This window comes from Hoeflea sp. YIM 152468, assembly GCF_029210485.1.
Taxonomy (GTDB): Bacteria; Pseudomonadota; Alphaproteobacteria; order Rhizobiales; family Rhizobiaceae; genus Hoeflea.
The window spans coordinates 332,900-384,964 of the sequence record NZ_JARGET010000005.1; the positions used below are offsets into that span (position 1 = coordinate 332,900).

A 52,065-nucleotide genomic window follows, 5' to 3' on the forward strand; every position below is an offset into this window, starting at 1 on the left:
CTCGTCATCGGTGCATTCCAGACAGTCCGCCGCATGCACCTTGCCGTGGCGCACCGTGACGGTGACCAGACCGAGTTCGATCTTCTTGAACCGAACATACATGCGCAGCGTCATCGCAGTGCAGGCGCCAAGCGCTGCTGCCATCAGGTCATAGGGAGAAGGGCCGGTGTCAGCGCCACCGACATCGGCGGGCTCGTCGGCGAGGAATCTGTGCGGCCCGGCCTGCACCGAGACCTGAAACTTGCCCTGCCCGGTCTCGCCGACAACCACGTCCTCGACGTCCTCGCCATCCACGCGCGGCGTCTCGCGCGCCAGATAGCGCGACGCCCAGGAGGCGATCACGCCGGCGACATAATTGGCATCGGCGGGGTCGGTCAGCAGGTGATCGGCGCCATCAAGCGAGACAAAGCTCTTGGGGTGTTTGGCGGCTGTGAAGATCGCCGAGGCATTGTCGATGCCGACGGTTGCATCACGCGGCGCATGCAGCACCAGCAACGGCTTTTTCATCCGCCCGATCCGGTCGGCCAGGCGGGTGGCGTTGAGATCGTCGATGAACTGGCGCTGGAGCGTGAAAGTGCGGCCACCCAGATTGACTTCGGCTTCACCCTTGGCCGTGATCTCGTCGACCTTGCCGCCGAAATGCTCAATCACATGGCTGGCCTCCGACGGTGCCGCCAGCGTGACAACGGCTTTCACCGAAGCGAGTTGGCCAGCAATGGAAAGCACCGCCGCTCCGCCCAGAGAATGGCCGATCAGGATCTCCGGCGCGCTGTAATGCACCTCCAGCCATTCGGCCGCGGCGCGCAAATCCTCGACATTGGAGGAAAAATTGGTCGAGGCGAATTCACCGTCGCTGGACCCCAGTCCGGTGAAATCAAACCGCATCACCGCAATTCCGGCACGCGCCAGTTCTCCCGAAATCCGCTTGGCTGCGAGCGTGTCCTTGGAACAGGTGAAGCAATGGGCAAACAGCGCCCAGGCGCGAATTGCGCCCGCCGGCAGATCAAGCCTCGCGGCCAGTCTTGCACCGGAATGGCCGTCGAAGTCCGCCCTAACTGTGTGTGCCGTCATGTCGTACCCCTTTTTCTCCACATCCACTGGTCAGATCGGGGCAACTCTATCAGGCCTGGCGATCACGGTCCTTCAACAGTTTCGCGAGCTCGGCTTGTTCGGCATCTGTCAGTCCGCCCGCATCGGCGACAGAGACGCTGTTGGAGCGGCCGCGTGCACCAATCACCATAGCTGTCGCGCCCAACAGCAACACCAGCACAGGTGCGCCCCACAAGAGCAGCGTCAGCGCGGTAAATCGCGGCTTGAGAAGCACGAATTCGCCATAGCGCGAGACCACATAATCGATCACGTCCTGATCGCTGTCGCCGGCGACCAGCCGTTCGCGCACCAGAAGTCTGAGATCGCGGGCAAGCTCGGCATTGGAATCGTCGATCGACTGGTTCTGGCAAACCAGGCAGCGGAATTCGAGCGACAGGCTGCGCGCCCGCGCCTCAAGCGCGGGATCGTCCAGCACCTCGTCCGGATTGACCGCAGCGGCCGGCCCGACAACGGCCAGCATCAACAGCATGGCAACGAACGCCTGACGCAGCAGACTCACGCCGCCACCCCTGCAGGTTTTCTGGCCCGCGCCCGGTTGGGGGCACCGACGCGCAAGCGCCGGTCGGACAGCGACAGGATGCCGCCCAACACCATCAAGATGGTGCCGTACCAGATGAAGGTCACCCAGGATTTCCACCAGATCCGCACCACCAGCCCGCCATCGGCTTCAGGCTCGCCGAGCGAGATATAGAGCTGGCTGGCGCCGAAGGTGAGAATGCCCGCCTCGGTCGTGGGCATCCCGCGCGCCTGATAGAACCGCTTCGACGAGGAAATCTCGGTCACCTCGACGCCGCCGCGCGAGACGGTGAACACACCCGTCTGGGCAGTGAAATTGGGGCCCTGCTCGTCGCGAAGTCCTTCAAAGCGCAACTCATAGCCGCTGGCGTTGGCGATATCGCCGGGCTTCATGCCGATCACGGTCTCGGTTGAAAACACGCTTGCCGCGACAACGCCGATCATCGTGACACCGAGCCCCATATGGCCGAGCGCCGATCCGAAGGCCGAGCGCGGCAGACCGATCAGCCGGTGCCAGGCGATGCCCGGCTCGACCCGGCCAATACCGGCACGCAGGGCCAGATCGGTGATCGCGCCGACAATGAGGAAAACCCCCAGCGCAATCCCGAGTCCTGCCAGCACCGGAGCCCCGGTCTTGAGGAAGACAACGCCAAGTCCAACCAGCAGCGCAATGCCGGTGGCAAAGTAAAGCCTCTGGGCGGCTCCGGCCAGATCGCCGCGCTTCCAGGCCAGCAACGGCCCGAACGGCACTGCCAGCAACAGCGGTATCATCAGCGGTCCGAAGGTCAGATTGAAGAACGGCGGGCCGACGGAAATCTTGGTGCCGGTGAGGGACTCAAGCACCAGCGGGTACAGCGTGCCGATCAGCACGGTTGCGGCGGCCGTGGTTAGGAACAGATTGTTGAGCACCAGCGCGCCTTCGCGCGAGATTGGCGCAAACATGCCGCCGGCTTTCAGGGTTCCGGCCCTGAGACCGAACAGCGCCAGCGCGCCGCCGATGAAAATCACCAGGATGCCGAGGATGAACACGCCGCGTGTGGGATCAGTGGCAAAGGCATGCACCGAAGTCAGCACGCCGGAGCGGACCAGGAATGTGCCGAGCAGCGAGAACGAGAAGGTCAGGATGGCAAGCAGCACGGTCCAGATTTTCAGCGCCTCGCGCTTTTCCATCACCAACGCCGAATGCAGCAGTGCCGTGCCCACCAGCCAGGGCATGAAGGAGGCGTTCTCGACCGGATCCCAGAACCACCATCCGCCCCAGCCGAGCTCGTAATAAGCCCAGTAGCTGCCCATCGAAATGCCGGCGGTGAGGAAGATCCAGGCTGTCAGTGTCCACGGCCGCACCCACCGGGCCCAGGCAGCGTCAATGCGGCCTTCGATCAGCGCGGCGATGGCAAAGGCAAACGAGATCGAAAAGCCGACATAGCCGAGATAGAGCAGCGGCGGATGAATGGCGAGACCAATGTCCTGCAGGATCGGGTTGAGATCATTGCCTTCCAGCGGCGCCGGATCGAGGCGCAGAAACGGATTGGAGGTGCGCAGCACGAAGAGCAGGAACGCCACCGTGATCCAGGCCTGCACCGACAACACATTGGCCTTGAGCGTGTCGGGCAGATTGCGGCCAAACAGCGCCACCAATGCGGAAAACAGCGTCAGGATCAGGATCCAGAGCAGCATCGAGCCCTCGTGATTGCCCCACACGCCGGTGACCTTGTAGAGTAACGGCTTGAGCGAGTGCGAGTTCTCGACCACATTGCGGACCGAGAAATCCGACGTCACATAGGCATGAGTGAGCGCGCTGAACGCAATAGCCACCAGCATCAGCGACGTCACTGCGGCCATCGGACCGACAGCCATCAGACCAGCATCGCGGCGGCGCGCGCCGATGAATGGCACCACCGATTGAACCACCGCTGTCGCCAGCGCGAGAATAAGGGCAAAGTGGCCGAGTTCAGTGATCATGGCGTCTTCTCCAATGCCGCGCGGCATTCCTTGCGTCCACGTCCAGGTCTATTGTGTCTGCGCCCCGGTGCCCGGTACCGGATCACCTTCCTGCCACACACCTTGCGCCTTGAGCGCATCGGCGACCTCCTTGGGCATGTAATTCTCATCGTGCTTGGCCAGCACCGAATCAGCTAAAAATGTGCCTTCTTCCGGCGAGAACGTGCCTTCTGTGACCACCCCCTGCCCTTCCCGGAACAGGTCAGGCAAAATCCCGACATACCGCACCTTGACCGAGGCATTGGTATCGGTCACCTGGAAAGTGACGGACGAATTCTGCCCCCGCGTGACGGAGCCCTGCTCAACCAGCCCGCCAAGCCGCACTCTGGTGCCCGGCGCCAGCGGCTTGGCCAGCACGTCGGTAGGGGAATTGAAAAACACGATCTGGTCGCGCAACGCGGTTGTCACCAGCGCGGCGGCGCCGGTCAGAAAGATGGCGCCGGCGGCTATGATTGACAGTCGTTTCTGCTTGCGCGTCATTGGCCATCCTCGGCAGGTTCAAGTCCCAGTTCGACGGCGAGCACCGCCAGGGCCCGGCCGCCATCGCTGCCGTCGGGGAAGGCAAGCCTTGCTTGTGCAAGAGCGGTTTCAGCCGCAGTCCGGTCCCCGAGCACGGCATAGGACCGCACCAGGCGCAGCCAGCCTTCGAGATTGTCAGGATTGTCCGCCAGCTTGGCGTCGAGCGAGGCCACCATGGTGCGAACCATCGCAGCCCGGTCTTCGCCTGACATCTGGGCCGCTTCGGCAATGTCCGTGCTGGAGGGCCCGCTCAATTCGGGGTGCGGCTTTGCGGCGGGCTCCTGCGCCCTGATCGGGGCGGAGGCAGCGCCGGCGCCGGGCAGGATGAAGGGCGTTCTGGCGGCATCTGACGGCGTGTTCACGCTCAAGTCCTGGATCGCGGCCGCTGCGGGCGCCATCGGAACGCCACCAAGCGTTGGCCGCGCCACCAGTTCCAGCTCACCAGCGAGAACGCTCAATGCCTGATGCTCGGGACCGGACGGCGGGAACACTGCAAAAGCGCGATCGAGCGCGACCTGCGCCTTGTCCCGCTGTCCCGTCACCACATGCGAGCGCACCAGTCTGAGCCACCCGGAAATGTCGTCGGGATTGTCGGCAAGCTTGGCCTCCAGCCCCTCAACCATCGAGCCGATCATCGCCTCACGCTCTTGCGAGCTCATGTTTTGTGCTGCCGCAATATCGGCGGCCGTCGGATTGCGCGGTGCGGGGCCCCCCAGACTGGACAAGGGCGCGGCGCGACTATCCTGTTCCAGGGCTGCAAGCCGGCTTTGGACGGCGGGGACCCAGGGGGCGTCGGCTGGCGCGGTGGCCAGCATGCCTTTGAACGCAACCTGGGCTTCTGTCGTCTTGCCCGATTGCTCCAGTCCGATAGCCAGAAAGAATTGCGGCCGGGGGTCGGTCGAATCAAGCTCGCGGGCGGTCTGGAATGCCAGATTGGCTTCCTCGGTCATAACCCCGCCGGCCGCCGAAAACAGAGCCTCACCAAGACTTGCCAGCCGCGTCGGTGACGGCCCAAGCAGCGAAATCGCCTTTTGAAATGCCGCCGCTGATTCCGCATGGCGTCCGGTCCTGAGATAGATCGGTCCCAGCACATCCCAGCCACGGCCATCATCAGGGTTTTCCGCCAGATGCTGCTCGGCGCGGGCAACCAGTGCGGCAATGTCGGATGTTGGCGGTTCGGCCTGCAGCCGCGCTGAGAGCGGAAGTTGCCCCAGCCCCGGTTGGCCAAGCTCAATATAGGCCGTCACCGCCGCCAGGGGCATGAAGACCGCCATGCCGATCACCGCCGCCCGCCGAACACCTCGGCTCATGCCCCGCCCGGCGTCAGCCTCAGCCATCTCAACCTTGCGCGCCGCCACAAGCAGCCGGCGCGAAATCTCGGTGCGCGCAACCTCGGCCTGAACCGGATCGACCAGACCATCGGCCAGGTCGCGGTCAATTTCGCTCAACTGATCGTTGTAGACCTCGACATCATGCGATTCCGGCACGTCTGGATCGATCAAACGCGCACGCATCACCGGCCCAAGCAGGGCCAGGGTCGCAATGGCAGTCATGATTGCGGCAATTACCCAGAACAACATGTGGCTTCAATATCCGAGCATGGTTTGTTTTCCAACAGCAATCAGGTCTGAAAACGAAATTGGGGCGTTTGGTCGCGTTGCGATCCATGCGGCCTGGGACAGATTTCCCGGCAATCCGATCCATCTGGCCGTACACGTCATGGCACCGGGCAACGGGCGGATCCGCCTGTCAGCTCAGCAGGGTCCAGCTGCCGTCATCATTGCGGCAGGCTGCGCCCTGGCCTGTCACGGCTCGTCCGCCGATGGTGGCGGCATGAGTATATTGGCGGCAGTTCTGCTGCCCGACCTGATAGGGGGTGCCGGCAGACACTTCGCCAACGGCTCCACTGGTCTGGCTGCGCCAGGCGACCTTCTGGCCGAGCGGCGCCTTTTCCAGCGCCTGGTATTCGGCTTCCAGCACACGAATTCTATCTGACGCGGTCAGGCTGTTGACCGCGTCCGGAGGCAGGATTCCGCCGTTAAGGGCGTTGAGAATGGCGCCGCTGCCGCCGATTTTCAGCGTCGAAACCGGCGCGAATGACAAGGGCTTGGTTTTGCCGATTCCAGTGCAGCCCGTGAGCGCCAGCGAAAGAACCGTCACAACACAAAGCGTCGCCACCCTCGAAAATGAAACCACCATGCTGTTGCCGTCCTCTTTCCTTGTGCGCGGCCACTTCAGCGCCTGCAGCCATTGCACACTTTCTGCCGTGACGCTGTGGCGGCATTGTGACGCAATGCTGGACCAAACCGTGAGCATAGTGGATTTTGACACCAGCACCGGCAACACTTCGGTTCAAGCCTGCGTGATCAGCGCCGGCACCGTCAGTTGCGCAGACAATCCGCCGCTTCGGGCTTGCGCCAGGGCAAAAGTGCCCTCGTATTCGGAGGCGATCTCTCCAACAATCGAGAGCCCCAGGCCGGTTCCCGGCTTGGACTCATCCAGCCTGCGCCCGCGCTTGATGGCTTCGCGCATGCCATCCTCGTCGAGACCCGGGCCGTCGTCCTCGATAGCGATGCGGTACATCGGCTTGGGTGCGTCGCAAGCCGGCGCCATGCGCACCCTGACCACCACCTCGCGGCGGGCAAATTTTGCAGCATTTTCCACCAGATTGCCGAGCGCCTCTTCCAGGTCCTGAGTTTCCATGGCCAGGAGGGCATTGCGCGGCTCGATGTCACTGGAAAAGCTCAGTTCCGGATTCAGCTTGGCCATCACCCGCAGCAGCCGCTCGATCACCGGAGCAGCTTCGGTCCGGGCCAGTACGCTGCCCCGCTGGGCGGCGATGCGCGCCCGGTCGAGATAGGTCTGAACCTGGGCCTGCATGGTTTCAGCCTGAGTGCGGACCAGACTGGCGTGCGACGGCGTCATGTCGCGGGATTCATTGATCAGCACGGCAATCGGGGTCTTGAGCGAATGCGCCAGATTCCCGACCTGCATGCGGGCGCGCTCGATGACACGCTGATTGGCTTCGATGAGGGCATTGATTTCGGCAGCCAGCGGCGCGATCTCACGCGGAAAAGTGCCGTCAAGCCGATGCGCCTCGCCGGCGCGAATCCGGCCCAGCGCCTGCCGCGCCTGGTCGAGTGGCCGCAACCCGTAGAGAATGGCGACGGCATTGACCAGAAGGCTGCCCAGCCCGAACAACGTCAGCACCAGGTAGAGATTGGTCGAAAACGCAGCGATTTCGGCTTCCAGAACCTGACGATTTCCGGCCACGCGAAACCGGGCGGCGTGCCCCTGATTGTCGAGTTCCACTTCGGTTTCGACAACTTCGAGTGGATTTCCCGCATCATCCTCGGCCCGGTAGTGACGCTGATAGCGCTCGTTGAAAGGCAGGCTTTCCATCGCCGGTGAACCAATCGCCGCCGCACCTATGGAAATCGACGCCAGTCTGGGCCCGCCCAACGCGCCCAGAGGCTCCACCAGCCAGATCCAGCCGCTGCCGGGTTGGTCAAACACCAGATCGCCCAGTTGCGGATTGCCCGCGAGATGGCCGTCCGCATCCACTGTCACCGCATTGATGACGCTGTTGAGATGGGCACGCAGCAGATCGGCAAAGGCGCGCTCGCTGCCCGCCCGGTAAAGCTGCGAAATCACAATGGCAATGGCGACGAGCGCGATCACCGCCCAGACCGAGGCAAACAGCAGAACCCGCGCGGTAAGGGATCCGCGCTTCATCCGGGATCGCCTGATTTGTCGTCCTCGGGCGGCGTCATGCGATAGCCAAGTCCACGCACGGTCTCAATCAACTCGACGCCGATCTTTTTGCGCAAGCGGCCGACAAAGACCTCGATTGTATTGGAATCCCGGTCGAAATCCTGATCATACATATGCTCGACCAGCTCGGTGCGCGACACCACCTTTCCCATGTGATGCATCAGATAGGACAACAGCCGATATTCATGGCTGGTCAGCTTCAGGGTGCTGCCGTCAACGCTGGCCTTTGACGCTTTGGTGTCAAGCCGAACCGGGCCGCAGACCATCTCGGACGACGCGTGTCCGGACGCGCGGCGGATCAGCGCTCGAATGCGCGCCATGACTTCCTCCACATGAAACGGCTTGGTGACATAGTCATCGGCACCGGCGTCAATGCCCGCCACCTTGTCGCTCCAGCGATCCCGCGCCGTCAGGATCAGCACCGGCATGAGCCGCTGGTTGGCCCGCCATTTCTCCAGCACCGTGACACCGTCCATTTCCGGCAAGCCGATGTCGAGGATCACCGCGTCATAGGGCTCCGTGTCGCCGAGAAAATGGCCTTCCTCGCCATCATAAGCGCGGTCGGTCACATAGCCCTGCTCACCAAGCGCGTCGGCCAGTTGGCGATTGAGATCCTTGTCATCCTCAACAATCAATATCCGCACGTGACTTGCTCCCCAGTGTTAGGCTCTATGTCTTCCGGCTGCCGGCTTTCAGCATCGACTCGGGCGTGGCCGCCAGTTTTCGATCACAAGGCGGGTGGCCCCGCAACTTTGAAATCGCGCAGATTCATTGAGGAACGGACACGCTGACCTTCTTCGGCCGCTCATTGCCTTTGCCCGGCACCAGCACGGTGATGACGCAGACCACCTGACCGCCTTTGGTTTGCGCGGCGGCCGACAACAGCTGTCCACCGGTCTGGCTTACCACCTGGTTGGCAGCGCCCGAGCAGTCGGCTGTAACACGGTCGATGGCGGTGCCATCGGGTGCGCGCAAGTCCGGCCCTGCGGATGCGACCGGCGGAGCCATCGCGACCTGCACTGCCAGAAGCCCAATACTGAGAATATTCACGGTCATGATCTGCCCTGAAGCGGTTGGTATCTTATCTTGGACCCAGTGATACAAGATCCTGCCTGAACCGCAAATGAATGACTGCCGGGGCAAGGCCGGTCAAGTGTGTCAGCCGATCCGGTGCTTTGCAGCGAGACGCCCGATGATGGCGACAAGTCCGCCCAGCGTGGCGCCGAGCGCGCTCAAAAGATCGATCAGCGCTTCGCGGTCGGCATCGCCGAGATCGATCCCGGCGAGACCAAGCGCGCTGGCGGCCAGCGTGACAATGGCGCCCCACAGGGTTCGGGACCGCCACCAGGGTTTGATATCGGTCATGGCTACACTCCTTTTCAAGGTGGTTGCAGTTCAAATCTGACAGGTTTGAGTCCGTGCCGTTCCCCAGGGCAGATGTTTCCCCGCCTGAGCCACGCGGAAGCTCAGTGCGCTCTGGCTGCCGCCGAAATCGGCGATTTCGTCAGCGGCCGGATAGAGCCAGCCGGGCGTTGTGGTTTCAGCGGTCCGCATCACGGTGCCGGCCTTGAGTATGTCGATCCGGTAGCGCTCGAAGCCCTCGTCATTGCCGATCTCCGCCGGCGCCCAGCTGTCGGCCGCGAGCCGGCCGCGCCGTATCCATGACAGGGCAACGCCGTCGAGCTGCCGTCTGGCGCGCAAATGCACCGGCGACAGCGGCATCAGGGCTCGCTCGCCACCGGCAAAGGTGACCGGCGCCGCCCCGCCACTGACGCCACTGGCGGCTTCCGCGATCCAGTTGAATTCGCGCCCTGCGTCATCAAGCGAAAGCCCCAGCGGCTTGATCGCCCCGTCAAGAACCAGCAAGCGTGCGCCCTGGGAGGCGCCGGCGCGCATCGCGTCATCGGTTCCGGCCTGGCCGCGCAGCAGGTTTTGCAGCCGCCACCGGCCAGCCGAAATTTCCTCGGCGGTCTCGAACTGAACGATTTCCCAGGCGTCGGCATCGGAGCTGATCGCCACTGCATTTGCGCCATTGAGCACCGACAGCCGGCTGGCTGTGGACAACCCGCCGGACGCCAGGTCCACGACAATCGAAGCGCCTGGGTCAAACCGGCCTTCGCTATCACCGGGTGGCAAGGCCGCGGCGAGGCTGCCGATTTTCGCCGGTGCCTCCAGCGTGGCGCGGGCGGCATAGCCCTCCGCTTCCACCGAACTCGACAGCACGACCGGACGCCAGGGGACGCCGAGCGCCCCGGCTCTGGCCCACCCGGTCTCGGTGGAACCAGACAGGACCGGCAGATCGGCAAAGACAACCTCCGGCGCAAAATGGGCATTGGCATCATTCGCAGATCGCGGCGTCAGCGTCTCGTCGATGGCACCCGCCGCCGCACCCGCATGCGCGACAGCCTCGATGCGGCGGACGTCGCCATCTTCGGTGCGGGCGATGCGGTAGAGGTTTGTTGGCGCCTCTTCCAGGGCGAAGCGGACCGTGTCGCCCGGTTGAAGCCGGACTGCCTGCGGCGGCAGGGCGAACCGAACCTGTCGCCGCTGCAGCCGATGATCATGCAGCCAGCGGTCCGCAGTCACACGGGCCAGTCCCGGCTCGAGCGCCAGGCCCAGCGGCAGGTCGCGCTGGCGTTGCGGCTCGCCTTCGAGACGACGTGAGCGCGCCGACGCCGCGGCGTAGTCGTTCAACGGATCGGCAAAAAGGATCATGGCCTCATTGGCAAAGCCGCTGGCCTCGCCGCGGATCTCCTCAAACAACGGCCCGGCATCGGGGTCAGCCACCAGATCAAGTGTCCGTGGTGCCGCGCCAAGCTGCAAGCGGGAAACGAAATCGAGACCATTGGCACTTTCGCGCACATCAATGGCAAAAGCCTCGGTCAGGGGCTGCAGCACCGCACGCGGCGACGCCGGGCTGGCGATCACGTGCCCGCTCACCATGCCGTCGACCCGGTCGACGTTGAAACTGGTCATGCCCGCTTCCGTCAGAACGGCGGCGATCAGGTCCTTGAGCGCCACCGTGCCCAGACGGCCGTTGAGCCAGTGACCGGTGCGCCAGTTGGGGCCATCGGACCAGATCTGCGACGACAGTGGAAACGCCGGAAAAGGCCGGGCATCCCAGGTCCAGATATGGATATGGTCGCCGGCCACCATGCCATCGGCATTTGCCGGGCCGGCCCAATACTCGAGATGAGCCTGCAAAAAGGCGCGCTGACAGAGATCGTCACGACCACCGCTCGAATACCAGGGGAGTGCTGCTTCCGACGATTTCGGATCGGGAAACAGATTGGGCTGGTTGGCCCCCTTGTCCACCGCAGGGCAGCCGAGTTCGGTCAGCCAGAACGGTTTCGAACCTGGCACCCAGGGGCTCGGGCTTGCAGCCTCGAGGCCGCCGGTCCGGTCGAAATGCTGGTTCTGCCACCAGCCGCGCAGATCCTTGATCCGGTAGAGCCAGTCCTTGCCCGCAAGCCCGTCGCTGATCGGGAGCCGCTGACGGGCGTCGCGGCCCGGCTTGTCGGCATAATACCAGTCATAGCCCTCGCCGCCGGTGATGGCCGCACGCATCGCCTCCGGATCATTGGCAAATCTGGCGCCGTCGGGATTGCCCGCCGTCAGGTCGCCATCGCGCCAGTCGCTGAGCGGCATGTAATTGTCGATGCCGACGACCCCGATGGCCGGATCCGCCCACAGCGGATCGAGATTGAAAAAGACGTCTCCTGATCCGTCATCAGGGCGATAGCCTGCATATTCGCTCCAGTCGGCGGCATAGGTCACCGTCGTTTGCCCGCCAAGCAGCGCTTTCGTCTCCGCCGCCAGCTGGATCAGCTGTTCGACGAAGGGAAACGCGCCGGTGTCATCGCGCAACCGCGTCAGCCCCTTCATTTCCGAGCCGATGATAAATCCGTCAACGCCGCCAGCCGCGATAGCCAGGCCCGCATGATGCAGAACCAGCCGCCTGTAGCCCTCATCGCCACCGGTCCAGGTGACACTGTCGCCGGAGACAACCAGATCCGACACCAGCGTTTCGCCACACAGGCTGTCGATCTCGGTACGCATCATCGCGGTGCCGTCCGGCGATCCGGGCAAGCCGGGTGCTGGCAACGCCGTGATGCGGCCGCGCCAGGGATAAACCGGCTGGCTTTGAGCGCCACCCGGATCAGGCAGGCCATTGCCCGCGGGCACATCCATCAGCACGAAGGGGTAGAGCACCACTTTCAGCCCGCGCGCCTTGAGATCGCGGATCGCCTCGATGACAGCGGTATCGTCGGGGGTGCCGCCATAGGCCGGGCCGCCGTCGGCCTTGCGGCTGACCAGATGCGCCGTGCCGCGGTCGAGCGAGCCAACCTTCCAGGGCCGGGTCTCGTCGGTTCTGGCGACAACCTCGACACCGGGGCGAAAGCGGCAATGGCCGGCACGCAGATCATCACCGAACCAGGAGGAGACCAGTGCCATCGATTTGAGATTGGGACACAGGGCCTGCAATTCGTTGATGGATTGGCTCCAGTCGGTCGAGGCCTGACGCATGTTGCGGTTGAGCACCCGTGCCGACCCCAGGCCCAGGGTCTCGCGCACCGGTGTGGTGGCATAGCCATGTTCGGTCGAGCCGGGAATGATCGCCACCGCCTCGATCGCCGGTTCCAGCGGGCCCACGGGCCGGACCACCTCGAAATGCAGGGCGGGGATGCGGTTGCCGAAATCATCCAGCGGCAGCCGCTCGAACACCACATAGGCAAGGCCGCGCCAGGCCGGCACGCGGCCTGCCCCCTGTTTGGCCTCGATCAGCGGATCGGGCAATTGCGTCGCGGTTCCGTGATAGATCCGCATCTCGAATGTCTCGAGATCGAGTTCGCGCCCGTCGGCCCAAACCCGTCTGACAAAGGCAATCGGGCCTTCGCACAGGCCGAGCGCAAAATTGGCATGGTACTGATAGCTCTCGACCTTGGGCCCCCTGCCCTTGCCGCCCTGACGTTGCTGCGTCACGGTCTCCTCAAAGCGCGTCGCCCAGATCAGCGTTCCGGCGATCCGCATCGCACCATGGACCCTGAGAACCGGCGAGCCTTCGTCTGCCGAGGGTATGCGCGCACCGCTCAGACCCCGGCCACGCACGGTGCGTGTGGCGTTGATCAGGCTCATGTCAAGCATGCCGCCGACGGTGGCGCCGAGCGCCGACCCGAGCGCGGTGCCGACCGGGCCGAAGACGCCGCCGAGGGCTGCACCCGCCACCTGCAGAAGAAGTGTCGCCATGATGATGTCTCTCGTTTTGTCCGTCAGGGGAACCGGTGCACCGCCGCGATCCGCCGCCGCCAGGAAGTGACCAGCACGCTTTCGATCACTCCGGCCGGTTCATAGGCATGAATGAAATGGTCGGGGCCGGAGAGAATGCCGGCGTGCTTGGCCATCATCCCGTCGCGCCAGCGAAACAGGATGATGTCGCCTGCCCGCGCGTCCTGGATCGGAATGGAATTGCCGCAATGCCGCCGCGCCGCCAGGATCAGCCGGTCGGTTCCAGATCGCTCGGCCCAGTCGGGCGCATAGGGGCCCGGCTCTTCAGCCTGCCGACCGGTGACCTCCCTGTAGACACCGCGCACCAGGCCGAGGCAATCGCAGCCGGCACCCTTCTGCCCGCCCTGATGACGATAGGGTGTCCCGATCCAGGCGCGCGCCGCGTCGACAATGGCCTGCCCCGCGTCCGCGCCGCTCATGGCACGATTGGACGGCCATCATGGACCGTGTCTGAATCGGCATATCCGTAAGCAAAATCGCTGCCGGGCAGGAATGGAAAACCCTGAAAATTGAATCCGTTGGCGAACTTGGCTGAACAGGCTTCATATGACTTGTCACAGCCGGCGGAGACGTGCATCCGGTCGCCCGGCGCGGGCAACCGCGCCAGCGGCGTCCACAGCCCAAGCCGCGCACCGGCGGCCTCGACCGCGTGGCTGGAGATGTCGAACGACACGCCTGACAGCAAACCCGACGTGAAGCGGAGGTGGCCGTTGTCGAACCAGGCTGCCGGCCTGTCCTCAACACCGCTGACAATCAGCGTCATCTCATCGATGACTTCGACAAGGGTGCCGGTCAGCCTGAATGGTGGGGCTGAAAAATCCTTGCCACAGCGTCCGTCGCCCAAATCAGCATCGCACCGCCGCCCGTACAGCCGACCATGCGGCTGGTCGAGCCGAGCCGCCAGACTGCGCAGCTCGGCGCTGAACGCCGGTCCGGCAGCACGCACCTCCCCCAGTTCCCGGGTCGACAACAAGGCGTGATCGGAGGGCGTTTGCCAATTGACCAGAAAGGTCTCGACCCGGGCACCATCATAGCGCCCCAGCGCCAGGTCGTCGCTGCTGATCGCCGCATCGGAGAAGGCCCCGGCCACACTGGCGGCGTCGGCCTCGAGCCCCAGCCCGGTTTCCACCTCGCTGGCGCGAAACCCGGTGGCGGCGGAAAACACCGTTCCATCGAATTCGAGCGTGTGGTCATGCTCGGTAAAACCCAGCACCAGGCCATCGGTCCGGGTCAGCCGCCAGGCATGGCAGATCGTCGTCGATGTCTGGGCCAGATGGGCGCTCAAGGTTTGGGAAATCTCCCTCATGGCTTGATCTCCAGCAATGGCACATTCGGCACCGACCCCGCCTTGAAGGCCGCCAGGCTGATTTCGATGCGGTCGGTGTCAAAGCGCACCGGAATGTCGAATTCATAGCCAGCCGTCACCACCCCCCCGGGCGCAGGAACAACTGCCGCCGCAATCGTCACCAGCCCGGCAGTGTGATCGACCGCGTAATCGCCCGGGTCCAAAACCAGGCCGTCAATTGCCAGCACGACGCTGCCCTCACCGGGTTTTTCAATCCGGCGAACAGTCGCCCCGCCGGCGTCAGCATAGGTCTTGCTGAGGTCAAACTGGGCCTGGATCCCGTCGCCGGTCCCAATCTGCTGGTCGATGGCTGTAACCGCCTGTCCCGGCGGGCAGGAAGCGTGATCGACCGGATCGCGGAACCGGAACCCGTAGAGCTGGCCGCGCCGCGCTTCGAAAAACGCGGTCAGTTCGTACAGATCCCCGAGACTGCGCAAACCGGTGCCCACGTCATAGCGCCGCCGCGCATCGGCCCAGCGCGCATTGCGGGTTTCGCCACCATTCGACAGCGCCACGATATCGGTGCGCCGGCCCGGCCCGCCGCTGGCGCTGAGCGACAGACGCAGCGGAAAGCGGACCTCATGAAAGCCGTTGGTCATCACGTTCACCTTTGCTACAAGCCACGCCGGCCACGGCCAACGGCGCGGGCCAGCATGGCCGTCACCTGCGCCTCGGATTTTGAAAAGCTTGCCGCATCGGGCGTCGTCACGTTGAAGGTCACCTGGACCGCCGGCGCCGCATTGTCCGCGGCAACACCCAGCCGCCCGTCGGACCCACGCTGCAGCGGCAGGATTGCTTCCGCACCCGCTTCGCCCATCAGCCCGACATCGCCACCCTGGATTGGAAAATACGAAGGCCCGCCGACCACGCCGCCATCAGCAAATTGCGTCAGACGGCCGGGCACGCCGCCATTGGCAAAGGGCAGCAGCCGGCCCAGATTTGCCGACAGGCCGGCAATCGAGCTGCTTATCAACTGGTCGAGCGGCTTCATCCCCGCATCTAGCGCAATGCCGACCATGCGCGCGCCCAGTGTGCGCAACACATCATCGAGCTTGCGGCCGTCCACGGTCGCCGATTTCAACGCACCCGACAGCGCGCCGCCAAAGGCATCAGCCTTTTGTCTGAGCTCATAAAGCGCCTGATCAGCGCCGTTGAGATTCAGATCGACATCAACCTCGAAGTTCGGCTCATCGGTCATCGGTTTTGTCCTTTGCAGATCGGGTGTCGGGAAACAGCGCCATCAGCGCCTCCAGCCCTTGCCGATTGGTGAGAGTTGGCGCCTCGGCTGCGCCCGTCAGCGCGCTGAGTTCGGGCACACTCAACCGCCAGAACTGGTCGGGAGGCAGCCGCAGGCGGCCAAGGCCGAAACGGATCACGGACGCCCAGGGGAACAACGTCCGGTCCGGCTCCGTCACCTTATTGCCGCCTGCGGCCCGGGAGGGTTTTGCCGGTCGTCGGCAACCGGCTCCTCCCGATCTGATGCTGTGAGTGCAGTCGCGCCGGCGGGCTCGCCGTCAAAACTCGCCCACAGCAGTTCGGTGGCAATCCGGGCGAAGCCACTCACCCCGCCCTCGGTCGACATCTGGGCCACATCCTCGTCGCTGAGCCGGTTTCCCGCGCCGCGCAATCCGGCGCCAACGATGCGGATGATGTCGCTGGCCGAAAGCCGGCCTGCCGCGAACCGGCCCGCCAGATCGGCAAGGTTATCGACACCAAAGCCACTTTCCAGCTCGGCCAGTGCGCCAAGCGTCAGGCACAACAGTCGGGTCTCGCCATCGAAGATCGCCGCGATTTCGCCGCGATGGCGATTGGGGTGAACAGGCATGGCCGCCTCACGCCGCGGCAAAGCTGAGCGCGCCAGCCGATTCCAGCGCGATCTCGAAGGTCATCTCGCCATCGTGACGTCCGGAATATTCGAGTGCTGTGATCTGGAACGGCCCGGTGACGGTGCCAAAATCCGGGATCGCCACCTGCCAGGCGCGGATCTCGGTGGCAAAGAACACGCTTCGTGTCAGCGCGTCGCTGATCTGATCCTTGAACAGCCCGCCGCCCGACAGCGACGCCCGCTGCATCCCGGCGCCGCCGAGCAATTCGCGCCAGCGCCCGGCGGATTCGGCGTCGGTGATGTCAACGGCCTGCGCGTTGAAGGCCAGCCGCCGGACACGCAAGCCGGCGATGGTGACGAAATTCCCGCCATCATCGATCTTGATGAGCAGGTCCTTGCCTTTCTGGGCGGTCATCGAAATGTCCTTTCCATCTGCTGGTGTGGATTATCGGCGCGCCGCGCGATCACGGCTCGGTCACCGCGCGAAACCGCAGCTGCGCCAGATGCAGCCCGGTCTTGGGCGCCCGGCGGCTGACGGTTCTTTCGTGGCGGAGATTGATCAGCACCGCGCCCTCGAGCGACAGAGCGGCGTCATGCAGAGCGGCGCGCACCGCAGCGGCCAATTCGACCGCCTGTTTGCGGCCGTTCTGCTTGCTCCAGGCCTCGATCTGAAAGCGATGTTCGCTGGCATCCTCGTCACCACTGGAAAAATCTCTGGTCGTCATCTCGCCCAGCACCAGATAAGGCGGCTCGGCGCGGCTGATCAGCCGGTCGAATATCCGCCCGGCGCCGATGATCGCAATCACATCCGGGTCAGAGCCCAGATGCGCGACCACCGCTTTCTGCAAGGCATTGGCGCTCATGGCAGGCTCTCCTCGCATTCGCAGACCAGATAGCGCCGGGTCTCGTCCGGATCACGCGACGCGCGGATTTCCAGAGTGCGGCCGCGATGGACAAAGCGCATGGCGTGCCGCACATCGTCGCGATAGCGGATGGTGACGCGATGGATGACCGGCGCCATCGCTGCACCTGCGGTCTCACGCGAGCCGGCGCGCAGCGGTTCAATCCGCCCCCACAGGGTGGCAACAGGCTCCCAGTTCCCGGTCACGCCGCCCTGACCGTCGGTCAGCTGCGCAGGCGCTTCGAGCAGCAGCCGGGCGCTCAGACAGCCGGCATCGACAAACAACGCCGCCATCACAACGCCCGCCTTTGCCAGGGACCGATCAGTCGGTCGTAGCCCGCCGGAATGGAAGCCGGTTGCATGTCCGCGGTCACAGCGCCGCGGAATTCATAAAGATGCGCAGAATGGATCAAAATCGCCCGCTTCAGTTCAGGCGGCACTTCGGCTGCAGTGTTGAAACCGGCGGTAAACTCGATCTCGATACCGTTGATCGGCTGGCTCGGACGTGTCCGGTCCCGCACCACCAGCCGCGCCGGATGCGCCGTGCCGTCGAGCAGCAGGCCGGAGAGGTCGAGGTTTTGCTCCACGCCATCGGCGTCATAAAGCAGAATCGCATCAACGGTTTGCACCGGCGTTCTCATCAAGGGAATCACCTCGCTGCGTGGCCAGTCATCAAGCACCAGGCGAAAGCTCTGGCTCATCAAGGCCATGCCGGTGGCTGCTTCGAGATGGGCGCGAGCCACCCGGATCAGGCCTTCGAGCAGATCGTCTTCATCGCTCGCATCGATGCGCAGATGCGCTTTCACCTCGGCGAGCGTCACCGGTTCCGCCAGCGGCGGATCGGTCTGGATTAAGGTCATGGCAGTCTCCGGGATCAGGAAGCGTCTGGGGAAAATCCCTCCCCCGGCTGACCGGGAGAGGGTTGGCTCGGAAGGAACGCACTCCGTCAGGCGGCGAATTTCAGCAGCTTGATCGCCTCGAAATTCTGCACCCCGCCACCGACACGCTTGGTGGTGTAAAACAGCACAAAGGGCTTGGCCGAATAGGGATCGCGCAGGATGCGCACCCCGGTGCGGTCGACCACCAGATAGCCACGGCGGAAGTCACCGAAAGCGACCGAGGCAGCGTCGGCGGCGATGTCGGGCATATCCTCGGCCTCGACCACCGGGAAGCCCATCAGCGAGGCCTGCTGCCCCGCGCCGGCCGGTGGCATCCAGAGATAATTGCCATCGGCATCCTTGAACTTGCGGATCTGGCTTTGGGTCTTGCGGTTCATCACAAACCGCCCGTTCTGACGATGTCCGGCCTTCAGCGCATAGATCAGTTCGACCAGCCGGTCCGACGGATCGACGCCAAACGCACCCGCGGCCCCGGTGGCAATATGGCCGAGATTGCCCCAGCTCCAGCTGGCGTCGGCAACGCTGGGGTAATCGAGGAAGCCGCGCGGCTTGTTGGCCCCGTCGCCCGCCACAAACGCCGCCCCCTCCTGCTCGGCAAAGGCGGCCTCGACTTCGGCGGCGATCCAGCCCTCGATGTCGAGCGCTGCGTCCTCGACCAGCGAAGCGGTGGCGGCCGGCATGGCGTAAAGCTCCATGGTCGGAAACTGCAGCTCGGCCAGTTGCGGCGCCGCCGTCTGCGGCCGTGCGTCGGTTTCGCCGACCCAGCCGGTGGCCATGCCGTCCAGGGCAAAGGGCTTTTTCAGCACTGCGCCGGAGACCTGCCGCACCGTGGCAATCGAGCGGATCGGTGACAGCTCCGACAGTCGCCTGCCGATGTCACTGTCGAGCTCGTCGGGCACCAGGTAGCCGCCGTCGGCATCGCTGCCCGCCGACATCGCCTTCAGCTCCGCCTGGCGCAGCCCGGCCTCGTCGCCGCGCCGGACATAGGCGTCAAAGGCCTGGCGAACCGGGCTGGGCGCAGCGCCGTTGCCGCGCCCAAGGTCGGGACGGGCGCGTTTGACCAGCAGCGCATCAAGCGCACGTTTCTGCTCATCGAGAGCTGTATCGATGCGCGCCATCTTCTCGTCGGTGATCACATCAGCGCCGCCGCGCCGCTCGATCTCGGCCAGCCGCTCGTCATTGGATTGCTTGTAGTGCTCAAACGCGGACAGGAAGTCCTCGAAAGCGGCGGAAACATCAGCGTCGACGCTCTTGGTTTCCGGCGCAGGCTGGGTTTTGCAATGCGAAGTCATGGGATGTCCTTTCAACAGGGTGGGTTCGGTAGGCCGGGAACTGCAAGTCAGCGCACGGGTCAAAGTGCGCAGCTGCTGCTCCAGGCGTTTGAGATCCTCCGGGCCAGCGTCCTGCCTGTCCGAAAGCGCGCCGTAGCCACGGGCGATCAGCCCGCGCGCCTAGCGTCGGCTCAGCCCCGCATCCCGCGTGAGCCGGCGTTCAAGTTCGCGTACCGTCAGCACCGGGGCCAGAGGCAACTTTCCCGCTGCCTTGACGGCGGTCACCCGCGCGCCCGGCTGCATCGGAAACGTCACCACCGAGATCTCCCAGAGATCGGCGCTGAGGATTCGCCGCACTCCGGCCTTGGCCTCGTTGCGGGCGCGCAGCGTCTGGAATCCGATCGACAGCCCGTCGAGTGCGCCGGACTTCATCAGCGCATGGACTTCGCGGGCGCGAGCCACGCCGAGAGCCAGCTTGCCTTCCACATGCAGCCCGCGTTGATCCTCGCGGATCGACAGCCAGCGGCCAATCGGCTGATCCGGGTCGTGCTGGTAGAGCATGCGCACGTCACCGGCGCCGCGGCGCTTGAGCGAAGCGGCGAAGGCGCCGGGCTCGATCACGTCGCGCCCCAGGTCAACCGCGCCGAACAGGCTGGCATAGCCCGCAAAACTGCCGTCGCCGCTGACGTCCTCCAGTGCCAGATCGACGCGCTTGTGCTGCCGTCCGGATGCGCTCCAGTCGCTTGTCATGGTTTTATCCTTGCTGTTCTTGAAGTCGATGTTGCCCCGTCAGGGCTTCTAAGCCCTCCCGCTTGAGGGGAGGCAGACCCTTCGCGGCCGCCCTGCCAAATCGAGAGGCCGTGAGAGCTAGTCTGGGATATCCTTCCCCCGCCCGGTCCTATCGGCAATCCGGGCCAGTGCGCCGAGCGCCCACCAGGCGCTCATGCTGGCGGCGGCCGATCCGGTCAGCAAGCTTTCGGAGGGTGACAGCATCCCCCTCACCCCCATCCATTGTCCCAGCGCCACACCAACCGGGCCACCAAACACCAGGCCGCACACGACACCGGCGATGGCGCGGGCCGCAGCCTCACGCACGCCCTTGGGCATCATGTAGACCAGCGAAACCAACGCTCCGGCCAAAGCGCCGGCAATGCGGGCGGCGGCCATTGCAGGATCGGGATCGATATTCGCCATCGCGTCACCTCCGGCGGTCATCCCCGCCTCGCAGATTGATTCAACTGCTTGCGGTCTTGAATCCGGTTCAGTCCGCAACACGCTGATATCCCACAGCTTCCCGCTTTTCCTCATCGGTCAGGAAATCAGCCGCACCGACCCGCGCCCACAGCCCGTCGCGTTCGGCAGAAAGCCCCGGCAGCCGGTCGGCGTCATAGTCGATCTTCAGCCCGGCGCCGTGGACTGGCTGCAGCCAGGCGGTCAGGGCTTGCGCCGTGCGGGCCACCAGCGGCAGCACGGTGAGGCGGCAGAAGGCCCGGTTGGCCTCCTGGTAATTGGCGTAGGTCAGGTCGCCGGGAATGCCCAGAAGCATCGGCGGCACACCCAGCGCCAGGGCGATGTCGCGGGCCGCGCCGTTCCTCGCCTCGACGAAATCCATGTCGCGCGGCGTCAGTCCCATCGCCTTCCAGTCGAGCCCGCCTTCAAGCAGCATCGGCCGGCCGGCGCGGCGGGCGCCCTGATAGCCTTCTTCAAGCTCGGCTTTCAGCCGCTCATATTGCTCCGGTGTCAGATTGCCGCCGTCTTTCGGCTGATAGACCAGCGCGCCGGATGGCCGGGCGGAATTGTCCAGCAGCGCCTTGTTCCAGTTCATTGCCGCATTGTGCAGATCGAGCGCCATCAGCGCTGCCTCCAGCGGCGCGAAGCCCAAATGGTCATCGAGCGGATGAAACAGTTTCAGATGCAAGAGCCCCGGCCCGTCTTCCGGGCTCACACCGAAGCGCTGCCGCCGGCCGCCGGCCTGATGTTCATAGGCGGTGGGCCAGCCGTCCGGTCCGGTGATCACCCGCATCCGGTCCGGCCTGAGCAATTGCAGCCCGGCCACTCTTCCACCGGCGTTGACCGGATTGATCCAGGCATTGCCCGAAAGCACAAGGTGGCCATAGAGCGTTTCAAAAAAGCCGGCGCCGGCGCCATTCGGGTCAGGCCGGCCCAGCAGATCCAGCACCGGATGCCGCTCCTGTTCGCGGCCGCCGTCAAACACCAGCCAGGGCACCGAGGCAGCCGCCTCGGCGATCATCCGCGTTGCCCTGTGCGCCACCGGATTGCGCATGAAGCCTTCCCGCGCAATGGCCGGGTAAGAGCGCCCGCTCCAGCTTGCGCCCGCGTCACCGGCCAGCGCCGCAATCGCGCCGGGCAGCCAGCTCTTGGCGGCAGGTGCGCGGTCTCGCGCCGCGCGGGTCCAGGGAAGCCGAAATCCAAATGCCATTGAGTTGCCCTTTCGGTGTCCGGAATCAAAAAACCGCCTCGGCTGCCCGGGCGGGGTGTGGGTATTTTCCCGTCTTCCCGGACTTGATCCGGGATCCAGCGACCCGGCCTCCGCCGGGTCAGAAGACTCTTATCAACCCAAGGACTTGGGCTGGCTGGATGCCGGATCGGGGTCCGGCATGACGGAATCATTGGATCGCGCCAACATCAAAGATGCCGCACCTGCGGTTCGCTTCTGCGGCCGAGCAGCAACTCGGTCAGCGCCCAGACCAGCGCGTCGAGCCGGTCGGGCGAGCGGCCCGAGGACAATCCATCGGGGCCGAAATCGCACATCTGGTCTTCCAGTGCGCCAAAGTGGCCGGCATGGACCACCCTTCCCTGCTCATAGAGTGCCGCCACCGGTTCGGCGCGCAGCCACTTTCCGCGCGTCGCCCGCACCTGCCGCACCGGCAGCGCCGGCTCGACGGTCCTGAGCACGCTGGTCACCATGTCGCCGCCCTGGTTGATTTCGGCCACCACGCAATCGGCATCGAAGCGGCGGTAAAGCCGCGCTGTCGCTTCGGCCCAGCGGGTCGGGCTTGCGCCCTCGACCGAGCCATCGGCCAGCACCACGGCGCGGCCATCGGCGTCAAGGCCCGCGGCGATGATGCCGCAGCAGGAATAGCGGGCGGCGCTCGCCGTCGGCGGATCGACCGCGACCACGATGCGGGCAAGCAGGCCGTGTTTGCGCACCACGAGCGCCTCGAGCTGGTCGCGCCGCCACAACCCGTCCTCGCGGTCGGCAATCAGCTCGCCGTCAAGTTCCTGCCGCCCCAGCCGGGTGCCGCCATAGCGCGCCCGGATCGCCTCGAGAAACCCCGCCGCCAGATTGGCCGCATTGTCGCCGGTGCTGATCCGCGTCACCCGCGTGGCCGGGTCTTTCACCAGGGCCAGCATCAGCGGCGTCGCCCGTGGCGTCGTCGTCACCAGTTGCCGTGGCGCTGTCCCGAGCCGCAGGCCAAATTGCAACATGTCCCAGGTCTCGCGGGCATGCCGCCATTTGCCCAGCTCATCGCACCAGGCGAGATCAAATTGCGGTCCGCGCAGGCTTTCGGGATCTTCCGATGAAAACATCTGCGCCACCGCGCCTGACGGCCAGACCAGCCGCCGTCGCGTCGCCTCGAAACTCGGGCGCTCGGCACGCGCCACGCCAAGGATGCCCGACACCCCGTCGATCATCACCTCGCGGGCATCGCCAAAGGTTTCCGCCACCAGCGCGATGCGGCCATCCCTGCCAAGCCCGGCGATCGCGCCCGAGGCCAATGCGTGCACCCATTCGGCCCCGGCCCGGGTCTTGCCCGAGCCGCGCCCGCCCATCAGCAGCCAGGTGCGCCAGGCCCCTTCGGGCGGCAATTGTTCGGGCCGGGCCAGAAACTCCCAGGCGGTGGCATTCTCGATCAGGGCCGGATCGGCAAGCCGGTCCAGATGCGCCGCGAGAAGCTCGTCGACGGTGTCCGCCATGTCGAGACTCTTGCCATGCGGAACTGAGTCACCAAACCGCTCTATCTGGTTGTTTTTCAACATCTCTCGACCGCCATCCGGATCCCGCATATCCGGAACCGGGTCACCCCGGTCCCGATGGCCGGGGTTTGACTCCCGCCGTGGCTGTGGGGCGTAGATCAGGACGCTACGGACTGGCTTTGCATGGCCTGCCCCAGGCCTCGTCCACACCCCATATTTCAGCGCCGCTGCCATCGACCGGATTGTCATGCGTCACTCTCCTGCCGGCCACCTAGTCCACGGGATTATTCTGAGTCGGGTCATCTCCCCCTCCAGCTCCGTCACGCCGGCACCCACCCCACCGTCTTGCCGGACACCGATCCGGCATCCAGCGACCCGGCGTCTGCCGGGTCAAATCACTCTCTTCAGCCCACGTCCTTGGGCTGATGAAAATGCTTTCATCCAGCCTCGTCCCGACCCGTAGCACCTGCTTCCGCTTCTTCACCGGCATCTGCCTCGCCAATAGGCTCATCGCCACCTTCACCCTGACCCTGACCCTGACCCTGGCGCTGCGCCGCCAGCCGCTCGGCGGCGGCGAGGATCAGTTGCCGCACGGTCTGCCTGAGTTGGTCGCGTTCTTCGCCGGTCAGGGCTGTGGCAGCGGCGCGGGCCTCGTCCTCGGCAATCAGCCGCTCCATCTGGTCGATCTTTTCCAGCGTGCGGGCGATCAAGGCCACCTGATCGACCGCCGCCTTGCCTTCCAGCCCGTCGCAGCCGAGCCGGGCCGCTTCGCGGTCGAGCACGGCGCGCATCCGCCGGAGCATCTCGCGGGTGCTTTCGGCCGACAGCCCGGCGCCACCGCCCACTACCTCGGGCCCAGTCGTCTCGGGCCCAGCCTGCTCGGACCCGGCCGGATCATCCGCGCCGGAGGGCTCGCGCTGCTTGAACTCGAACGGCTCCAGCGCCAGCACCAGATCGATCAACCGGTCAATCAGCCCGGCCTCGCCCACAGCCGGCGCAGGCCGGTCCGGTCCCGACAGCATAACTCGCCCGGCACCGCCACAGGTCTCGGTCATCAAAGCCTCGCAATGTCCACAATTCGCATCCGATCCGGCCACCAAAAAAGCGCCCCGGACACTCCAGAGGCGCTTGGCGCTAAGATCAATTTTCAAACGGCATAGCCGCCTCGTCACACCGGTCCGGACCTTATGGAAACCCGCTCCTGTCCGGCACCGTGTCCGGCACATTTCTGTGACGATGACATAACCCTACCAGAGCTCCGTCACACCGTCAAGGATTATATTCCTAGATTTTTGGGTTTGCGATTTTTCTCCTGATAATCAGTGATGTGTCAAATACATACGGCCAGTACAACCGGCTCAAACGCGCTTATGAGGACGGCACGGCCTGAGTTGAGCCCACGGCGCGGGTCCTCATCGAAGGCCGTTACATCCTGATTTTTGAGCCAATGGCTTACGGCATATTGGTCGTGGCTATCGTCTATGGCGGGCGGGACCCGGAGAGTTGGTTGTAAGTACGACAATAACTTTTTCACTTAGCCGCCAATCAAGCCCGACCGTTCCACACAAAAAAACCGCCAGAGACTGGCTCCGGCGGTGGTAGGTGTGCTTCGGCTCCGGGAGTGAGCCTCGGCCGGGGGGGGGGGAACAGGTATGGCGTCGCGTCAGGCGATGGCGACAATGCCCAGGACTGCGAGCAGGAACAGCACCAGCACCACGGCAATCAGCACCTTGGCGCCGGTCAGCGCCGCGCCGGACAGCCGTCCAAAGCCGAGCAGGCCTGCGACAGCGGCAACAATAAGCAGGATCAGGATCCATTTGATCATCAGGGCAATCCTCCGTTTGGCAATTCGAGGATCCAACGCCGCCGGCGCGATTTTGTTCCCATCCGCGGATGAGGTTTTTTCGCCCGCCCCGATCGAGCGGCCGGATCAGACCGCTTCGCCGGGCCAGTCGACCAGGTAGTCCTCGAAGCTTTCGACCACCACATCGGCTTCGCTGACAGTGCGGCCGCGCACCGAAACACCGGCCTCGTGCACCGTCTCGGGGTCGCCGGAAACCAGCGGATGCCACCAGTACAGATCGGCGCCCTCATGCACCAGCCGGTAGCCGCAGGTCGGCGGCAGCCAGGTGATGGTGTCAACCTGAGCCGGGGTCAGCCCGATGCAGTCGGGAACCGTGGCCTGGCGGTTGTCGTAATCGGTGCAGCGGCAGCTCTCGCCATCCAGCAGACGGCAGGCAATGTTGGTCCAGGCGATCTCGCCGGTGTCCCAGTCCTCGAGCTTGTTGAGGCAGCAGCGGCCGCAGCCGTCGCACAGGCTTTCCCATTCTGCCGGGGTCATCTGCTCAAGTGTCTTGGCTTTCCAGAAGCTGGTGGCGCTCATAGCCGTCTTCCTTTTTCCGTTGGCGCTGCCGCCGGTGGCGCGCACGGCTTGTCCTTTGCCTGAAAATGAGCCAAAAGCATAGGTCACAGGGGGCGAAAACTGTGGTGATATTATGCACCGCGGCACTTCCGATGCGCGACGTGATGTCGCCGCCGCCGGCAATGGACAAAGACCCGTGCAAGATCCGTTCAACCAGAACCACCGTCCGCGCAAACGTTCCACCCTTCTGCTGCGCATTGATTCCTGGATTGATTCCACCATCTGGAACGCCGGTTTCCGCCTGGGCGAGATCTGGGAGGAGATCACCATCTTCTTTCGCCGCTTCCGCACCCGCGGGGTCTGGAAGGCCGTCTTCGAGGTCGCCGGCGAAGGCATGAACATCGGCACGGCCGGCTTCGTGCTGCTGCTGGCGCTGGCGCTGCCGGCGTTTGAGGAAACCAGCGGCAATTGGCAGGCGCGGGATGATTTCGCCGTCACGTTCCTCGACCGCCACGGCAATGAGATCGGCCATCGCGGCATCATCCACGAGGATTCGGCCCCGGTCGATCAGTTGCCCGACCACTTCGTCAAGGCGGTGCTGGCCACCGAGGACCGGCGCTTCTTTGACCATTTCGGCATCGATTTTCTGGGCCTGGCGCGCGCCATGACCGAAAACGTCAAGGCCAATTCCGTGGTCCAGGGCGGCTCCACCATCACCCAGCAATTGGCCAAGAACCTGTTTTTGACCAATGAGCGGACCATCGAGCGCAAGGTCAAGGAAGCCTTTCTGGCATTCTGGCTCGAGGCCAATGTATCGAAAAAGGAAATTCTCAGGCTCTATCTCGACCGCGCCTATATGGGCGGCGGCACCTTTGGCGTTGCTGCAGCGGCGCAGTTCTATTTCGGCAAGGACATCACCGAGGTCTCGATCGCCGAAGCCGCCATGCTGGCCGGACTGTTCAAGGCCCCGGCCCGTTACGCGCCGCACATCAATCTGCCGGCAGCCCGCGCGCGCGCCAACGAGGTGCTGTCGAATCTGGTGCAGGGCAATCTGATGACCGAGGGCCAGGTCATCGGCGCCCGGCGCAATCCGGCCAACGTGATCGACCGCGGCAACCGCGAAGCGCCGGATTACTTCCTCGACTGGGCCTTTGAAGAGGTCAGGCGCATTGCCGGTCCGTTCGCGCAGCATTCGCTGATTGTCCGGACCACCATCGACCCCGGCCTGCAGCGGGCGGCGGAAGCGGCGGTGGAAACCGGCCTGCGCCAGGATGGCGAGAGGTACCGGGCAAGCCAGGCAGCGCTGGTGCTGATCGAGAATGGCGGTGCGGTGCGGGCCATGGTCGGTGGCCGCGATTATGGCGCCAGCCAGTTCAACCGCGCCTCGCACGCGCTCAGGCAGCCCGGGTCCTCGTTCAAGGTGTTCACCTATTCGCTGGCGATGGAAAAGGGCATGACCCCCGACAGCACGATCGTCGACGCGCCGATCCACTGGGGCAACTGGAACCCGAAGAACTACAGCCTCGGCTATCGCGGCCGCATCGACATCAAGACGGCGCTGGCCAAATCCGTCAACACCATTCCCGTCCGCCTCGCCAAGGAAAAGCTTGGCGAGGATCCGATCGGCCAGATCATGGCGCAGGCAAAGAAGTTTGGTGTCGAGACCCCGATCCGCCGGGATGTCACCATCCCGATCGGCACATCGGAAGTCACCGTGCTGGATCAGGCCACCGCCTTTGCGGTGTTTCCCACCGGCGGGTTGCAATCGCGCCGTCACGGCATTGCGCAGATTCTCAACTACAAGGGCGATGTGTTGTATGATTTTGCCCGCGATGAACCGCCGGCCGAACGGGTGCTGTCGGAAACTGCCGGCATGTATATGAACCAGATGCTGACCCGCGTTCCCTATGTCGGCACAGCGCGTCGGGCCGCCGTCGACGGGGTGTTGACCGGCGGCAAGACCGGCACCACCCAGGCCTATCGCGACGCCTGGTTCGTCGGCTATACCGGCAATTTCACGGCTGCGGTGTGGTTCGGCAATGACGACTATACCTCGTCCAACCGGATGACCGGCGGCTCGCTGCCGGCCATGACCTTCAAGCGGGTGATGGATTATGCGCATCAGGGCATCGAACTCAGACCAATCCCCGGCGTTGACAATCCGCTGCCCGAGCCGAAAGCAGGCCCGCTGGTCGCCGAATCCTCAACCGATGCGAACGGCAACGCGCTACCGGCGGTGCAACGCAGCCGATCGCTCAACCGCGACACCACGGCCGTGCTGCGGGATCTTGCCGAAAAATTGCAGCGGGCCAATCCGCTCGGCGCCACGGAGCGTCTGGCTGCGGCGCACAGCCTGTCAGACCTGGTTCCCATTGTCGTGGAACGATGATATTTCATCATCCGATTTGGCAATGGGGCAAGACGGTGATGGGAAGCGGGGTTGGCCCACTGCGCATCAGCCGGCAATTGCGGGGCGTGATGAACGGATATTGCAGGCCGGATGACTGGTCTTTGGCACAGTCTTGTGCTTTGCCTCGGTTCGCGTCGCACGTCGCGCGTCCGAACTAAACAAGGAAGTCCCGCCACGTGTTCCGTTTGCCCGTCCTTGTTCTGCTCACACTGGCGATCGCCTTTGGCGGCGGCGCCATGTCCGCCTCATGGACGCTCAAGGCGACCTCCGGTTTCGGCGCCATCAAGCTCGGCTCGTGGAGCGCCTATCCGGAATTGCAAACGGCCGATGCCGATCCCTTTGCCAAGGCGCATCGCGCTGACAATGGCCGTATCCTGCTCGGCCGTGCCGAAGGCCTCGTGTTCACCGCGCTCAGCGATGAAGCCGGAGCTGCGCTGTCGGGCCGCTGTGCCTACGACATCTCCGGAACAACACCACCGACGCGATTCTGGTTTCTGCAGGTGACCGATGCTCGGGGCGCCCCGCTTGATACCCCCGCACGGTTTCCGACCAGCCTCAACTCATGGACGACATTGCGCAATTCCGACGGTGCCTTCACCATCCGGGTCAGTGCCGATCCCAGCCCGGGCAACTGGATCAGGCTCGACAGCGACGCCGGCATCAGCTTCGTGCTGACCCTGATCGACACGCCTGCGGCGGCGTCGGCAAGCATGATCGAACTCGACATGCCGACGATTAAGCGGATCGGATGCCGCGATGCGTAGTCTGCTGCTTGCCATCGCGATCGGCCTGTTGGGCGCGGCCTTTATTCACATCATCATCATTCTGGCGCTGCCGCTTTGGACCGGCACCGACAGCTGGACCCGGGTCAAGGCGCTTGGGGCCTCGAACCGCTTCTATGCGCTGGCCAACGAGCCCAACACGACGGGGCTCTACAACGAAAACCCCAATGTCCGCACTGCGGTGTGCCATTTCGATGTTTCCGACGGTCCGATCCGCATCATTGCCTCGGGTGATGTCCCGATCTGGACGGTGTCGGCCTATGACAGCTCCGCCAACGAAACCTATTCGATGAACGACCGGTCGGCGATCGGCAGCGGCGTCAACATCGCCTTTGTCACACCGGCGCAAATGCTGCAGTTGCGGCGCATCATGCCGCCCGCGCTCGAGCAGGCGGTGCTGGTGGAACTGACACGGCCCGAAGCCTATGTCGCCTTGCGTGTCATCTCGCCAACTCCCAGCCATGAACCGGCCGCACGGGCGTTTCTGGACACGGCGCTGTGCCAGGCCATGAGTTTGGAGTCGGGCTGACCGGCGCTCACTGCTTGCATCTGGACTTCGCCGCCATCAAATGGCCCGGACTCGTCTGTCTCGCCTCCCGGATGCGGACTGCTGAGATCAGCACCGAGGCGGAAAACCTGCCCCGGCGGCCCAGGATCATGAAGGTCTCCATGGCCTTGCTGCCCACGCTCATCGACCTTGACCGGCCGCCCGCTGCCAGGCTGGCTCGACCGGGTCGCCACCATGCTGGCGGTGTTGATCATGCTGGATCGTGTCCGGGTGGCGGTGGCAGCCAGGGGGCGGCCCTGTTGTCGTCGCCGCGGGCGATACGGTTTGCCAATCGCTGCAGCGACGGACTGATGACCGGGACAACTGCGGGGCTTGCCGCAAGATGGCTCTGCTTCAGGTTTCGTTGGATCACTTTCCGGGCGGACATTGATCCGCGGTCCGATCCATCGCTTGGCGATGGCCTCGTCAAATTTCCGGATCAGCCGTTCTTGCGTGGCTGCCGCTTCTTGCGAACCGGTTTTGCAGGAACGGGGTCGTCAAACATCGGCTCATGCGGCCGCGATGCATAAGATGTCGAGTTGGCATCAAGCCGCTCGTGGCGGACGCCGGTAAAGATCAGCACCTTGGCTGTATAGTCCGCCGGGTAGCCTGGTGGAGCTTGACATCTGGAAGGCCGGCATCTGTCCGTATCAAAGAATAGTATTGTCGTCATCTCTGGTCTCCAACTCAGTGGAACAGGAATTACGCTTGACATTCTTCTCCCATATTCATCTGCATCAAGCCAGCAGTTGGTTAACAGCTTGCTAACAGTTTGGGGATAAATTGAGGCAAGTGTCTCGTTGCGTCTGAGTAAGGTGTGCCCGTGTCCAACAATTTTCGTGATCTCGAACGTCCCGATGCCGCGCGCCGCAAGGATGCGGTGTTGATGGCTGCCATCAGCGGCCTGGAATGCCTCGACAAGCCGTCCAGACAGGATCTGGTGCGGTTTTCGCGGCTCTTCCTGCCGCTCTACATGGCTGCCAGCGCCGATACGCAACGCACCGCCTCGGCGACTTTGTCGCGGCTGTCGCGGGTGCCGGACGACGTCGCGGACATGCTGATCAATCAACCGATTGCCATCGCCGCTCCCTTCATCGTTCACTATCCGCTGCTCAGGGAAAGCGCCTTGATCCGTGCAGTCATGGCCAACGGCGCACCGCATGCACGGGCCGCCGCACGCCGTTCGGATTTGTCGCCGCAGGCGATTGCCGCCTTGCGCGATCTCAAGGATCCGTCCGTCGATGGGCTGCTGGTGCTGCGCGGGCTGATCCCGCAATCCGCACTGGACGCGGCTGAACAACCTGCGCCCGATCACGCCGTCGCAGAACGGCCAACCGTTGACGCGCCGCCGCTCGATCCGAGCGAGAAGCTGCGCAGCCAATTGCGGGCCATGGCATCGCGCAGCCCGGCGCCTGATTCTCCGCTCAGCCGTCCAACGGGCAGCGGCCACCAATCCGGTGCCGCCGATGCGCCCCAGCCCGCCCTGCCCGGCGTGAGTGCCGCAACGGACCCAGCCGGGCCTTCCAGCGCCGAACGCCGCGTTGCCGATGTGCGGCTGGCGCAACTGGCCCGCCATGCCAAGATCGATCAGGAATCCTGGTTTGCCACGGCGCTGGCCGATGCCATGGGAACCAGCTATGCGCTGGCCGAGCGGATCATGATGGATTTGTCCGGCAGGCAATTGGCCACAGCCCTGATCGGGCTCGGTGCCCCCGAAAGCACGATCAGATCCGCGCTGGAGAGTTTCTTTCCGCACCTTGCCAAGGCCTCAACCCGATACACGCGGGCCACGGACCTGATCGAGCAGCTTGACAGCGACAGTTGCAGCGCCCGTTTGAAGGTCTGGCAGCGCGCCGACCGATACACCAACAGCACACCAACGCATGTCCCGGCGCTCAGCGATGGCAAACCGGTCAGACAGGCCTCGGGTCAGCGCGCGGCGCCACAGGACATCCGCCGCAAACTGTCGCCGTCGCGCAAGACCGGCTGACCCGCAAGCCGGCCCCGAGAGTGATTTAGCACACTTGCTAAAATTGAATCATTTGCCCCAGACCGCCGGCCGTGCAGGGCAAGCGTCTCACTGCTCCGCGAAGGGGAGATAGGTTTCGGGACTGTCGGTTTCGATTTCCACCACCCAGATATCGGAATCAAACCGGGCTTCGCGGGCAAGGGCTGCAGAGATCTCGTGTTCGGCCGCGCGCGAAACCCGCATCTCGAACAGCCGGCCGGCAGGATGCTGTGTCTCAAACGCCGTTTGTGGCGCCGGTCCGGCCAGGCTCTCGCTGCCATCGCGATGGCGGATGCGGACAAAGATCGCACCCGCCTCTTCGGCACCGCGTTTCTCGATTGCCGCCATATGCCCTTCAGCAAACAGACGCCGGGTCAGCGCAGCAACGAAAATCCCGGCCTTGAGCCTCACAGCGCGCCGATCTCGACCAGCTTGTTGAGCACTGTCTCGTTGGGCTGACCCGTGACCGGCAGCCGGTAGTGCTTTTCAAACGCGCTGATCGCCGTGCGGGTTTGCGCTCCCGCCACGCCATCGATGGAGATGTCGGCATAGGCAATGTTGGAGAGGCCCGCCTGGATCTGCCGGACCAGCTCGCTCGGCCCCGCCTGCAGGTCTGACTCTGCCGGAACGGTGACCGGCTGCCCGGTGCGCGGGGCGCCCGCAGTGGCAGGTTCGGAATTGGAAATCATGCGGCTGACCACGTCGACCGGCGCAGGCTGGGATTTTGCCTCCATCATGATGGCAAGCAGCGCCGCTGTCGCCTCCCCGGTCTGGCTGTAGCCGTTGTCCTTTTCCCAATCGCGAATTGCCGCGGCGGATTTGGGGCCCATCAAACCGTCGATCTCACCCGAATACAGCCCATTGCGGGCAAGGATGGTCTGGATCTGGCTCAGCACCGGATCGGCGGCGGAGCCCGCTTGCGTGCTTTCCACGCCCCTCCCGGGAGCGGCGATGTCTGGCGAGGCCACGACCGGCGGGGTATTGGGAACCGGGATCGACGCAGTCGGCGTGTCGTCGCTGCGTTCGATCCGGTAGGTGGTCACCGACCGCGCCGGAACTCCATTGACGAACCGGGTTTCACCGGCTTCGGTTTCGGGCCTCAATGCGGCCAAAGGCGTTGCGGCAGAGGCAACCTCCCGGGTCTTGAGAATCGGCGCCGGATGGCGGCCTGGCTGATGCCACAGCGCATTGGCGGCGACAAAGCCGAAAATCACCGCAAAGGCCACGCTGCCACCGGCCAGCGAGGGATGTGCGGACACGGCCTGGCCGCACAGTCCCAGAAGGCGGCGGCCAATTCCGGCGTTTTCATCTTCGAACAAGTCAGGCGATACGCGCTGTCTCGGCATAGTCTTCATTCCTGATTTTTTCATCATGTCTGGCTGGAGATCCAGCCGCGATACCGTTCAAGCTCCTGGCAGGACGGGGCAAGACCGGCGGGAATGCCAGGGCTGGACCGGGGGTGGCCTGATCCAGGCCGCAATTGGCGCCCGATCCGTCAACCGGCAAATCGATGGTGACCACAGTGCCCGCCCCTTCGACGCTCTCGAGAATGAGGTTGCCACCGTGCAGAGCCACCAGGCCCTTGACCAGAGAAAGACCGAGGCCGGTGCCTTCATAGGAGCGGCCAAGTCCGTTTTGCACCTGAACGAATGGATCGGCGATTGTCGCCAGCTTGTCGGCGGGAATGCCGATACCGGTGTCGCTGACAACCAGCTTGAGCCGGTCATCGCTGATTGCCGCATCGACATTGACCACACCGCCAGCCTCGGTGAACTTGATGGCGTTGCCGACCAGATTGATCAGAATCTGCTGCACCGCGCCGCGGTCGGCGACAACTTCGCCGGTGCCGCGCGCCAGCCGACGGGTGAGCGTGACTCCGCGATTGGCGGCCTGCAGGCGCAGCATCGCATCACAGCTGTCGATCACCTCGCCAATCGGGAACGGCTCGACAAACACCTCATAGCGGCCGGCTTCGATCTTGGACATGTCGAGCATGGTGTTGACCAGTGTGAGCAGATGCTGGCCCGACTGGTGGATCAGGCCGACATATTCGCGCTGGCGCTCATCGGAAAAGGTGCCGAACATCTCGCACGCCAAAATATCGGAGAAACCGATGATGGCGTTGAGCGGCGTGCGCAGTTCGTGACTGACCGCGGCGAGAAACCGGGTCTTGTCGGCGTTGGCGGTTTCAGCTTCTTCAGCCGCCGCATTGGCATCGGTCTGACTGGCAACATTGCGGGAGACGTCGCGGGTCTGCGCCAAGATGCCGAGCAACCCGCCATCCGCGCCCCGCTCCGCCGACAGAAAAACCACGGCATGGACAAACTGCGACGCCTGGCCGATGCAGTCAAACCGCAGCTCGACCTGGGCGCGCTCTGCACCGCGGCGAAGGCTGTCGACGGCATCGAGAAAGGCGATCCGGTCGGCGACATGAATGTGGCGGACAAAGCCCTTACCGGAGAGATCGCCGATACTGCGCATGAACTCGCCCTGATCAGCACCGGCGACACGGACCACATCGCCATGGGCGGTGTGCAACGTCACCAGTCCGGGCAACCGCTCAAGCACATCTCCGGCCTGCAGATCAGCCGTCTCGCCGGGATCGGACCCCATTGTTGGCCCGGTCGCGTCGGACTTGAGGCAGAATGCCATTCCGCGTATCACCGCATAGAGCGCCAGGCCGATGGCCGTCGCTGACTGCGCGCCGTCGGGGACAGAGGCAGGAGCGGCGATTGCCTGCCAGACCGCCAGGCCCAGGATGGCGGCAGCCGCAGCAGCCAGCCCGAACAACAGGCCCGAGGGTCGTTTGGACTGAATGGCCGATTCCAGCGGCAGCAAGGCCAGCAGAACAAGCAATGGGGAAGCCAGCCCACCACTCAAGCCAGCCAGTCCGGCAAGCGCGATGCTCACCGCGGCAAGGGCTGCGCGACCGGTCAGGCGCGTCGAGCCGGTGGCTGAAAGGACCCCTGCGACGGAAATGGGTATGGCTGTGGCGGCAAGCGCACCGGCGACGGCATGCGGCCAGGCAAAGAGCATCAGCAGGACCGGGGCCGTGAGAACCGGGGCAATAACGGCGCTGGACAGACAGGCTGTCATGGCGCCGAGCCGGCTTTCGTAAGCCGCGGTACCCTGACCGAGAGTCCCCAGCCAGGACTCGGCGGTGTGCCGTCCAGCCAGTTGCATTTTTGCGATGAGGTCGTCCAAATTTGTCACTGCCGAATCCGTACACGCCGCAGTTGCTGTTTTGTTGGCCGACTGTCGCATCGCCGACTTAAGGAAAGGATAAGCCAGAGCGCCCGCAAACCGCAAAACCGGATGAATGTGGAGACGATGGTGCACCACAGGCCGGCTTCGGCTAACATGGTTAATGGTTGCTTTCCGACGCCGCCGGCCCGTTGCCTGCAGCCGGGGAAAGCGGCCAGTGCGATGTCGCCGCCTCTGCCGGACCTGATTGCGGCCTGGATCACCCGGACCGGTTCCGGTTTTCGTTGTTTCCGGTTCTCTGAAACGGAGTTCACTAAAATTTTCGACAAATTTGTCTCAAAACATGACGCCTGCTTCAAATCCGCCTTGAAATATTTGCGTCATGCTCCCGGTCAAGTTCGGGAAAATCCGGGCATTTCCGCCCAAGTCTGGCGGTCATAAGGAAGGGCTATTCAATGTGGTTTCTGATCAAGGGAAGTTTTTGGTTTTCGCTGGTGCTGATTGCCTTGCCATTTCTTGACACCTCCTCGCAGGAGGCGCTGGAGCAAGCGCCGCCGCTGGAGGTCGGGCAGAGCATGGCGGCCGCCATGGAAGCGCTGGGCGACATCCGGCAAATCTGTGTCCGCAAACCCGAAATCTGCGAAACCGGAAGCGAGACCTTTGCAGCGCTGGGCGTGCGCGCCAGGGAAGGCGCCCGCATTGCCTACCGGTTTCTCGACAACAGATTTTCCGAGGAAGAGGCCGCTCTGACCACCGGATCGCTGCCTCAGGTGAACTGACTCGCCTGATCGGGGAAGCCATCTGCCTGGTGCATGATGCTTGTCACTGCCAACTCAAGTCGCGTCTGACGCGCCGCCGCCGGGGACCAGCCCTTCCTCCCGGCGGCGCTTTCTTGCCTCCGGGCGCCGGGGACCAGCCCTTCCTGACGGCGGCGCTTTCTTGCCTCGCGGTCCAAATAACTGGAGCGCGGGACAAATTGTGCCGGGACGGGGTGCATAATTGCCCAAATCCACCTATATGACTGGCAAAAGACAGGAAGCCATCATGTCCGCGTTGCAAACCATTATCGACGACTTTGAATACATGGACGACTGGGAGGACCGCTACCGCTATCTCATCGAGATCGGCAAGGCGCTGCCCGAGATGCCGGAATGCGATCAAGTCGACGCCAACAAGGTGAAGGGCTGCGCCAGCCAGGTCTGGCTGGTCGCTGGCACCAAGCCCGGCGATCCCGGCGATCCGGTGATGATCTATCGCGGCGATTCCGATGCCCATATCGTGCGCGGGCTGGTCGCCATTGTGCTGGCGGCGACCTCGGGCGAAAAGGCCTCCAGCGTGGAAAATCTGGATGAGGCGGCGCTGCTCTCCCGGCTCGGGCTGGGCGAGCATCTGAGCCCGCAACGGGCCAATGGCCTGCGCTCGATGGTACTGCGCATCAAGGCTCACGCAGCGGCGGCGCGCGCGGCGGCCTGAGCGGGCGTCTTGGCGCGGCATAATGTCTGGCCAGCGCCGCCAGGGCAGTGCGCAACATCAGCTTGGCGGAGCGGGCCGGCCAATGGCGCTCACGCTCGACCTCGCTCAGCCGTTTGAGAAAACAGCAGATATCGATGAGAACGCCCGACAGTTCCGGCCCGACCTCGCTCAGGGCGGCATTCACCCGCGTCCGTGCCGCCAGCGCCGCCTCCCCCACATCCACCGCACCGCCCGCCGCGCCCGGTTGCCGGCCAAATAGCACCGGCTCCCAGCGCTGCCCCAGTGACGGCTGCATCTGACCGCGGGTGAAATCGCGCCGCAAGCGTTCGCCGGCTTCAACCTGCGACGGCTCCAGAAACGCCGCCCCGTCCCTGCCCTTGATCCGTGCCAGGACCGCCAGCGGCGATTCGGCATCATTTATCTTAAGGTGCCCATGGTCCGGATCGGTGCGGCGGCTCAGCGCCCGGTGCTGATCCTGAAACGCGCTGTCCGGATCGGCCAGCCAGCGTCTGACCGCACACCTCCCCTCCGGCGTCAGCCGGTAAACCGGCGTGGTCTGCCCCTGCGGATCGACCGACTGTCCGGCTTCGAGCAAACCGCGCGCCTGGGCGGCGTGCAATAGCAGCACCTCGACTTTGCGCCGCGCGCCGTCGTCGCGTCGCAGGTCATGCTGACCGGCGGCCTGATCCGCGCCAACGCGCACTGCCCGGGCGGGGCCGCGGGCCAGGAAGCCGAGCAGAGCCGCCATGACCTTGCGCGCCTGGCGCGGTTCAGACGTCGGCATGATCTGCTCCCAACGGCGCAAAAACGGCGATGATGCAGCGCTCGCAGCGCTCGACAAACCGGTCGTAACCGGGGTCGTCGCGTCGATCCTCGATCACCGAGCAGGCATGGGAGACGGTGCTGCGGTCGCGATCAAAAGCCCTGGCAATGGTCTGGTAGGGCACCGACAACACCACATGGCTGAGATACATGGCGATCTGACGCATGTGACAATGCGGCCTGCGCCGGGCGGTGCCGTCGGGCAGATCCCGATCACAGGCTGCTGTGAACAGCTCCCGGACCAGCCGCCAGACGACGCGGCAACGGTGCAGATTGACGCAATTGCTGCAATGGCCGGGGGCCGTCCTGTTCACCCCACTGCGCTGAGCCGGGATGCCGGCCGACAAAGCCGTGCAGCCTGCCAGCCTGACCGATCGGCGCGGACATGGGCATGGCGAAGCCGGCGCTGCGAGCATGGCCGCGCCCGAGCTCTGCCTGGCTGCTGCCGGCTCCGGGCAAACCGCCCAGTCGCCACCCGGCTTGATGGCCGCTGCCGACCCCAGAGGGCCAGCTTGCGGGATTGTCGTGATAAACTGGGCGTGATGAGATGTCATCGTGAAAATCTCCTCTTATAGGAATATTTTCACATATGCCAAGCTTGTGGACGTGCATCCAGATACTCGTCGCACCCTTACGTTGTTTTTAGCCGATTTTTCCGCATTCGGGCAGATAATTCGAGGATTATTTTCCTCATTTTTCGTTCCTTTGCTCCCCGGATCGACTTCCCCATCTCCCCCGCCCGGTGTGGTGCTTCAAACCGCTCCAAAATCGGACTGGACACAAATGGCGGCGCCCAACAGCAAAAAACCGCGGCTTCTAACCACGGCTTTTGGGCAGTGCGGGGATTCAGGACCGGTCGCTGCTTTTGCGGATCAGGGTTGACGACCGAACCGCCTGGGCCAGCCTGGCCCGGTCCTATGCTTACTTGCTGCGCTTGCGCTTCTGGCCGAGGCCCATTTCCTTGGCCAGACGCGACCGCGCCTCGGCATAGGACGGCGCCACCATCGGGTAGTCGGCAGGCAGTTCCCATTTTTCACGATACTGCTCAGGCGTCAGACCGTGATGGGTCATGAGATGGCGCTTGAGTGACTTGAACTTCTGACCGTCTTCAAGACAGATCAGGTAATCATTCTGGATCGACCGACGAACCGAAACAGCCGGCTTGGGCTTTTCGATGACTTCTTCCACCGGCAAGGTCGTGCCGCCAAGCGCTGTGTGCACCTGGGAAATAACACCGGGAAGGTCATTCGCCGCAACCGAATTGTTGCTCACATACGCAGCGACGATTTCCGCAGTCAACTCCATGAGCAGTTCTGCGCCATTGTCCTTGTTTGCTTCAATCATCATCTGCTCCTAACTGTTGCAACTAGCAAGCCGTCTGGCTCTTGAAATAAAACGGTCACAAATGACGTACAATATGCACGATGAGCCGCTCACCGGGACTTACAGTGTTTTATACCTTTAACAAGTACTAGTTCTAATAGAAAAAAACACATATTCGTCATTTTTTACACAAAGTGATTTCAATTTGTAATTTGAGCGCGCATCAGTGTGGCGCCAAATTTTTTAGTTGTAATGATTAATCTCTTAATTAGCTAATTCACTGCTTGTCATCACTTGGCGCCATATCATCCATTACCGAGGACGAATGCAACCGGTAACCAACCGAATAGGCAGCCTTTGCCAGAAGATGCGCGGAAACCGGTGTTGTCAGCAGGAAAAACACGACTCCGGCAAGGGCGCGCGACATGGTGCCGACATCGGGCGCATTGATCGCCAGCGCCACCAACATCAGGCAAGATCCCATCGTCCCGGCCTTGGAAGCCGCATGCATGCGCGTATACAAATCGGGCAACCGCAGCAGACCAATCGCTGCCACCAAAGCAAAAAGCGCGCCAATCAACAGCAACGCCGCAGATATCAGTGTTGCAATATCACTCATGACTGCCCTTTCCCACCTTGCTCCCCGCGACAGATTGTCCGCCGGCGCCGCTGATGGTTTCAATGCTCGATTTGGTCTTGCCTTCGCGACGCGCCTTGGCGGCTGCGTCGCGCGCTTCGGTCCGGATGTCGTCCTCGGTCTTGCCGCGCGACAGCACAAAGCGCGCAAACGCCACCGTGGCCAGAAACCCGACCAGGCCAAGGGCAATGGCAACATCGACATACAGCGTATAGCCGGTCTTGATGCCGAACACCGCAATGTAGCCGATGGCGATCGCAACCAGCATGTCGAGGCCGAGAATACGATCCGGCAAGGTCGGCCCTTTGACGATCCGGTAGATGGTGACCAGAAACGACAGACTCAATATTGCCAAGGCAAGAGTAACCGACGCTTCAAAAATTGCAGCAACGCTGATCATCGGAACGCCTCCATGATTTTGCGCTCGAACCCTTCGGCGATGTCGCGCCGTGTGGCGTCCGGATCGGAAGCGTCCAGGGCGTGGACATAGAGGGTCCGGCGGTCCTCCGACACATCGACTGACAAGGTTCCCGGCGTCAGCGTGATCAGGCTGGCAAGAATGGTAATCTCGAAATCACGGTCGACCTTGAGCGGATAGGCAAAAATACCGGGCTTGAGCTCCATGCGCGGCGACATCACCAGGACCGCCACCTTCCAGGCCGACAGCACCAGCTCGTAGGTAAACAGAAGCAGCAACGAGATCACCCGGCGGGCCCGCGAGAAATAGCCGACCGAACCGACCTGTTCGCGGATCAGCGACAGCGCAAAGATGGCCAGCACGAATCCAAACGCGAAATTGAGAAATGTGAACGACCCGGTGACCGCCGCCCAGGCCAGCGCCAGCAGAACATTGACCAGAAACAGGCTCATGGCTGCACCTCCGCGGGAAACACCGACAGCACATAGGCCGACGGATCAATCAGACCGCGGGCGGCTTCCTGCGACAGCGCCATCAGCGGTTCCGGCCAGACGCCAGCGGCAATCGTGAGCGCCACCAGTCCGGCAAGGGCGGCGGTGGCGCCCAGCGGCAGCGGGCTCGCACCGGCATCGCCGGACCGGTCGGGCGGGGCGGGACGCCAATAGGCCAGGATCCAGATCCGGCCGACACTGATGGTGGTGAGCAGACCGGTCACGAGGATTGCGCCGGCCAGCCACCAGGCGCCGATATCAAGCGAGGCCTTGACCAGCATGATCTTGGGCCACAGGCCTGACATCGGCGGCAGACCGGCAACCGAAAAGAACAATACCAGCGTCAGGCCTGCAAGCAGGCCATGCCTGGTGTAAAGCCCGCCGGACGACGTCAACTCGAAACTGCCGCCAAGCCGCGCGGCAATACCGACGGCAAAATAGAGTGCCGTCATCACCACCATCGAATGGGCGGCGTAGAGGATGGCGCCGGAAAGACCCGCCGGACTGCCAAGCGCCAGTCCAGCCATCATCACGCCGATGCCGGAGATCACCAGAAACCCGAGCGCGCGGCGAATGTCGTTCTGCGCCAGCGCACCGATCACCCCAAGCACCATGGTCAAGACCGCAGCGATGGCGATCAGAAACGACAATTCCTCGCGCTCGAACGGAAACAGCATGCCCAGTATCCGCAGCAGCGCATAGATGCCGACCTTGGTCAGCAGGCCGGCAAACAGCGCCGAGACCACAAGACGCGGCGTGTGATAGGAGGCGGGCAGCCAGAAATTGACCGGGAACGCGGCCGCCTTCATCGAAAAGGCCAGCAGGTAGAGCGTCACCAGGGTCATCAGCGGCGCAGTGCCGCGCAATTCGGACGCCTTCACCGCGATATCGGCCATGTTGAGCGTGCCGAACAGGCCGTAGAGATAGCCCGTCGTCGCCAGGAACAACGTGGTGGCGATCAGGTTGAGAAAGGCATACTTGACCGCGCCGTCGAGTTGCTTGCGGCCGGACCCCAGAACCAGCAGCCCGAAGGAGGCGATCAGCAGCACTTCGAACCAGACATACAGGTTGAAGATGTCGCCGGTCAGGAAGGCGCCGAGAATGCCGGCCATGATCAGCAGCAGAAAGGGATAGAAGCCGTAGCGGCGACCGCTGTCATCGACATCGCTGCGGCCATAGATCCCCGCCGCAAGGGCGACCAGCGACGAGGTGGCGGCGAAGAACGCGCCAAGAAGGTCAGCGGTAAACGAGATGCCGAAGGGGGGCAGCCAGCGGCCCATGGTCATGGTCTGGGTGCCGTTTGCTGCCACATGCCAGACCAGGCCCAGGGTCATCAGCACAAGCACAACAAGCGCCGGGATGGCAATCAGCGGCTGCACATCGGTGCGCTTGCGCAGCATCAACAGAAGCGCGCCAATCAGGATGCACCAGGCAACCGGGCCAACGATCAGCCAGTCGGCCGCGGCCAGCGGCTCGAGTGCATAGACGGTGGACAAGTCCTGGAGACCTTCACTTTTTCCAGCCATTGCCGGTCTCCCTCAGTAGCCGGTTGGCGGCGATTGCTCGCCCAGCGGTTCGGCAACACGCATTTCGTCGGATCTGTCGGTTTTCAGTTCCTGAAAGGCGCGATAGCCCAGCACCAGCAGAAAGGCGAAGAATGAAAATGAAATCACGATGGCCGTCAGGATCAAAGCCTGCGGCAGCGGATTGGCAGCAGCGTCGCTCAAGCTGTCGGAATCCGCCAGAATGATCGGCGGCACTTCGCGGGTCACGCGGCCGGCAGTGAAGATCAGCAGGTTGACGGCGTTGCCCAGAATTGATGCCCCCATCAGGATACGGATGACATGCTTGGACAAAAACAGATAGATGGCGACGGTGAACAGCGCGCCCACCAGAATGGCGAAGAGGGGCTCCATCAGTCGCGGTCCCTTTCCTCAAGCGCCAGGGCGATCGAGCTGATGGCGCCGACAACCACCAGATAGACCCCGACATCAAAGATCAGCACGCTCGACAGCGCCAGTTCCACCCCGAACAGATGCGGATAGATCCACAGCCCCGACAGATAGGGGACTCCGGCGAAAATTGACAGAACGCCCGCAGCCGCCGCCATGAACAGTCCAAAGGCGGAAATCGCCATCGGATGAAAATAGATCGCACGCCGCACCGGGGCGACACCGCAGGCTATGCCGTAAATCGCCAGCGCGGAGGCGGCGATCAACCCGCCGATGAAGCCGCCGCCGGGCTCGTCGTGGCCGCGCAACAGCACAAAGATGGAAAACAGCACCATCAGACTTGTGAGATAGGGCGCAATCGAGCGGAATATCACCGTGCGCATGTTAGCGAACCTCCGCTTTGTGATCGGTCACGTCAGTAAGGTCGGGATCATTGTCGGCAACGGCAACGCGCGGCGTGCGGATGCGGATCAACGACAGGATGGCGAGACCTGTGATCATGACAACAGCAATTTCACCCAGTGTGTCTGTGCCGCGGAAATCGACAATGATGACATTGACGACATTGCTGCCATGGGCAACGAGTTTCGAATAGGCGGCGAAAAAATCACTGAGCGCGGTGTTGAACGGCTGCTGGGTCACTGCCAGCAGATAGAGCATGAAGCCGCCACCGCAGGCGACGGCCACGCTCATGTCGAAGGCCTTCTGCAGCGTCGGGCGGTGATCCGACGCGGTCAGCCGCAGCCGGGTCATGACCAGCGCCAGAATCACCACCGCCAGGGTTTCGACCATGAACTGGGTAAACGACAGGTCCGGCGCGCCAAACAGCATGAAGATCAACGCCACGGCAAAGCCCTGAATGCCGAGGGAGACGATGGCGGTCAGCCGGTCGCGGGCATAGATGACCGCAAGCAGCCCGATGATGACCATGGAGAAGACCACCAGTTCGTGGAACTGCACATCGGCGGGCCAGGCCGGCATCGACGGCCATTCGCCATACCAGGCCATCGGCGCGATCAAGGCGGCCGCGATCATCAGGAAGGTCACGGTCATGTAGATCTCGAGCCGGCCGGGCTGGACAAACCGGGTGACGGCAACCGAGAGGCGCACCAGACCGGCGATCAGTTGATCGAAGCCGTGATCCGGGCCCCAGCCGATGGCCGCCAGCAGCGAGATCATGCCGGCACGCAGACGGTCGAGCATGCGGTAGGCGATGATGCCGAAGCCGATGGTGACCAGCGACAGCATCAGTGGCGCACCGATATGCGGAATCAGCGAGATCGACACGGTTTCCGCGCCGCCGGCCACGGCACTTGCCATCGGCGAGGAGATGAAGCGGTGGGTGATCGGCGAGAGCAGCGCCATGACAAGTGCCGCAACGCCAAGCGTCAGCGGCCCGAGCCACAGCAGGACCGGCCCCTCATGGGCGGCCTTGGGAGTTTTGACCGCTGGTCCGAAAAACGGCTTGATGGCGACGGCAAAGCCGATGACGAACATCAGCCCGTTGCCAACAACGGCAACGGCGACAAAGGCCAGCGACCACGGATCGACGGCCCACAGCGCATAGTAGATTTCTTCCTTGGCAAGGAAGCCGATGAAGGGCGGCAGCCCGGCCATCGAGATCGCCGCAGCCATGGCGGCAACAAAGGTGATCGGCATGGCCTTGCGCAGTCCGCCGAGCCTGGTCACGTCGCGGGTTCCCGCTTCATGGTCGATCAGGCCGGCAACCATGAACAGCCCGCCCTTAAACAGCGAATGCGCCACCAGATAAAGCACCGCTGCGGCGATGGCGTGCTCGCTGCCAAAGCCGGTCAGCATCACCAGCAGACCCAGCGACGACACCGTGGTGTAGGCCAGCATCAGCTTGAGATCGGTCTGACGGATGGCGAGAAGCGTGCCGACAATCAGCGTGGTTCCACCAAACAGCGGCAGGATGGTTTCCCACCAGAGCGTCTCGCCAAGCACCGGATTGAGCCGCATCAACAGATAGACGCCGGCTTTGACCATGGTGGCCGAATGCAGATAGGCCGAGACCGGCGTCGGCGCCTCCATGGCGTTGGGCAGCCAGAAATGCAGCGGAAACTGGGCCGATTTGGAAAATGCGCCGCCGAGCACGAGCAGCAAAGCCAGCAGATAGAACGGGCTTTCGCGCAGCTCGTCGCCGTAATTGAGCAGCAGCGAAATCTGACTGACGCCGGTGATGTTCCAGATCACCAGAAGACCGGCGAGCAACGCCAGGCCGCCGGCGCCGGTCACCACCAGCGCCTGAAGTGCCGCGCGGCGCGAGGCCTCGCGCGAATGATCAAAGCCGATCAACAGAAACGAGGTGATCGAGGTCAGTTCCCAATAGACAAACAGCATCAGGAAGCTGTCTGAAATGACGACGCCAAGCATGGCGCCCATGAACAACAGCATGAAGGAGAGGAACCGGCCCAACTGGTCGTGGCCCTTCAGGTAACCGCCCGAATACAGCATGATCAGTGCGCCGATGCCCGAGATCAGCAACACGAAGGTCAGCGACAGGCCGTCAATCAGCCAGGAAAAACTCACATTGTAGGACGGCACCCATTTGAAGCCGCCGGTGACAATGCCACCGGTTGCGATCTCGGAAGAAAATCCGAGGAAATGAAGGAAGATCGCCACTGGCGCCAAGGCAAGAAGCCAGGCCGCGTTGTGACCAAGACGCCGAGTCAGCCATGGGGCGATGATTGCCGCCAGAAATGGCAGCATCAAGACAATAAAAGTCGCGCCTGGCGCGGATGCACTCATCAACAATTCCCCAGTGACGTCTGTCAGATAGCCGTTTACCACGGTTTTGCACCCGTCACTTAGCCACCACAGCGGCCAAGGACAAGCCAACCCTGTTGATAATTCGCGGAAAAACTTCAGTTCATTTCGTCGCAGCAACCGGCTGTCGATTCGATATCGTTGCTCGGCGGTCCGGACCCGCGGCGCCCACTCACGATTCGCCACCCCCATCAGGCCCCATCAGGCCGCCCTGATGAGGGTACATGGCCACTTCGGAACCAGCGGCCGTCGCCTGAATATTAGGTCAGCATTATTGACATAAATGGCGTTCACCATCATGCTTGTGGCAGAGCTATGCAAGCGCATTTTGTGCCCGGACGACCCTGGCACAGCGGGAGGACCGGGCATGAGCACACTGTCGACAGCCATTGCCGCAACAGACAACGGCCTCGACTGGCCGCATCTTTTCGCCACGCGGGCCGAGCGGATGAAGGCGTCGGAGATTCGCGAACTCCTGAAGCTGCTCGACCAGCCAGACGTGATCTCGTTTGCCGGCGGCATCCCCGACCCGGCGCTGTTTCCGGCCGAAGCCTTTGGCGCGGCGCTGACATCGGCGCTGACCGGGGACGCGAAGGGTGCCGCGCTGCAATATTCGGTCAGCGAAGGCTACAAGCCGTTGCGCGACTGGCTGGTTGCCCGCATGACTTCGCTCGGGGTCGCCTGCACCACCGAGAACATCATGATCACGTCGGGCTCGCAGCAGGCGCTGGATTATCTCGGCAAGCTGTTCTTGTCGAAGGGCGACACGGCGCTGGTCGGTTGGCCAACCTATCTCGGCGCGCTGCAGGCGTTCAACGCCTACGAGCCGCATTACGACCGTCTGACACCCGTGGGCAACCGCTCGGCCAAGGACTATCGCGAGACCGCAAGCGCGAATGGCGGACAGGTCAAGTTCGCCTATGCCTCGGCCGATTTTGCCAACCCCACCGGCGAGACGCTGGCGCAGAGCGCACGCCACACCATTCTCGATCTGGCGGCAGAGCTCGGCATTCCGGTGATCGAGGATGCCGCCTATCAGTCGCTGCGCTATGACGGGGACGAGGTGCCTCCGCTGCTGGCGCTCGACATTGCCCGCAGCGGCTCGATCGAGACCAGCCGCACGATCTATTGCGGCAGCTTTTCCAAGACCCTGGCGCCGGGCCTGCGGGTCGGCTGGGTCTGCGCCGCCAAACCGGTGATCTCGAAACTGGTGCTGATCAAACAGGCCGCCGACCTGCATTCGGCGACGCTCAACCAGATGGCAATCCATCGGGTTGCCGCCGATGGATTCAACAATCAGGTCGAAAAGATCCGCAACGTTTACCAGGCACGTCGCGACGCGATGCTTGCCAGCCTCTCCCGCCACATGCCTGAGGGCGTGACATGGACAAGGCCCGATGGCGGCATGTTCGTCTGGGTCACCCTGCCCGCGCATTGCGACGGTGCCGCCTTGCTGGCCGAAAGCCTGAAAACCGAGCGCGTCGCCTTCGTTCCGGGCAAGGCGTTTTTCGCCGACGGCTCCGGCGCCAACACGCTGCGGCTGTCGTTTTCATGCGCCAACGAGGCGATGATCGAAGAGGGCATCAAGCGGCTGGGGCGGGTGATCGGAACTTAACCCCATCCCACCCCGAACTGCCCGCACAGCCACGTGGCCAGACGGTCACGGTCTTTTGCCGGGCGGCCGGGCCGCGCCAACCCAACTGCGTAAAAACCGGTTGCCGATTTCTCCTCATCCCGCCAGACCACCGTGAGCGCGCCACTTTCGATCTCCAGCGCAATCAGGGCTTCCGGCGCGATGGCGATGCCGCGGCCGGCCCGGGCGGCAGCGATGGCGAGGGCTGTCTGGTTGAAGCGGGAGACGCGCGGGGCGTGTCCAGCGCCGTCATCGGCGCCGAACCGGCGCTGCCAGTGGCGATGGGCATCCTCGAGCAGGCGGTGGGCGCGGAAATCCTCGAATTTTGCCGATGGCGGCGCGCTCTCCAGATAGGCGGGACTGGCGACGGCGACCAGATCGAGCGTTGTCAGCAGCACCGACTGGAGATCGGGCGCAAACGGCGGACTTGCCTGGCGGACCACCAGATCAACGCCATCAGCCTCCAGATCCGACAGTTTCTCCGATGCCAGTACCTGCAGGTCAATGTCTGGATGCAAAGCTTCGAACTCGCTGAGCCGCGGCATCAGCCACAGGCCGGCAAAGGACGGCGGCACGGAGAGCACGACGCTGTGGCTCGCCGGCACCAGCCGTGCCGTGGCCTGATCAATGCGGATGAGCGCCGCATGGATTTCGGCAAAATAGGCAGCCCCCGTTTCACTCAGTTCAAGGCCACGGGGTTTGCGGACAAACAGTTTCTGGCCAAGCGCGGTTTCAAGCTTGCGCACCTGCTGGGCGACCGCGCCCTGGGTCAGGTTGAGCTCACCGGCGGCGAGGCGGAAATTGAGATGGCGCGCGGCGCAGTCGAAGGCGCGCACGCCATTGAGATTGGGCAGACGCATGCCGCACTCCAATTGACAGTAGATTTTCTACAGTCTGGGTGAGAAAACATGATTGGTCAACCTGCGCGCGGACCGCTACCTCTCGGTCAGCATTACAAGGAGACTGACATGAGCGAACACAAGGTTGCATTGATCACCGCCGGCGGCAGCGGCATGGGTGCGGACGCGGCACGCAGGCTTGCGGCCGACGGTTTCAAACTCGCCATCCTGTCCTCGTCGGGCAAGGGCGAGGCGCTGGCCGAAGAACTCGGCGGGGTCGGCCACACCGGTTCCAATCTCGACACAGGCGCGCTGACCGCCCTCGTCGACAAGGCGTTAAAAGCCTGGGGCCGCGTGGATGTGCTGGTCAATTCCGCCGGCCATGGGCCCAAGGGCGATATCCTGACGATCTCTGATGAGGACTGGCACAAGGGCATGGACGTTTACCTGATGAACGTGATCCGCCCTGCCCGGCTGGTCACACCGCACATGGAGCGTCAGGGCGGCGGCGCCATCATCAACATCTCGACCTTCGCGGCGTTTGAACCCGACCCGTTGTTTCCGACCTCGGGCGTGTTCCGCGCCGGATTGGCAGCCTTCACCAAGCTTTACACCGACCGCTATGCGGCCAACAACATTCGCATGAACAATGTGCTGCCGGGCTTCATCGACAGCCTGCCGGAGACCGAAGACCGCAAGGCGCGGATTCCGATGGGCCGCTATGGCCATGCGCGCGAGGTCTCGTCGCTGATCTCCTATCTGGCCTCCGACGATGCCGCCTACATCACCGGCCAGAACCTGCGTATCGACGGCGGCTTGACCCGCTCCGTGTAACAGACAGGTTGAGGGCGGATTTTACCGGCCAGGTCTGGCCAGGCGTGCGGCCAGTGGCCGGCCTGGTGAGGCCGTCGGCCCGGTGCGGGCCGCCTTCGGCCTGACACCATTGAACATCAGCAGAAAAATCGCGTTTGTGCTCAGCGCCTGGTGGATGGCATAGGACATCAGCGCAGCCATTGGCGCAATGATGGCAAATTCGAGCACCGGCGGCAGGTCGACCATGAGGAACAGCGTCGCCAGCACATAGATAACCGGGTGGTGGACCAGGTAAATGGTGAAAGACGCATCGACCAGTTTGCGCACCCGCGCATCGGGCCGGCTGAAATGCTGCTGCGCCATGTTGGAGATGAAGCCGACGATCAGAGCCGCGCCAATGACGGCGGCGATGAGCTTGAGCGTGTGCGTCACCAGATCCGCATGGGCGGTTTGCGAAAACGTCACCAGCGCGATGCCGGCGACGAGGCTGCCCACGCCGGGCTTGAGCAGCAGATCGTGCAATCTGCTGCTTGCATAAACCAGCGCGCCGAAGCCGAAAAAGATCACGTAGAGATTGTAATTGATCACCGCGTTTCCGTAATAGGGGCTTGCCCCGACGATCACTGTCTGGGCCTGAGCGGCCAACTGGCAGATCGCGGCAAAGGCTGCCAGCGAGAGAACACGATTGTCGCCGACCCAATCAACGAGGCTTTCAAGACGGACACGCAAAGACACCCGGCCGCTCAACCAATCCAGCAGCGCAAGCGCCGCGCAATAGGCGATCAGCACCCACAGAAACCACAGATGCGAAATCCATGGCTCGCCAAAATGGCTCAGTTGCGCGGCGACGTGGGCGGGCACATCAGCCAGCACAATTTTGCCTTGCACGGCCAGAGCCAGCGACTGCACCGCGATCTGGAACGGCAGGATCAGCAGCGTCGCGCTGAGCAGCGGCAGGCCCAAACGCAGCAGCCGGCTCTTCAGCCACGGCCAGGCGCCCTGCCGGTCAAGCAGCATCATCGAGAACAAGCCGGCCAGAATGAAAAATCCCGGCATGCGGAATGTATGGATGAAATCGGCGAGCCCGGTCAGAAGCACGCTCTTGTCGGGCGAACTCACCGACCATTGATGGGAAAGCGAATAGATGACGGCGGCGTGAAACGGAATGCCCAGCCCGAGATAGAGCGCCCGGGAGAAATCCCAGTAATGCAGGCGTCGGCTGGTGGCGTCCGGTTGGGCGGACATGGCGTTCCTTCTACAAGCTCATGCCTGATAATCCCCGGCATTAGACACCCAAGCCCGTCAATATCGCCTTGACCTGACTATCGCAGTTTAATTCAAATGCATCTGATTGGCGTATCGTTTTGTTAACCAAACGAAGCCGTGGCCCTCAGACCCCGTCTGGCTTCTCGGCTGAAGCAGGGAAAGCCGGCTTGCCTGCAGGACTGCATGTCGCGTCCATGGGCGTGTTTTGAACCGGTCACACAGCCGCAGTGTTGCAACGAGAAACAGCCAGCCGGGGGAGGATCCGGCTGGCTGTCACTATCCAGTCAGGGTTGACTGCAGTCAGGTCTTAATTGCCTGCAGCGGCCTTGCAATGGCTGGCGACCATATCGGAAAACTTCAGCTTTGCTTCCTGGGCCTGGGTGCAGGCATCCTTCAGCTTGGCCTGCTGCTCAGGGGTAGCTGCAGTCCAGCGGGCCATGAAGTCGGCTTCGGTGCGGTCCTGACCCTGTTCGTCCATCATCATGTCGATCACTGCTGTATCGCCGCCGGCATAGGCGTCGAGTTCGGTGCGTGTATTGTTGGCATTGGTGTCGGCGAATGCGCCGGCCGTGAACATCAGTGTGACTGCGGTGGCTGCAAGAATCTTTTTCATTTTGATCTCCTCAAGTAAGGCGCGGGGGGCCTTGGGTTTCGGTTACGGCACACCAACGCCGCCCTTTGCTCTTGGTTCCAAAGAAAATCCCGGACACTGGAGATGAAGCTTGAGCACCGGACGCTCCCGATGCGGCAGACCCTGCCATGCAAAAAGGCCGGGATCGCTCCCGGCCTTCGCACTCATTCCAACTTGAATGATGGTTCAGTTCTTGTCCTTGTCGACCAGGGCATTGCCCTTGATCCACGGCATCATGCCGCGCAGCTTTTCGCCGACTTCCTCGATCTGGTGATGATCGTTCATGCGACGGATAGCCTTGAAGCGCGAGCCGCCGGCCCGGTATTCCTGCATCCATTCGCTGGTGAACTTGCCGGTCTGGATATCAGCCAGAACCCGCTTCATTTCCGTCTTGGTCTCGGACGTGATGATGCGCGGTCCGGAAACATACTCGCCCCATTCGGCGGTGTTGGAGATCGAGTAGTTCATGTTGGCGATGCCGCCCTCATAGATCAGGTCGACGATCAGCTTGACCTCGTGCAGGCACTCGAAATAGGCCATTTCCGGCGCGTAACCGGCTTCGACCAGGGTTTCGAAACCGGCACGGATCAGCTCGACCAGGCCGCCGCAAAGAACTGCCTGCTCGCCGAAAAGGTCGGTTTCGCATTCTTCGCGGAAATTGGTTTCGATGATACCGGAGCGGCCGCCGCCAACGCCACAGGCATAGCTGAGCGCCAGATCATGGGCGTTGCCCGAAGCATCCTGATTGACGGCGATCAGGCAGGGTACGCCGCCGCCCTTCTGGTATTCGCCCCGCACGGTGTGGCCGGGGCCCTTGGGCGCGATCATGACGACGTCGACCGAAGCCTTGGGCTCGATCAGACCGAAATGCACGTTGAGACCGTGGGCAAAGGCAATGGCGGCGCCGTCACGGATATTGGCAGCAATGTGGTCCTTGTAGATGTCAGCCTGCAGCTCGTCGGGTGCGGCCATCATCATCAGGTCGGCCCAGCCTGCAGCTTCCGCCACGCTCATGACCTTGAAACCGTCGGCTTCGGCCTTCTTTGCCGTGGCCGAGCCTTCGCGCAGGGCGACAGCGACATTGGTCGCGCCTGAATCCTTGAGGTTGAGCGCATGCGCCCGGCCCTGGGAGCCGTAACCGATGATGGCTACCTTTTTCGATTTGATCAGATTGAGATCGGCATCGCGATCATAATATACCCGCATGAGACACTCCCGTTGGTTTGTGTTTGTCGTTGTATGTTCGGCGCCGGAGACAGTCCGCCGCCCCTGTGGTGACATTCTACCCCTGCCCGTAAAGGCCGAGGAATTGCTGCGCCGCCCTGGCGGACATGGTTTCGATCTCGCGCGCGCCGGGGCGGTTGTCTTCGCCCAGCAGGGCGCGGATCTGTGTGTCGGCCACGGCCAGTCCGAAAAAAGCCCGAAACGCCTCGCCGACATCGTCAAAGGCAAGCAACCCCGCCGCCCTTCCCGCCAGGAACAACGGCTCAAGCCGCTGCTTCATTGCAATCGGGCCGTTGGTCAGGACGATCTCTCCAAGCCTGCTCTTGCCGGAGCCCGCATGACTGACGGCTGCGCGGTTGAGCGCAATCGACAGATCGCTGGTGATCACCGTCAGCCAGCTTGTCGCAAAGCCGGTGAGTGCGGCCTTGAGGCTGTCATGGGTGAGCTGCTTGTCGGGCAAGTCCGGAATCCGCACCTTGGAGGCTTGCCAGCGCACGGTGGCGGTGAGCAGGCCGTCGCGGTCGCCAAACCATTTGTACAGGGTTTCCTTCGAGCAACTCGCCGCACGGGCCACGGCAGCGACCGAAAACCGGTCGCCTTCGGCCACCATCAGCGTGAGCACGGCATTGAGCACTTCACGCTGACGCTCGGACAAGCCCTCGCCTGCTGTGCCGCCGGAGGCGGCATCAGCAGGCGCAGCGGTCTGCTTGGGAGCAGTGTCTGGGTGCAGCGACATGTTCATGACCGGCATGTACCGTACCGTACGGTACCCTGTCAAGCGAGTTAGTTAATGACGTGACAAGCACAATCAATGCAACCTATCATTGCGGACACCGTGCATGTGCGATATTATTCGAAATAGGCTTGAGAAAGTCTCTTCTGGAGTCAAACCCGGTCGATGATTGGACTGTTTCCTCCACCAATCGTTGGAGATTTTTTGGTGGGTAACCGCAACGGCGATAGAAGGCCACAAGCCTGTATTATTTGTTATCACGGATCGTGTCCCGCAGCGTGGTGTAGCTGACAGGGTGGTCACCAGTGTTTTCCGGTAGGGTCG

General features: G+C 63.3%; 57 protein-coding genes and 1 pseudogene (1 of these 58 running past the window's edge). 10 read left to right on the top strand and 48 right to left on the bottom strand.

What is annotated here, in order from left to right; translation table 11 throughout:
- The 29 genes and pseudogenes from PZ897_RS03630 to PZ897_RS03770 form a co-directional block, all read right to left on the bottom strand.
- Positions 1-1,071, bottom strand: partial view of a bifunctional alpha/beta hydrolase/OsmC family protein gene (locus PZ897_RS03630; RefSeq protein ID WP_275750025.1) — the 5' portion only. It extends 159 nt beyond the left edge of the window; the window shows 1,071 of its 1,230 coding nt (coding positions 1-1,071); the start codon lies at positions 1,069-1,071; the stop codon falls past the left edge of the window.
- A gap of 49 nt (positions 1,072-1,120) precedes the next feature.
- On the bottom strand, positions 1,121-1,603 hold the full coding sequence (locus PZ897_RS03635; RefSeq protein ID WP_275750134.1) for a cytochrome c-type biogenesis protein: 483 nt from the start codon (positions 1,601-1,603) through the stop codon (positions 1,121-1,123).
- 2 nt (positions 1,604-1,605) lie between these two features.
- Complete coding sequence (locus PZ897_RS03640) at positions 1,606-3,588, bottom strand: heme lyase CcmF/NrfE family subunit (protein ID WP_275750027.1); 1,983 nt, start codon at positions 3,586-3,588, stop codon at positions 1,606-1,608.
- A gap of 48 nt (positions 3,589-3,636) precedes the next feature.
- Positions 3,637-4,107: a cytochrome c maturation protein CcmE gene (gene ccmE, locus PZ897_RS03645; RefSeq protein ID WP_275750029.1), complete on the bottom strand. Its 471-nt coding sequence runs from the start codon at positions 4,105-4,107 to the stop codon at positions 3,637-3,639.
- The gene (ccmI, locus tag PZ897_RS03650; protein WP_275750031.1) at positions 4,104-5,726 is read right to left on the bottom strand and encodes a c-type cytochrome biogenesis protein CcmI; all 1,623 of its coding nucleotides are present in this window, start codon (positions 5,724-5,726) and stop codon (positions 4,104-4,106) included. Before ccmI ends, ccmE begins: the two co-directional genes overlap by 4 nt.
- A 169-nt stretch (positions 5,727-5,895) precedes the next feature.
- Positions 5,896-6,345, bottom strand: a complete 450-nt coding sequence (locus tag PZ897_RS03655; RefSeq protein WP_275750033.1) for an RT0821/Lpp0805 family surface protein — start codon at positions 6,343-6,345, stop codon at positions 5,896-5,898.
- A 153-nt stretch (positions 6,346-6,498) separates the two neighbouring features.
- Positions 6,499-7,881, bottom strand: coding sequence for a HAMP domain-containing sensor histidine kinase (locus PZ897_RS03660; protein ID WP_275750035.1), 1,383 nt, complete (start codon positions 7,879-7,881; stop codon positions 6,499-6,501).
- Positions 7,878-8,564 (bottom strand): response regulator transcription factor, encoded by a 687-nt coding sequence (locus PZ897_RS03665; protein WP_275750037.1) that lies wholly within the window; start codon positions 8,562-8,564, stop codon positions 7,878-7,880. The genes PZ897_RS03660 and PZ897_RS03665 overlap by 4 nt, the downstream gene beginning before the upstream one ends.
- Before the next feature lie 124 nt (positions 8,565-8,688).
- Positions 8,689-8,928 carry a hypothetical protein gene (locus tag PZ897_RS03670; RefSeq protein ID WP_343217442.1) on the bottom strand — a complete coding sequence of 80 codons (240 nt, stop codon included), beginning with the start codon at positions 8,926-8,928 and terminating at the stop codon, positions 8,689-8,691.
- 150 nt (positions 8,929-9,078) lie between these two features.
- Positions 9,079-9,285, bottom strand: coding sequence for a hypothetical protein (locus tag PZ897_RS03675; protein ID WP_275750040.1), 207 nt, complete (start codon positions 9,283-9,285; stop codon positions 9,079-9,081).
- Positions 9,286-9,315: 30 nt separating this feature from the next.
- Positions 9,316-13,167 carry a glycoside hydrolase/phage tail family protein gene (locus tag PZ897_RS03680; protein ID WP_275750042.1) on the bottom strand — a complete coding sequence of 1,284 codons (3,852 nt, stop codon included), beginning with the start codon at positions 13,165-13,167 and terminating at the stop codon, positions 9,316-9,318.
- A gap of 23 nt (positions 13,168-13,190) precedes the next feature.
- Positions 13,191-13,625, bottom strand: a complete 435-nt coding sequence (locus PZ897_RS03685) for an NlpC/P60 family protein (RefSeq protein WP_275750043.1) — start codon at positions 13,623-13,625, stop codon at positions 13,191-13,193.
- Entirely contained in the window at positions 13,622-14,512 is an 891-nt protein-coding gene (locus tag PZ897_RS03690) for a DUF2163 domain-containing protein (protein ID WP_275750045.1), read from the bottom strand. The genes PZ897_RS03685 and PZ897_RS03690 overlap by 4 nt, the downstream gene beginning before the upstream one ends.
- A complete protein-coding gene (locus tag PZ897_RS03695; protein WP_275750047.1) occupies positions 14,509-15,150 on the bottom strand; it encodes a DUF2460 domain-containing protein in 642 nt (213 codons plus the stop codon). The genes PZ897_RS03690 and PZ897_RS03695 overlap by 4 nt, the downstream gene beginning before the upstream one ends.
- 14 nt (positions 15,151-15,164) lie before the next feature.
- Positions 15,165-15,749, bottom strand: coding sequence for a phage tail tape measure protein (locus PZ897_RS03700; RefSeq protein ID WP_275750049.1), 585 nt, complete (start codon positions 15,747-15,749; stop codon positions 15,165-15,167).
- On the bottom strand, positions 15,739-15,966 hold the full coding sequence (locus tag PZ897_RS03705) for a rcc01693 family protein (RefSeq protein ID WP_275750051.1): 228 nt from the start codon (positions 15,964-15,966) through the stop codon (positions 15,739-15,741). The genes PZ897_RS03700 and PZ897_RS03705 overlap by 11 nt, the downstream gene beginning before the upstream one ends.
- Positions 15,963-16,376: a gene transfer agent family protein gene (locus PZ897_RS03710; protein ID WP_275750053.1), complete on the bottom strand. Its 414-nt coding sequence runs from the start codon at positions 16,374-16,376 to the stop codon at positions 15,963-15,965. The genes PZ897_RS03705 and PZ897_RS03710 overlap by 4 nt, the downstream gene beginning before the upstream one ends.
- 7 nt (positions 16,377-16,383) lie before the next feature.
- Entirely contained in the window at positions 16,384-16,791 is a 408-nt protein-coding gene (locus PZ897_RS03715; protein ID WP_275750055.1) for a phage major tail protein, TP901-1 family, read from the bottom strand.
- Between the two features lie 49 nt (positions 16,792-16,840).
- Positions 16,841-17,239, bottom strand: coding sequence for a DUF3168 domain-containing protein (locus tag PZ897_RS03720; protein ID WP_275750057.1), 399 nt, complete (start codon positions 17,237-17,239; stop codon positions 16,841-16,843).
- Positions 17,236-17,571 carry a phage head closure protein gene (locus PZ897_RS03725; protein ID WP_275750058.1) on the bottom strand — a complete coding sequence of 112 codons (336 nt, stop codon included), beginning with the start codon at positions 17,569-17,571 and terminating at the stop codon, positions 17,236-17,238. The genes PZ897_RS03720 and PZ897_RS03725 overlap by 4 nt, the downstream gene beginning before the upstream one ends.
- Positions 17,571-18,137 carry a head-tail connector protein gene (locus PZ897_RS03730; protein ID WP_275750060.1) on the bottom strand — a complete coding sequence of 189 codons (567 nt, stop codon included), beginning with the start codon at positions 18,135-18,137 and terminating at the stop codon, positions 17,571-17,573. The genes PZ897_RS03725 and PZ897_RS03730 overlap by 1 nt, the downstream gene beginning before the upstream one ends.
- A gap of 86 nt (positions 18,138-18,223) precedes the next feature.
- Positions 18,224-19,468, bottom strand: coding sequence for a phage major capsid protein (locus PZ897_RS03735; RefSeq protein ID WP_275750062.1), 1,245 nt, complete (start codon positions 19,466-19,468; stop codon positions 18,224-18,226).
- Positions 19,469-19,630: 162 nt separating this feature from the next.
- Positions 19,631-20,197, bottom strand: a pseudogene (locus tag PZ897_RS03740) (HK97 family phage prohead protease); the annotation flags it as partial.
- Between the two features lie 117 nt (positions 20,198-20,314).
- Entirely contained in the window at positions 20,315-20,641 is a 327-nt protein-coding gene (locus PZ897_RS03745) for a DUF6107 family protein (protein ID WP_275750064.1), read from the bottom strand.
- 67 nt (positions 20,642-20,708) lie between these two features.
- Entirely contained in the window at positions 20,709-21,887 is a 1,179-nt protein-coding gene (locus PZ897_RS03750) for a phage portal protein (protein ID WP_275750065.1), read from the bottom strand.
- Between the two features lie 206 nt (positions 21,888-22,093).
- Entirely contained in the window at positions 22,094-23,386 is a 1,293-nt protein-coding gene (locus PZ897_RS03755; RefSeq protein ID WP_275750066.1) for a terminase family protein, read from the bottom strand.
- 437 nt (positions 23,387-23,823) lie between these two features.
- Complete coding sequence (locus PZ897_RS03760) at positions 23,824-24,441, bottom strand: hypothetical protein (RefSeq protein ID WP_275750068.1); 618 nt, start codon at positions 24,439-24,441, stop codon at positions 23,824-23,826.
- Between the two features lie 608 nt (positions 24,442-25,049).
- On the bottom strand, positions 25,050-25,211 hold the full coding sequence (locus tag PZ897_RS03765; protein ID WP_275750070.1) for a DUF1328 family protein: 162 nt from the start codon (positions 25,209-25,211) through the stop codon (positions 25,050-25,052).
- A 105-nt stretch (positions 25,212-25,316) separates the two neighbouring features.
- Complete coding sequence (locus PZ897_RS03770) at positions 25,317-25,769, bottom strand: YcgN family cysteine cluster protein (RefSeq protein WP_275750071.1); 453 nt, start codon at positions 25,767-25,769, stop codon at positions 25,317-25,319.
- A gap of 112 nt (positions 25,770-25,881) precedes the next feature.
- Here PZ897_RS03770 and PZ897_RS03775 point away from each other — a divergent pair, with 112 nt between their 5' ends.
- From PZ897_RS03775 to PZ897_RS03785, 3 genes are all read left to right on the top strand, one after another.
- Positions 25,882-28,137: a PBP1A family penicillin-binding protein gene (locus PZ897_RS03775; protein WP_275750073.1), complete on the top strand. Its 2,256-nt coding sequence runs from the start codon at positions 25,882-25,884 to the stop codon at positions 28,135-28,137.
- A 197-nt stretch (positions 28,138-28,334) separates the two neighbouring features.
- Positions 28,335-28,922, top strand: coding sequence for a DUF1214 domain-containing protein (locus PZ897_RS03780; RefSeq protein ID WP_275750075.1), 588 nt, complete (start codon positions 28,335-28,337; stop codon positions 28,920-28,922).
- Positions 28,915-29,469 carry a DUF1254 domain-containing protein gene (locus PZ897_RS03785; protein WP_275750077.1) on the top strand — a complete coding sequence of 185 codons (555 nt, stop codon included), beginning with the start codon at positions 28,915-28,917 and terminating at the stop codon, positions 29,467-29,469. Before PZ897_RS03780 ends, PZ897_RS03785 begins: the two co-directional genes overlap by 8 nt.
- Before the next feature lie 457 nt (positions 29,470-29,926).
- Here the strand turns inward: PZ897_RS03785 and PZ897_RS03790 are convergent, their stop codons facing one another.
- Positions 29,927-30,160, bottom strand: a complete 234-nt coding sequence (locus tag PZ897_RS03790) for a hypothetical protein (RefSeq protein WP_275750079.1) — start codon at positions 30,158-30,160, stop codon at positions 29,927-29,929.
- Between the two features lie 150 nt (positions 30,161-30,310).
- Here PZ897_RS03790 and PZ897_RS03795 point away from each other — a divergent pair, with 150 nt between their 5' ends.
- The gene (locus tag PZ897_RS03795; RefSeq protein WP_275750081.1) at positions 30,311-31,477 is read left to right on the top strand and encodes a DUF2336 domain-containing protein; all 1,167 of its coding nucleotides are present in this window, start codon (positions 30,311-30,313) and stop codon (positions 31,475-31,477) included.
- 87 nt (positions 31,478-31,564) lie between these two features.
- On the opposite strand, the gene PZ897_RS03800 is transcribed toward PZ897_RS03795, so the two are convergent.
- The 3 genes from PZ897_RS03800 to PZ897_RS03810 are packed head-to-tail and all read right to left on the bottom strand — an operon-like array spanning position 31,565 to position 34,708.
- Positions 31,565-31,906 (bottom strand): DUF1491 family protein, encoded by a 342-nt coding sequence (locus tag PZ897_RS03800; protein ID WP_275750083.1) that lies wholly within the window; start codon positions 31,904-31,906, stop codon positions 31,565-31,567.
- Entirely contained in the window at positions 31,903-32,841 is a 939-nt protein-coding gene (locus PZ897_RS03805; protein ID WP_275750085.1) for a peptidoglycan-binding domain-containing protein, read from the bottom strand. Before PZ897_RS03805 ends, PZ897_RS03800 begins: the two co-directional genes overlap by 4 nt.
- The gene (locus PZ897_RS03810; protein WP_275750087.1) at positions 32,816-34,708 is read right to left on the bottom strand and encodes a HAMP domain-containing sensor histidine kinase; all 1,893 of its coding nucleotides are present in this window, start codon (positions 34,706-34,708) and stop codon (positions 32,816-32,818) included. Before PZ897_RS03810 ends, PZ897_RS03805 begins: the two co-directional genes overlap by 26 nt.
- A gap of 102 nt (positions 34,709-34,810) precedes the next feature.
- Between PZ897_RS03810 and PZ897_RS03815 the strand changes: the two genes are divergently transcribed.
- The 3 genes from PZ897_RS03815 to PZ897_RS03825 all read left to right on the top strand — a co-directional run bounded on the left by PZ897_RS03815 (position 34,811) and on the right by PZ897_RS03825 (position 36,172).
- On the top strand, positions 34,811-35,140 hold the full coding sequence (locus tag PZ897_RS03815; protein ID WP_275750089.1) for a hypothetical protein: 330 nt from the start codon (positions 34,811-34,813) through the stop codon (positions 35,138-35,140).
- 14 nt (positions 35,141-35,154) lie between these two features.
- Positions 35,155-35,478: a DUF5330 domain-containing protein gene (locus PZ897_RS03820; RefSeq protein ID WP_275750091.1), complete on the top strand. Its 324-nt coding sequence runs from the start codon at positions 35,155-35,157 to the stop codon at positions 35,476-35,478.
- A gap of 265 nt (positions 35,479-35,743) precedes the next feature.
- A complete protein-coding gene (locus tag PZ897_RS03825; RefSeq protein ID WP_275750093.1) occupies positions 35,744-36,172 on the top strand; it encodes a SufE family protein in 429 nt (142 codons plus the stop codon).
- On the opposite strand, the gene PZ897_RS03830 is transcribed toward PZ897_RS03825, so the two are convergent.
- Together PZ897_RS03830 and PZ897_RS03835 are read right to left on the bottom strand one after the other, a co-directional pair.
- Positions 36,135-36,956 carry a DUF6456 domain-containing protein gene (locus PZ897_RS03830; RefSeq protein WP_275750094.1) on the bottom strand — a complete coding sequence of 274 codons (822 nt, stop codon included), beginning with the start codon at positions 36,954-36,956 and terminating at the stop codon, positions 36,135-36,137. The genes PZ897_RS03825 and PZ897_RS03830 overlap by 38 nt on opposite strands.
- Positions 36,943-37,548, bottom strand: a complete 606-nt coding sequence (locus tag PZ897_RS03835; protein ID WP_275750095.1) for a helix-turn-helix domain-containing protein — start codon at positions 37,546-37,548, stop codon at positions 36,943-36,945. Before PZ897_RS03835 ends, PZ897_RS03830 begins: the two co-directional genes overlap by 14 nt.
- Before the next feature lies 1 nt (position 37,549).
- On the opposite strand from PZ897_RS03835, the gene PZ897_RS03840 reads away from it, so the two are divergent.
- Positions 37,550-37,876 (top strand): hypothetical protein, encoded by a 327-nt coding sequence (locus tag PZ897_RS03840; RefSeq protein WP_275750098.1) that lies wholly within the window; start codon positions 37,550-37,552, stop codon positions 37,874-37,876.
- 39 nt (positions 37,877-37,915) lie between these two features.
- Here the strand turns inward: PZ897_RS03840 and PZ897_RS03845 are convergent, their stop codons facing one another.
- The 8 genes from PZ897_RS03845 to PZ897_RS03880 all read right to left on the bottom strand — a co-directional run bounded on the left by PZ897_RS03845 (position 37,916) and on the right by PZ897_RS03880 (position 44,584).
- Positions 37,916-38,338 carry a MucR family transcriptional regulator gene (locus PZ897_RS03845; protein WP_275750135.1) on the bottom strand — a complete coding sequence of 141 codons (423 nt, stop codon included), beginning with the start codon at positions 38,336-38,338 and terminating at the stop codon, positions 37,916-37,918.
- A gap of 256 nt (positions 38,339-38,594) precedes the next feature.
- Entirely contained in the window at positions 38,595-38,936 is a 342-nt protein-coding gene (gene mnhG, locus PZ897_RS03850) for a monovalent cation/H(+) antiporter subunit G (protein ID WP_275750099.1), read from the bottom strand.
- Positions 38,929-39,354 carry a cation:proton antiporter gene (locus PZ897_RS03855; RefSeq protein WP_275750101.1) on the bottom strand — a complete coding sequence of 142 codons (426 nt, stop codon included), beginning with the start codon at positions 39,352-39,354 and terminating at the stop codon, positions 38,929-38,931. Before PZ897_RS03855 ends, mnhG begins: the two co-directional genes overlap by 8 nt.
- Positions 39,351-39,824, bottom strand: coding sequence for a Na+/H+ antiporter subunit E (locus tag PZ897_RS03860; protein ID WP_275750103.1), 474 nt, complete (start codon positions 39,822-39,824; stop codon positions 39,351-39,353). The genes PZ897_RS03855 and PZ897_RS03860 overlap by 4 nt, the downstream gene beginning before the upstream one ends.
- Positions 39,821-41,389 (bottom strand): Na+/H+ antiporter subunit D, encoded by a 1,569-nt coding sequence (locus PZ897_RS03865; protein WP_275750105.1) that lies wholly within the window; start codon positions 41,387-41,389, stop codon positions 39,821-39,823. The genes PZ897_RS03860 and PZ897_RS03865 overlap by 4 nt, the downstream gene beginning before the upstream one ends.
- A gap of 12 nt (positions 41,390-41,401) precedes the next feature.
- Positions 41,402-41,779 carry a Na+/H+ antiporter subunit C gene (locus PZ897_RS03870; protein ID WP_275750107.1) on the bottom strand — a complete coding sequence of 126 codons (378 nt, stop codon included), beginning with the start codon at positions 41,777-41,779 and terminating at the stop codon, positions 41,402-41,404.
- Positions 41,779-42,198 carry a Na(+)/H(+) antiporter subunit B gene (locus tag PZ897_RS03875; protein ID WP_275750108.1) on the bottom strand — a complete coding sequence of 140 codons (420 nt, stop codon included), beginning with the start codon at positions 42,196-42,198 and terminating at the stop codon, positions 41,779-41,781. Before PZ897_RS03875 ends, PZ897_RS03870 begins: the two co-directional genes overlap by 1 nt.
- Before the next feature lies 1 nt (position 42,199).
- Positions 42,200-44,584 (bottom strand): putative monovalent cation/H+ antiporter subunit A, encoded by a 2,385-nt coding sequence (locus tag PZ897_RS03880; protein ID WP_275750110.1) that lies wholly within the window; start codon positions 44,582-44,584, stop codon positions 42,200-42,202.
- A gap of 385 nt (positions 44,585-44,969) precedes the next feature.
- On the opposite strand from PZ897_RS03880, the gene PZ897_RS03885 reads away from it, so the two are divergent.
- Positions 44,970-46,217, top strand: coding sequence for a PLP-dependent aminotransferase family protein (locus PZ897_RS03885; RefSeq protein WP_275750112.1), 1,248 nt, complete (start codon positions 44,970-44,972; stop codon positions 46,215-46,217).
- Here PZ897_RS03885 and PZ897_RS03890 read toward each other — a convergent pair.
- Positions 46,214-47,095: a LysR substrate-binding domain-containing protein gene (locus tag PZ897_RS03890; protein WP_275750114.1), complete on the bottom strand. Its 882-nt coding sequence runs from the start codon at positions 47,093-47,095 to the stop codon at positions 46,214-46,216. The genes PZ897_RS03885 and PZ897_RS03890 overlap by 4 nt on opposite strands.
- A 108-nt stretch (positions 47,096-47,203) precedes the next feature.
- On the opposite strand from PZ897_RS03890, the gene PZ897_RS03895 reads away from it, so the two are divergent.
- Positions 47,204-47,908: an SDR family oxidoreductase gene (locus PZ897_RS03895; protein ID WP_275750116.1), complete on the top strand. Its 705-nt coding sequence runs from the start codon at positions 47,204-47,206 to the stop codon at positions 47,906-47,908.
- Between the two features lie 21 nt (positions 47,909-47,929).
- On the opposite strand, the gene PZ897_RS03900 is transcribed toward PZ897_RS03895, so the two are convergent.
- The 4 genes from PZ897_RS03900 to PZ897_RS03915 form a co-directional block, all read right to left on the bottom strand.
- A complete protein-coding gene (locus tag PZ897_RS03900; protein ID WP_275750117.1) occupies positions 47,930-49,132 on the bottom strand; it encodes an acyltransferase family protein in 1,203 nt (400 codons plus the stop codon).
- A 328-nt stretch (positions 49,133-49,460) separates the two neighbouring features.
- Positions 49,461-49,766, bottom strand: coding sequence for a hypothetical protein (locus PZ897_RS03905; RefSeq protein ID WP_275750119.1), 306 nt, complete (start codon positions 49,764-49,766; stop codon positions 49,461-49,463).
- Between the two features lie 204 nt (positions 49,767-49,970).
- Positions 49,971-50,990: a ketol-acid reductoisomerase gene (gene ilvC / locus PZ897_RS03910; RefSeq protein ID WP_275750121.1), complete on the bottom strand. Its 1,020-nt coding sequence runs from the start codon at positions 50,988-50,990 to the stop codon at positions 49,971-49,973.
- A gap of 76 nt (positions 50,991-51,066) precedes the next feature.
- Positions 51,067-51,750, bottom strand: a complete 684-nt coding sequence (locus PZ897_RS03915; protein WP_275750136.1) for a TetR/AcrR family transcriptional regulator C-terminal domain-containing protein — start codon at positions 51,748-51,750, stop codon at positions 51,067-51,069.
- Positions 51,751-52,065: the final 315 nt, after the last annotated feature.

Coding starts and splice junctions, on each gene's coding strand:
- PZ897_RS03750 (WP_275750065.1), bottom strand. CDS start 21,887: ATGGCATTTGGATTTCGGCTTCCCTGGACCCGCGCGGCGCGAGACCGC.
- PZ897_RS03770 (WP_275750071.1), bottom strand. CDS start 25,769: ATGAGCGCCACCAGCTTCTGGAAAGCCAAGACACTTGAGCAGATGACC.
- PZ897_RS03915 (WP_275750136.1), bottom strand. CDS start 51,750: ATGAACATGTCGCTGCACCCAGACACTGCTCCCAAGCAGACCGCTGCG.
- PZ897_RS03785 (WP_275750077.1), top strand. CDS start 28,915: ATGCGTAGTCTGCTGCTTGCCATCGCGATCGGCCTGTTGGGCGCGGCC.
- PZ897_RS03760 (WP_275750068.1), bottom strand. CDS start 24,441: ATGACCGAGACCTGTGGCGGTGCCGGGCGAGTTATGCTGTCGGGACCG.
- PZ897_RS03830 (WP_275750094.1), bottom strand. CDS start 36,956: ATGCCGACGTCTGAACCGCGCCAGGCGCGCAAGGTCATGGCGGCTCTG.
- PZ897_RS03640 (WP_275750027.1), bottom strand. CDS start 3,588: ATGATCACTGAACTCGGCCACTTTGCCCTTATTCTCGCGCTGGCGACA.
- PZ897_RS03855 (WP_275750101.1), bottom strand. CDS start 39,354: ATGATCAGCGTTGCTGCAATTTTTGAAGCGTCGGTTACTCTTGCCTTG.
- ccmE (WP_275750029.1), bottom strand. CDS start 4,107: ATGACGCGCAAGCAGAAACGACTGTCAATCATAGCCGCCGGCGCCATC.
- PZ897_RS03870 (WP_275750107.1), bottom strand. CDS start 41,779: ATGGAGCCCCTCTTCGCCATTCTGGTGGGCGCGCTGTTCACCGTCGCC.
- mnhG (WP_275750099.1), bottom strand. CDS start 38,936: ATGAGTGATATTGCAACACTGATATCTGCGGCGTTGCTGTTGATTGGC.
- PZ897_RS03875 (WP_275750108.1), bottom strand. CDS start 42,198: ATGCGCACGGTGATATTCCGCTCGATTGCGCCCTATCTCACAAGTCTG.
- PZ897_RS03715 (WP_275750055.1), bottom strand. CDS start 16,791: ATGACCGCCCAGAAAGGCAAGGACCTGCTCATCAAGATCGATGATGGC.
- PZ897_RS03820 (WP_275750091.1), top strand. CDS start 35,155: ATGTGGTTTCTGATCAAGGGAAGTTTTTGGTTTTCGCTGGTGCTGATT.
- PZ897_RS03880 (WP_275750110.1), bottom strand. CDS start 44,584: ATGAGTGCATCCGCGCCAGGCGCGACTTTTATTGTCTTGATGCTGCCA.
- PZ897_RS03655 (WP_275750033.1), bottom strand. CDS start 6,345: ATGGTGGTTTCATTTTCGAGGGTGGCGACGCTTTGTGTTGTGACGGTT.
- PZ897_RS03670 (WP_343217442.1), bottom strand. CDS start 8,928: ATGGCTCCGCCGGTCGCATCCGCAGGGCCGGACTTGCGCGCACCCGAT.
- PZ897_RS03860 (WP_275750103.1), bottom strand. CDS start 39,824: ATGAGCCTGTTTCTGGTCAATGTTCTGCTGGCGCTGGCCTGGGCGGCG.
- PZ897_RS03675 (WP_275750040.1), bottom strand. CDS start 9,285: ATGACCGATATCAAACCCTGGTGGCGGTCCCGAACCCTGTGGGGCGCC.
- PZ897_RS03720 (WP_275750057.1), bottom strand. CDS start 17,239: ATGAGCGCCAATGCCTTGCAGAAAGCGGTGGTCGCGCATCTGGGCTCT.
- PZ897_RS03680 (WP_275750042.1), bottom strand. CDS start 13,167: ATGGCGACACTTCTTCTGCAGGTGGCGGGTGCAGCCCTCGGCGGCGTC.
- PZ897_RS03745 (WP_275750064.1), bottom strand. CDS start 20,641: ATGGCGAATATCGATCCCGATCCTGCAATGGCCGCCGCCCGCATTGCC.
- PZ897_RS03835 (WP_275750095.1), bottom strand. CDS start 37,548: ATGACATCTCATCACGCCCAGTTTATCACGACAATCCCGCAAGCTGGC.
- PZ897_RS03815 (WP_275750089.1), top strand. CDS start 34,811: ATGAATGTGGAGACGATGGTGCACCACAGGCCGGCTTCGGCTAACATG.
- PZ897_RS03730 (WP_275750060.1), bottom strand. CDS start 18,137: ATGACCTTAATCCAGACCGATCCGCCGCTGGCGGAACCGGTGACGCTC.
- PZ897_RS03845 (WP_275750135.1), bottom strand. CDS start 38,338: ATGATTGAAGCAAACAAGGACAATGGCGCAGAACTGCTCATGGAGTTG.
- PZ897_RS03895 (WP_275750116.1), top strand. CDS start 47,204: ATGAGCGAACACAAGGTTGCATTGATCACCGCCGGCGGCAGCGGCATG.
- PZ897_RS03900 (WP_275750117.1), bottom strand. CDS start 49,132: ATGTCCGCCCAACCGGACGCCACCAGCCGACGCCTGCATTACTGGGAT.
- ilvC (WP_275750121.1), bottom strand. CDS start 50,990: ATGCGGGTATATTATGATCGCGATGCCGATCTCAATCTGATCAAATCG.
- PZ897_RS03890 (WP_275750114.1), bottom strand. CDS start 47,095: ATGCGTCTGCCCAATCTCAATGGCGTGCGCGCCTTCGACTGCGCCGCG.
- PZ897_RS03660 (WP_275750035.1), bottom strand. CDS start 7,881: ATGAAGCGCGGATCCCTTACCGCGCGGGTTCTGCTGTTTGCCTCGGTC.
- PZ897_RS03885 (WP_275750112.1), top strand. CDS start 44,970: ATGAGCACACTGTCGACAGCCATTGCCGCAACAGACAACGGCCTCGAC.
- PZ897_RS03790 (WP_275750079.1), bottom strand. CDS start 30,160: ATGACGACAATACTATTCTTTGATACGGACAGATGCCGGCCTTCCAGA.
- PZ897_RS03905 (WP_275750119.1), bottom strand. CDS start 49,766: ATGAAAAAGATTCTTGCAGCCACCGCAGTCACACTGATGTTCACGGCC.
- PZ897_RS03725 (WP_275750058.1), bottom strand. CDS start 17,571: ATGGCGGCGTTGTTTGTCGATGCCGGCTGTCTGAGCGCCCGGCTGCTG.
- PZ897_RS03805 (WP_275750085.1), bottom strand. CDS start 32,841: ATGCCGAGACAGCGCGTATCGCCTGACTTGTTCGAAGATGAAAACGCC.
- PZ897_RS03685 (WP_275750043.1), bottom strand. CDS start 13,625: ATGAGCGGCGCGGACGCGGGGCAGGCCATTGTCGACGCGGCGCGCGCC.
- PZ897_RS03865 (WP_275750105.1), bottom strand. CDS start 41,389: ATGGCTGGAAAAAGTGAAGGTCTCCAGGACTTGTCCACCGTCTATGCA.
- PZ897_RS03825 (WP_275750093.1), top strand. CDS start 35,744: ATGTCCGCGTTGCAAACCATTATCGACGACTTTGAATACATGGACGAC.
- ccmI (WP_275750031.1), bottom strand. CDS start 5,726: ATGTTGTTCTGGGTAATTGCCGCAATCATGACTGCCATTGCGACCCTG.
- PZ897_RS03765 (WP_275750070.1), bottom strand. CDS start 25,211: ATGATCAAATGGATCCTGATCCTGCTTATTGTTGCCGCTGTCGCAGGC.
- PZ897_RS03690 (WP_275750045.1), bottom strand. CDS start 14,512: ATGAGGGAGATTTCCCAAACCTTGAGCGCCCATCTGGCCCAGACATCG.
- PZ897_RS03700 (WP_275750049.1), bottom strand. CDS start 15,749: ATGACCGATGAGCCGAACTTCGAGGTTGATGTCGATCTGAATCTCAAC.
- PZ897_RS03695 (WP_275750047.1), bottom strand. CDS start 15,150: ATGACCAACGGCTTTCATGAGGTCCGCTTTCCGCTGCGTCTGTCGCTC.
- PZ897_RS03775 (WP_275750073.1), top strand. CDS start 25,882: ATGCACCGCGGCACTTCCGATGCGCGACGTGATGTCGCCGCCGCCGGC.
- PZ897_RS03735 (WP_275750062.1), bottom strand. CDS start 19,468: ATGACTTCGCATTGCAAAACCCAGCCTGCGCCGGAAACCAAGAGCGTC.
- PZ897_RS03710 (WP_275750053.1), bottom strand. CDS start 16,376: ATGCCTGTTCACCCCAATCGCCATCGCGGCGAAATCGCGGCGATCTTC.
- PZ897_RS03755 (WP_275750066.1), bottom strand. CDS start 23,386: ATGGCGGACACCGTCGACGAGCTTCTCGCGGCGCATCTGGACCGGCTT.